Here is a 57,671-nt window from a genome sequence, read left to right on the forward strand (position 1 = left end):
GGACGTTAGGCTTAGCCCCGCCTTCGTTTGCGTTGGTTGACCGGGGATATGGCGGGATGATTGTTCGTTGGTAAGCAGCGCAGCTATGAAAGGGGACCCATGTCTTTCCAAATTGCCGCGATCAACAGCCTCTCATCTGTCCAAGCAAGTCGGGACGGGTAATGAGAGCGTATACGCTTAGAATAGCGAATGGGCCGACTGTCAGTTGGCGGGCAATAGAGTGCTGGGGCGCCGGCCTATGCCTTTTTCTTCAGACAGGCGCGCTTTTCCCGCTCATGCTGGCGGATGCCGACGGAGGCCTGAGCGATCATGCCAGGTCTATACTGCGTCTGCTTTGTTTACCGGTATACGGGTTTACATTGCTGATGCTGGCACGAAATTCTCCGCAATTCATCATAGCGCTGAAGCGAAATTGGTTTGTCCCCCTAATGGTCGCTATGCCCTTCGTGTCTGTCTTCTGGTCGGTTGGCCCGTCGACGACTTTCAGGCGTGCCATCGGCCTGCTCTTCACCGTACTTCTGGCTTATGTGTTGGCCATGCGCTTTACACCGAGGCAGTTGCTTCTCATCGCATTTGCCACCTTCGGAACATGTATCGTCCTTAGCCTGTTGCTTCTTCTAGTGTCACCGGGGCTCGCTCGCATGCCCACGGACAGCGCGGTGCGTGGCATATTCATCCACAAGAACAGCCTTGGTTGGTACGCCGGCATGATGATACTGGTGTCGACCGCCGTCGTAATGGACGGCAACCGAGGCTTGCGGCGAACCGCTTTGATCTTGCTGATGGCGGGCGGGGCTTGTCTCTTCCTTTCCGGATCGATGACCGCGACAATTGCGACGGTATCGGCATATTGCCTGATCGGGTTCTACTCCATGTTGCAGCGAATCCGTGGCGTCGGTCGCATTGTCTTCATCCTGTTTTTCGTTCAAATCTTCGTCGGGATCCTCCTTTTGCTTCACGAGTTCCTGGTCCCATTCCTTGAGGCGCTTGGCAAGGATGCCACTCTGACGGGCCGAGTGCCCTTGTGGGAGCTGGTCGATGGTCAGATCGCCGATCATCTGCTGCTCGGCTTCGGCTACCAAGCGTTTTGGACAGAGGCGAATCCCGAAGCCTGGATTATCTGGTCAAAGATCCAATGGATGGCTCCCCACGCCCATAATGGATTCCGCGATACGCTGCTGAGCTTCGGAACAAGCGGAATGGCTTTGTTCGCTCTGATGCTTTTGCAGGCACTCCGCCAAGGCGCGGCCCTCCAATGCGGGGACCCGCGTTATGGCTGGCTCTGGTTGAACGTCTTCACGGTTGTGATTTTGGTGATGAACCTGACCGAGACAATCTTCCTGATCCAGAATGACGCGATTTTCGTTCTGTTCACAACGGCCATCATCATGTTCTCTCTATACAAGCCTGTTGTTGTTTCGACTGCCCCCGGCCGGCAATTGCGAGCACCGGCCCACAGCAGAACGGCGGAGCTGCAAACCTCATGAGGCTGCGCTTCGCACCGATCTTGAGCATTTTGCTTGCGATGCTCTTTCCGCAGCCGAGCAAGCTGGCCCCGGTGCGTCCGGACGCAGATGCGCCCGACAGGCTGCAGACGGCGGTCAGGGAGGCAACCTGCGCGGAAGCTTCGCCGGCGACCTTTTCGGACAAGCTGAAGGGGACTTCACTGAGCAACATATTGACCGGAGCATCCGCGGCCCGGGCAGTATTCTATGTTTCTCCCGATGGCAAAGACACCTGGAGCGGGCACCTTCCTAAAGCAAATTCTCGGCGTACAGACGGTCCTTTTGCCAGTATTGAAAGAGCGCGGGATGCTGCGCGCCAGAAGGGCGGCCAGAATACGATCGCAATGGGCAATGGGGATTACTATCTCGCTGAACCGATAGTCTTCGATGCTCGCGATGCGGGCCTGGTCATCGCGGCGAGATGCAACGAGGCGCCGGTTCTGCACGGCGGCCCGATCGTGCGCGATTGGACGGCGCAGGCCGATGGTCGCTGGAAGGCGTCTTTGACGCTGCCTGCGGGCCGGGATGTGGGCGATCTTTTCGTCGGCGGCGCGCGCCAGACGCAGGCTCGCTTTCCCAACGCTCCACTCGATGGAGACCCGCGCAAAGGGTGGCTTTTCGCGGCTAAGTGCACGCAGGACGACGACTTATGGCATGGTAACACGCGCTTTTGCTTCCATGCCGGCGATCTTCCGATCTCAAAAAATGCAGCAGGCCTTGTCGCCCACATCGTCGGTGGTTTTCACCCCGGCAGCCAGTGGGGCAGTGACACTCTCCCAGTGGTTTCAATCGATACCGCGAACCGGGCGATAAATACCCAAGGCACAGGCTACTTTTTCACCGCGGAAGGCAGCCGCTATTTTCTGACCGGGGCGGCGGCGCTGCTCGATGCGCCCGGGGAGTGGTGGTACGACCGCACCAAGGGTCAACTCGATTATATCCCGACCGATGGGCTACTAACAAGTTCTACGGCTGTGGCCGGCATCCTGCCGACCTTCTTCAGGCTGGATGGAGCCGACGGGATGGTTGTGTCGGGGCTCCAGTTTCGGGATGGGGATCCGCGGGGCAGCGGCAAGTTCGGTACCGACACCAGAAGCTTTGGGGCCATACGGCTCGATCACTCGGACGGTGTTCGGCTGCTCGGCAACTCCATCGACAATGTCGGCGTCGGCATCCATGTTTCCGAGAGCAAAGATGTCTTGATTGCCGGCAACGTGATTGGAGATGTGGCTGGCAACGGGATTTACGTTGGCACGACCTATGGCAGCTTCGGCAAATCCGACGGTGCCAAAATCCTCTCGAACCATATTCATGACATTGGAAGGGTCTACTTTGAAACCGCGGGTATATGGTTCCAGGCGGCCGACAATATCAGGATCGCTCATAACCTGGTCGAGAATACTGCGCAGTTCGGTATCGCCGGCGGCTCACTGTGGGGAGCACAAGACGCAGTCCACGACGCAGTCATCGAACATAACGAGATCCGCAATGCCAATCAGCAGACGGCAGATGGCGGTGCCATCAAGCTGATGGGCGAGCAGGCAGACCTCCTGAACAGCAGCATCCGCTACAATCTGGTCACCGGGACAGGTCAACTTATGAACAGGGCCGATGGGACGTTTTGGCCTTTCGGATATGAAAATATCAATGAATGGCCGACGCCTATCAGTTGGGCGATCTACACGGATGGCAAGGCCAGTGGTGTGCGCATCGAAGGAAATACGCTCTCGGACAATATATCGGCGATCGGCATCAACGGCGGCTGGAGCAACTTGGTGACGGGAAACGTCATCACGCATGGATCGGGCGCGGCTTTTCGCGTTGATGACGGTACGGGCAGGGGTTGGCGTCCGCCATGGGCACGTCCCAATCGTATCGAGAGCAATATCGTGTCGATCGACAGTAGCAACGGGCTTGCAGCCTATGTCTACGCTCCTGACCATGGGCCTGGATACGTGCAGTTCGCGCATAACCGCTACACCGGCAATTTGAACGACAAGAGCTTCCGAATACATCCGGAGATCATGCCTTCGGGAGAATTTGGCAGTTTACAGGATCTTCAGAAGGTTGGGGCGGACACCGAAAGCGTAGTCGCGCCGCCCGAGTAACAAAAGGGCGACGCGACGAGCGATGTTCCGCACCGGCGAGATCTGCCCGAGCGGCTTGGCGACTATCGCTCGGTGAAGCGGCGCTATTACCGCTGGATCGAGATGAGGAAACTCGCCCAGCACGATTGTTGCGGCGATCGGACGACCGCCGCAACGGGTAATAATTACAGGAGAAAATCGCCTGCGCCCACGTGGACGAGGCCCTTCAGCTGAACCTCGAAATCATGAATGCCGTCGCCGTTCAGGTCGCCCTGGATAACGGTAGCGTCGTTCGCGGATCCAGCCTGGTCGTCATAGTGCCAGGCGAGCGCGCCAGCCTTATGGTCGAACAAGGCATTCTCCTGCGCCTGGAAATGGAAGGTTCCATTGCCCAGCCCAGAGCCATTCGCATCTATCGCCGCGATGTCGATCTTATCGACGCCATGCTGGAAGTCGGTGATGACGTCGCGGTTCGAGCCAGACCCGGCTTCCGTCGGCGCTTTGAAGACAAACGTATCCGCGCTGATGCCACCGGTCATGATGTCCCTTCCGGCACCACCGATGATGATGTCCCCGCCGGCGCCGCCATCCAGCTTGTCCGCCCCAGCCCCGCCATTGAGAACGTTGCTGCCGCCATTGCCGCCGGTCAGCACATCGCCGTAGCTGGAGCCAGTCAAGTTTTCGATGCTGGCAATCTTGTCACCGGCGGCTTGCCCGCCCGATGCGGCCTTGGTCGCCAGGTTGACGTTGACCGCGCCGGAGCCTGCATAGCTGGCGGTGTCGTTGCCATAACCGCCGTCGAGGATGTCCGCGCCGGCGCCGCCCTTCAACACGTCACTACCGCCGAGACCCTTGAAGGTTTCGTTGCCGCCGTTGGACCGACCGGTATGTGGCAGGATGTCATTGCCGTTGGTGCCGGTGAATACCTTCGTCGGCGTGGTCGGTGTCGTCGGGGCGGTTGGCGTTTCCGGTTGCGTTGGCGTGGTTGGCGTGGTTGGCGTGGTTGGCGTTTCTGGTTGCGTCGGGGCGGTTGGCGTCCCCGGTTGCGTCGGCGTGGTTGGCGTTCCCGGTGTCGAGCTGGAGCCGGATTCGTAGGCACCCATGTCGACAGTTCCAACGACGCGCGCGTGGCCGTCCAGATCGACCGACCCGACGCCGTATTTGGCGGTTCCGCTGTCGATTGCCGCCGAGCCGGAGCCGAGGTGGAAGTTGTCGCTCGCTGCCCCCGAGAATTTCGGGTCGATGCCGAGCTTGTTGCCATTCGCCGCGCTCGGCATCGCGTTGCCGCCGTCGGTCTTGACCGATGCCTGTCCGGCCGTGCCGTTGTAGGTGATGTTGTTGGCCCAGACGACGTTGTTGTTGGTGTAGCTGTCGGTCGACGTGTTATCGATCGCAGTGTTGTTCTTGTTCACCGATGGGTCCGCTACGGCGATGTTGTTGGCCCAGATGTTGTTGCTCGACGCCGAGTTGCTGAGCTCACCGCGCCAGGTGCCGCTGTTCGCCGGGTCCTGATTGTTGTGGTATGCGGTGTTGTTTTTCACCGTGACGGAGTCGCTCCAGGTAACCTGGATGCCTTTGCCGCCGTTCTCGTAGACGAGGTTATTGTCGACCAGGGTCTTGAACGTGTAGTTCGGATGACCGCTCGTCTGCGTGCTCTGGAAATCGTCGATGATGATGCCGTTGCCGTCGGTGTGCTCACCCGACTTGGTGACGTTATCGTGCGAGATGTTGTCCCGCACGATCGTCCGGTAGCCGTCGGTCGAGGTATCGCCGGTGATGTTCCGGTTCTGGTAGATCGAGATGCCCGAGAACCAGCCCGTCGACGCGTTGTTGTAGGTCTCGTTGCCTTCGATTCTGATGAAGTCCGACTGGTTGAACTGGATGCCGGACTCTCCGCTGCCGTGGACCTTGTTGTTGAGGATCTGGACGTGGTGGACATTGTTCGCTTCGATGCCGTCGCCTTTGGCGCCGCCGATGTCAAAGCCGTCGACTGTCACGTAGTTGGCGTTGACACTGATCGCGTTCCACGAGCCCGCGGGCGGCCGGATCAGCGCCCCGCCGGGCACTTCCGAGCGCAGCGTGATGTCGGCTGCCGCCGAGCCGTCCGTGTCGATGTTAATAGCCTCGTTGTAGGTCCCCGCCTTCACCACGACCTCGTCGCCGGGTCTAAGGTTCGCCGACATCGCCTCGCTGATCGTGCGGAAGGGAGAGGAGGTACTGCCGTTACCGCCGTTGCTGCCAGTCGTTGCTACGTAGTATGTTGTCATGATCTTGTTCCTCAACCCCCGCCCGTTAATATTTGTGGTTAATCCAGCGTTACGGCGGCAGGTTATAGGGTGACATTTTTGAGGGCGCAACAGCAACGCAACAGTAAGTGCTTGAGAAGCATAGCCTTATTGCTGCCACAATATCCGAATCGATCCAAAGTTACGTTTTGAAATATTTGGTGAATTTGGAGTCGCCCAAAATGTGGCAGTATTAATATCTCGCTTGCCGCGAGTTATTCTTTCTGCAACCATAGCGACATGCGTGCATTGAAAACTTTAGAAAAACCTGATGGGCGTGGCTGAATTGCTCCCGCCAAATGCGGAATCGCCATTTTTTTTTGAATTTGGCAATTTTGGGCGGCCTCGCCTTAACAATTGGTGCTGATTGAATGGTAATGGGAGGTCGACCGTATCGATTCGACCAACCCATTTCGCAGCATTTCAAGCGCCACCGCTTTCCGTCGAGATCATCTGGCATGTGGGTGTGACTACACTTTCCGTTTCCGCTGATCCTTCCTTATGTCGACAATCTGCTTGCCGAGCGTGATATCGATGTCTCGTTCCAGACCGTGTCTGAGTGGGCGACTAAGTCCGGCCGCTGGTGCGAGACCTCGGAACGGTGGCGCTTAGATCTGTAGCCGGGGAAGTCCCCTCTATGAGATCCAGCTTGCTCCGTCGGCTGACCCGGCTTGGATCGATCCGGTGTGCAAGATGCATGCACCATATTCATCTCATAAGCGGGCCGCCCCGCAGGGTCCCTGGCTTTTCTCGCCGCGTTGTAAAGAAGCATATCGACGGTTCTGCCGCAGACCTTCCGGCAGTTCCGGTAGAAGATCAACGGTAGCGGACGCTGCCTCCCTAGAGCGTGGCGACGATTTAACTATTTGAGCCACATTGCGATTGCTGCGAGCTTGGCCAATCCCATGACGTTCACGAGCAGTTTGTCTTATCGCGTCGAAACTGTTTGAGCTTGCTGTAGAAGCGCTCGATGCGATTGCGCTCCTTAGAGGTCTGCGTCATGGGCGCGCTGCACTTTCGGTTGCGCTTTGGCGCGATGACGAACCGCGTTCGGCTATGCCGAGGTCAAACCGCTCTTCGGGACAGCGCTCATCAAAAAGAGCAGCCTGGCAAGCAGTGAGGGTACATCGCCTTACTTCGAATATGTAACCTATCTCGGCGTAAGACGTAGAAACATGAAGTCTCTTCTACGTCCAATAGTTAGAGCCGCAAGTATGGAGGCAATCGTCTTGGCAGCATATTCTGATGACAGTTTAGATCGCGAAAGCGTAGGTCATGAGAAAGCAATCCGCAGACAGAAGCCAAGATTCAGTTCTCAACCAAACGGGTTCTTCAGAATCTATTAATGTCCTTGGTGTTCGCATTTCGGCAGTTAATCTAAAGAGTGCCACCGGATTTATTCAAAAAGCGATCGAAGACGGTAGGAAGGAATATGTGTGCGTTCGCGACGCGCACGGCGTGGTCCGGTGTCAAGATGATCCCGAGCTCCGGTCGATACATAACCGGGCCTTCCTCGTAACACCCGATGGCATGCCGTTGGTATGGGCATTGAAGCGTGCCGGTCATGCGGAAAGCGACAGGGTCTATGGACCTGACCTGATGTTATCCGTTTTCGATGCCGGCAGCTCCAAGGGCTTGCGCCATTTCCTTTATGGCGCAACGGCCGAAACGCTCGAACAGCTGCAGGCGCGCCTTCTCGCAAAATTTCCGCAAGCACGGATCGTCGGCTCCTATGCGCCACCTTTTCGCAAACTGTCGACGCGGGAGGAAACGGAGATTGCTGACCAGCTCAATCGATCGGGCGCCGATATCATCTGGGTCGGGCTGAGCAGTCCCAAGCAGGAACTCTGGATGGCGCGCATGCGCGATCGTCTGGAAGCATCGATGCTCATCGGTGTCGGAGCCGCATTCGATTTCCACGCCGGCCTCAAGCGGCAGGCTCCAAGGATCATTCAAAGAAGCGGCTTCGAATGGGCGTTTCGTCTTTTATGCGAGCCGCGACGGCTGTGGCGGCGCTATGCGGTCGTCGTGCCGACCTTCATCTCACTGACGGCATTCCAGAGACTAGGGCTTCGGAAGTTTCCGATCGAAGACGCGGTTTTTGGACCAAGCGCGCCAAAAGAAGCAGCTGCAAAGGTGTAAAGCCATCATGTCCTTATTTGCGTCGCCAGCAATGACACCGAGGCCGCCGAAGGCAGCCACATCAAATGACATGACGTCGCGGGCGATTGCGGCAGGTTCCGTGCCGCCCATAGCAGCTAAGACCGCCGATCCCTTCGACCGGGCAGGGCTGTATATGCCCGTCGCACTACGGAGTCGGCTTCCTCGGCTTGCAACCTCGTCCTTCCTGGTCGCCGGCGACATTGCAAGCTATTTGGTTGCCTATTTTGTTGTCCTGTCCTTTTTCCCCAGTGGTTTGGAGGGCACGCTGGCGGAGCGTACGTTCACGATCGCAGCATTCGCCGCGATTATTCTTTACACATCGGCCGGCCTCTATCCTGGGTATCGGTTGCATGACCATGAACATCTGCGGCGGCGCACGGTCGCTGGCGTCAAGGTGGCTGTCCTGGCGGCGTTTGGGGCAATTATCCTGCCGGAGGGGGAACGACTGCTGCTTGCCGTCATTGGGTTCCTCGCTCTCGGGCTGATTGTTCAGCCATTTGGGCATTGGCTTGCACGGAGCCTGTGCTGGAAACTTGGAATCTGGGGGGAGCGCGCGGTTGTCATAGGGGGAGGCGACCTTACTCCCGCTCTCGTGGCGCATTTCAAGAACCACTGGCAGTATGGCATCAGGCCGGAGGCCATCTCCCTCGATAGTTTGGAGGCATTGCCCGATGGCGGGCCATCCATTGCCGTGATTGCAGGCGCCACAGGCGCGCTTGCACCCGATTTGGCGGCGATGCGTCGGAAGTTCGCCGAAGTCATTTTGCTGTCCGATACGCCGAGCCTCAAGGTAAGCGGATTGCGACCCGCGGATGTCGGCGGAGAGATCGGTATTCGCCTTATCAACAGTGGGAGTTCACTCAACTCGGACTTGGTTCGCCGGATCCTCGATCTCGCAATCGCCATCCCTGCATCGATCGTCGTCGCCCCATTCATCGCGTTTGCAGCGGCTGCAATCTATGCCATTGATCCAGGCCCCGTCTTCTTCTGGCACACCAGGGAGGGGCGGTCCGGCAAGCCGGTGCACGTCCTGAAATTGAGGACGATGTATCAGGATGCAGAGCAGCGCCTTGAAGCAGTCTTCCGAGATGACCCTAACATGCGCGCCGAGTGGTTGAGCCACTTCAAGCTCAAGGACGATCCGCGCGTCCTTCCGGTTATAGGACATATGCTGCGCTCTTCGAGCATCGATGAGCTGCCGCAATTGGCAAACATCATTGCGGGGCAGATGGCCATCGTCGGACCGCGTCCGTTTCCAGAATATCACCTCTCAGCGATGGATAGCGAATTTCGTGACAAGCGGCGTTCGGTAACACCGGGGCTGACGGGCCTCTGGCAAATATCCGAACGAAGCAATGCGGACATCGAACTGCAGCAGCAACTCGACGAGTTCTACATCGACAACCGGTCCCTGTGGTTCGACTGCCAAATTCTTCTCAGCACAATCCCTGCGGTCTTCAAGCGCAGGGGAGCCTACTGACCATCCTCGCTTCCGCGGGGCAACCATCAACAACGGAGCATTTCCAATGCACGGACAAAAGCGAATTATGGTAACCGGCGGCACCGGGTTTCTGGGATCATTCCTGTGCGAAAGGCTTTTGCGAGAGGGCAATGACGTCCTCTGCGTGGACAATTACTACACCGGTTCGCGCGACAATGTGCTGCATCTTCTTGACGATCCTCGCTTCGAGGTGCTCCGCCATGACATTACCTTCCCGCTCTATGTAGAGGTCGACGAGATCTACAACCTCGCCTGCCCGGCATCTCCGGTCCACTATCAGCACGACCCCGTGCAGACTGTGAAGACCAATGTGCACGGGGCCATCAATATGCTCGGCTTGGCAAAACGCACCAAGGCGAAGATCTTCCAGGCATCCACGAGTGAAGTTTATGGCGATCCGGCAGTCCACCCTCAACCCGAGGAGTATCGAGGGAGCGTAAATCCCATAGGACCGCGGGCATGTTATGACGAAGGCAAGCGGTGCGCCGAGACGCTGTTCTTCGACTATCATCGTCAATATGGCGTGGAAATCCGGGTGGCGCGGATCTTCAATACCTACGGGCCGCGCATGCAGACCAATGACGGCCGTGTCGTCTCCAATTTCATCGTTCAGGCGCTTCGAAACGAGCCGATCACCATCTTTGGCAACGGCAGGCAAACACGATCCTTCTGCTATGTGGACGACCTGATCGACGGCTTTATCCGTCTGATGGCGGCGCCCGCTGGGGTTACAGGCCCCATCAATCTCGGCAACCCGGGAGAATTCCAGGTCCGTGAATTGGCAGAAATGGTGATCGAAATGACCGGATCGAAGTCCGGCATCGTCTTCAAGGATCTGCCAGTTGACGATCCGACACAGCGCAAGCCCGATATCAGCCGCGCCAGGCAACAACTGGGCTGGCAGCCGAAGGTGAATCTTCGTGAGGGGCTTGAGAGAACGATCGCCTATTTCGAGTGGAAGCTTTCCGGCGGCGTAAAGAACAGGCTTAGCGTCAAGTCCTCGCAAGAGGCTTATCCGCATCTGGCGTCTGCCAACGTCGAACTCACTGCTCCTGAAGCCATTCGATAGGGACATGAATAGCACCGTTGATGATCGAAAGCCGCGGCTCGTTTTTTTTCAATGGGACCATCAGCCCAATGCGAACGCGGCCGGTTACCTGCTGCTGCACATGCAGCAGCAGGTCAAATGCCTCGCAACACATTTCGATGTCGTCGTCATTAACCGCGACTGCGATTATGCAGAGATATGCGACAGGTACGAACCGGACCTGACGCTGTTTGAAAGCGGTTATCGGTCGCATGGTTCGCGTCGGATAAAAATCACCAACACCAATGCCCATATCGCCGTTCCCAAGCTTGGCCTTCATAACGCCGACGCATGGTGCGATCGACGCGCGGGCTTCCTTTCCGATATGGAGCAGTGGGGCATCGAGGCGTATTTCGCGATCGCAACGATGGCTCCGGAATATATGCCGGCGGTGAAGGAGAATCTGTTCGTCTGGCCAAATTTCATCGATCCCGAAGTCTACCACGACTATGGCCAGCAGAAGGTCATCCCGGCCATGCTCACAGGTCAGGCCTACGGCCTTTATCCCTGGCGACAGACGGTCTTTCCGATGATCCGCGACCGTTACCCCTGCCTGGTCTCGCCGCAACACGCCTATGAGAGCAAGCTAGCTTCCCAGCTCCTGTCTGGAGAGGCTTATGCGCGCGCGCTCAACGCGAGCCTCGTCGTCCCCACATGCGGCACTATGGGCGGCGAGGTCGTGCGCAAGCATTTTGAGATCCCCGGGGCAAAGGCCTGTCTCGTGACGGAACGCACGGCAGCCGTGGAGGCAGCCGGCTTTGTCGATATGGAGAACTGTGTCTTTGTTGACGGGCGCAACGTCGTCGAGCGACTGGACCACCTTTTTGCCCATCCCGACGAAATACGGCGTATCACGAGAGCCGGTTACAGCTTGATCCACTCGTGTCATACGTTGAGCCACAGGCCGCAAATATATCAGTGGTTCATGCTGAACAAGGGCCTGCAGTTCGGTGAAAAGATCATCCAGTCCGGCCCCTTCGGCGATCTTGCAAAGGTCCAGCGGATCTCCAAGCAAGAGAGCGTCCATATCGTAGGGGAAGCGAGCGATCGCGCTTTACTGAAGCAGGGCGACTTGCTTCTCGAGCAGGGCAGGGTTGAAGAGGCCAAGCAGTGCTACGCGCGCTGCCTGGACTATGTATCCTACCTGCCCGAAGCCAAATTCCGCCTTGCCGTCTGTGCATTGCAGGAGGGCGACGCCGGGCGCGCTTATGACCTTCTGGTGGACCTGGTCAAGGTGACCATGACCGAATATGGGGCACTCAACCCGGATCCGGTCGAGTGGGCGTACTTCCTTCTCGCTTTGATCTGCAGAGGCCAGTTTGAGCGGGCGCGGAGGCTGCAAGATTTCTATCCATCTCTATCCCACGACGAATTCAGGCGCGTGCGCCTCGTCATCGCGCAACTCGGTCGCTCAGGCGATGGGGTCGTCTCCGGACGGTATGGCAGCGATCGAAAAAGCATTCATCAGCTTCCCGATCGGAGCGATTCCGACTGGCTTGTATGGTTCTCCGATATTCTTGAGCGGTGTCAGCAGCCAGATCCTGCAAATGTTCTTCGTCACGCTCCCGTCGGCGGAAGCGGCGCCAGTGAGAAAGTAACATCTCTACACTTCAAACGTGATGCTAGTTGGCGTCCGCGACTATATTCAGGCATCGATGGCCTGATGGTCAGACTGCGCCTGAATGGCCTGAGGCCGAATGTACCGCCGCTGCCTGAGTTCCGATATTTCTGGCATCTTGCGCGGGGTCTGGTCCCCCGTTCGCAGAGAGGCCCGTTGCGCAGGATCCGAACGGCGCTTTCCAGGCTTCCGATGGGCACCGGCAATTAGCTGTGGGCGCACATGCAGACAGCCTCACCTGGAGAGGGCGTGCATGACAAACTTCCCAGGTGAGGCTGAAGATGCAATCGGGGACTCGGTGGCGTATTTGTCGCGCAGCCACCGAGGATGTTTAGAGCGAGAATGCGCTTGTGATGCGATGCAAGATCTGATCGGTCGATCCCGTCAGCACAGGCTGTTTGTCGCAGAGCCGCCCGAAAGAAAAAGATCGTTGAGCTTGAACACGACTTCCGTTCTGTTCGTCGCTTTGACCTTTTTCATAATATTGCGAACATGCACCTTTACAGTGCTTTCTCGCAGGTTGAGCTCATAAGCGATAATTTTGTTTGCCTTTCCGCGTCGGAGCGCCTCCACGACTTCGACTTGACGATCCGTGAATATGCCGGCTAGGGGGCGTGCGGTCGAATTGCTCGAGTCCAGCAAGTGACGCATGGCGAACAGAGCGCTTGCAGGCACAAAAATTCCTCCTGCCACCGACAGCGCGATCAGCTCCATACAGACGCTGACGCTGACTGAGGCGGGTATGAACCCTTTGGCTCCGTACTCAAGTGCCCTAACGATTTGACCGAAATCGTCGCTATCGGCCAATACGATGAGTGGCGTCGATGCGAATTCCGACGAAAGCTTCCGGATTTGCTCCGAAACCGTCGGTTCATCGATCTTTTTGCCGCCGACGTTCAAAAGGATTGCCGAAAGCGGAGGATATTCGTCGCGCTTCTGCTTCCACTCCTCAATTGATCCAAAAGCCAGAATCTGCAAATCCGCTTTTTGGGCAGCCATGCATTGCGCCAGGCATTGACGATCGAGCTCACGATTATCGAGAATGACAAGCGAATGCGTGTGTCTTCCCGGCGCGGCAGATGTGTTCGGATTATCTATCCTGAGGGGAAGAGCTACGCTCTCCTGCCTGAGGTCCAAATTCGGTATAAGTGCTGAATTCACAGCTTCACCCTCCCCTAACACGTTACGCTCAACTAAGGCCCGAGTACCAACCCCTCTCAATACGGGGGTTTAGGAAACTCTAAAGTAGGAATCGAATACCACAATTCGCCGAGCGTTACAGTAGCTAATATAGGCTAAGTACTACACAGATTCCGTAAATGGATAAGATATTGAAGATAAGCCTGAGTATAGACCTAGGTCTTACTAGAGAGCTTGCGGGATAGTCTCTGTTGTTGCGTCGCCGTTTGGCGATGAACCCCTAAATGCATGGAAACCATCGCTGTCTCCGACGTAAGCCAGCCGACGAGTGCGGGGGTAACCCCACCACCAATGATGGTCAGGGGTATAAACCAGGGCGTAAGTCGTCTTAAGTAGATACGCCTTTCGGCGGATAAGCTTAAACGTTTTGTTTCTTTACTCAGATGAAGAAAACAATTCTCTTTGGAATGGAGAGAAGTATTTCTCCTGTTGGTGTGAAGCCTTGGACGCAATCGAACGATTATTTGTTTGACTGAAAATCGGGCCTGTTAGGAGTAGGGAGTTTGCAGGGATGATTGCATCAAACGTCAAGCTGGGTGAAGGCAGCGTCATCCACCATCGAGATCTTGTGAATCTCTACGGCTGCACGATCGGAGCAGGAACCCGCATCGGCACCTTCGTCGAGATTCAGAAGAACGTCATCGTCGGAGAAGACTGTAAGATCTCCAGCCATTCCTTCCTCTGTGAGGGCGTGACCCTGGAAGATGGCGTGTTCATAGGCCACGGGGTCATGTTTACGAACGACACCTACCCGCGCGCCGTCAATCGGGATGGCAGCCTGCAGACGGAGGCCGACTGGATTCTCATCCCCACGCTTGTCAAGCGCCTCGCATCGATCGGCAGCAACGCCACAATTCTGCCCGGCGTGACGATCGGAGAGGCTGCCCAGGTCGGAGCGGGAGCGGTTGTAACAAAGGATGTGCCGGATGGCGCCATCGTCGCGGGCGTTCCAGCCAGGGTTATCGGCCGTGTCAATGACGGGCCAGTCGACATGCACGCGTTGGAGGGAATGTGATGATCGGCATCGCTGTTGTTGGGTATGGATATTGGGGGCCGAACCTGGTTCGCAACATCTCGGAGGCAGCCGGAGCGCACCTCGTTTCTGTCTGTGATCTCAATGTTGACCGGTTGGCGGCTGTCAAAAGCCGCTACCCCGCCGTGACGATCACCGATGATTTCGAGGAAGTGCTGCGTGATCCAAGAGTGGATGCCATCGCTATCGCGACGCCGGTCTTCACCCATTTCAAGCTTGCAATGCAGGCTATGATGGCCGGAAAGCATGTCTTCGTCGAAAAGCCGATGGCATCGACGACGGAGGAAGCTTCGCGGATGGTCGAAGAGGCCACACGCCGACGACTCGTGCTGGCGGTGGATCACACCTTCGTTCATACCGGCGCCGTCCGCAAGATGCGTGAACTGGTCGAGAACGGCTTGGGCGACATGTATTATTATGACTCGGTTCGGGTCAATCTGGGGCTCTTTCAGCATGATGTCAGCGTCATCTGGGACCTCGCGGTGCATGATCTCTCCATCCTGGACCATGTTGTGCAGGAAAGGCCGGTGGCTGTTTCAGCGACAGGCATGAGCCATGTCCTCGGCGAGCCGGAAAACATCGCCTATCTGACGCTCTTCTTCGAAAGCAAGCTCATCGCACACATCCACGTCAATTGGCTGGCGCCGGTCAAGGTGCGCCGCACGCTGATCGGTGGCAGCAACAAGATGATCGTTTACGACGATCTGGAGCCCAGCGAAAAAATCAAGATCTACGACAAGGGCATCACGTTGAACCCCAATTCTCAGGCTTACGGCGAGAAGGTGCACCAGATGATGGTCGGCTACCGCAGCGGCGACATGTGGGCGCCCAAGCTCGATATGACCGAAGCACTGAAACGCGAACTGGATCAGTTCGTCGACTGCATCGAGCAGAATTCGCGGCCCATTACAGACGGCCATGCTGGCCTGCGCGTCGTTCGGATTCTGGAAGCAGCAAGCCGGTCGTTGGCCCAGCGCGGTCGCATCATCGAGCTCGAAGAGGCAAGGCGCATCGCATGATCCCGTTCCTGGACATTAAGGCACAGTATCAATCAATCAAGGGTGAGATCGACGCCGCCGTGCTCGGCGTCCTCGCCTCGGGGCAATACGTATTGGGCGACGAGGTCGCGCGTTTCGAGCAGGAATTCGCCGACTATTGCAACGTCAAGCATGCGATAGCCGTCAACACCGGAACGAGTGCCTTGCATCTTGCCCTCCTTGCGGCGGGCGTTGGCCCGGGCGATGAGGTCATCACCGTGCCATTCACGTTCGTCGCAACCGTGTCGGCGATCTGCTACACCGGCGCACGACCCGTGTTCGTCGATGTTGAGCTCGTGACACTCACGATGGATCCGGCTGAAGTCGAGGCAAAGATTACTCCCCGGACCAAGGCCATTGTTCCCGTCCACCTCTACGGTCAAATGGCCGATATGGACGCGATCAAGGCAATTGCCGAGCGCCACGGGATACCCGTCATCGAAGACGCCTGCCAGGCCCATGGCGCGCAATATAAAGGCCACCGCGCCGGCAGCATCGGCCTATCCGGCTGCTTCAGCTTCTATCCGGGCAAAAACCTCGGCGCCTGCGGCGAGGGGGTATGGTCGTTACCAATGACGATGATCAGGCCAAGACGATGCGCATGCTGCGAGACTGGGGTCAGGAGCAGCGCTATCACCATCTGCTGAAAGGCTTTAACTATCGCATGGACGCGATTCAAGGCGCGATCCTGCGTGTCAAGCTCCGGCACCTTGAAGCCTGGACCGAGGCGCGTCGCACGCATGCGCGCCGCTACTCCTCGCTGCTTGCCGGATCGACGGTTTTGACGACCCCTGTCGAAGCAGCCGACCGGCGTCACGTCTATCATGTCTATGCCATAAGAAGCCGTGATCGCGATGGGCTTCAGCGCCTGCTCAGCGCGGAAGGCATTCCGTCCGGGCTCCATTATCCCATCCCTGTTCATCTGCAGAAAGCCCATGCCGACCTTGGTTACCAGGCCGGGGATTTCCCGGTCTCGGAAGCCGCGGCACGGGAGGTCCTGTCGCTGCCGATCTATCCAGAGATGCCTGTACGACACGTTGACCAGGTGGTCGCCGCGCTGGAGTACGCCTATGTCAGTTAACCGCGCCGGCGAGGCTCGACTGGTGCAGGCGGTCCATGGTCGCCATGAAAGGCCGGCAGATCCTGGCTACCAAACTGGGTTGGTCGAAGAACTCAGACAATCATACGGGCGCGCTGGCCTGATAGACCTCTATGGCCGTTTCGCCACAGGCGACGGGGTCGTCGACACTCTGATGCGGAAAGCCATTTGGCAAGCGATCACGCGGAGCTGCGGCACCGGACTGCAGGTTGCGGGCGGCGCCGGTTTCAAACATCCGGAAACGTTTGAAATCGGCAATGGCGTGTTCATCGGCGCTCAGGCCTATATCCAGGGCCGCTTCGACGGCACTTGCGTGATCGGCGACAATGTCTGGATCGGCCCGATGGCCTATTTCGATGCACGCGACCTGGTTATCGAGGATTGTGTCGGCTGGGGCCCTGGCGCCAAGGTGCTTGGCTCGACCCACACAGCACTGCCGGTGGATGTGCCAATCATTCGCACGGATCTCGAAATCAAACCGGTCCGCATCGGCGCATGGGCCGATATTGGAACGAATGCAACTGTTCTTCCCGGCGTGAGCATCGGAAAAGGGGCGATCGTCGGAGCGGGTGCAGTCGTTGTTTCCGATGTCGAACCGTTTTCAGTCGTGGCGGGTGTGCCGGCGAAGTTCATACGCTGGCGCACGGAAGCCGATCCTGTGCTGGATATATCGCATGGAGGAAGATCGTGAGAAATCAACGGGTACTCATTACCGGCGGAGCCGGCCTGATCGGGTCGCATATCGCCGATCTCGTCGCATTGGAGAAGCCGCGGGAGATTATCATCCTCGACAACTTCGTGCGCGGACGCCGGGACAATCTCAGCACGGCAATAGGTGGCGGGTCCGTCAACATCATTGAGGGAGATATCCGTGACAGAGCCTTGTTGGCGAGAACCTTCGAGGGCGTGGACATCGTCTTTCACCAGGCGGCCATCCGCATCACGCAATGCGCGGAAGACCCACGGCTTGCTTTCGATGTGCTGGCCGAAGGCACGTTCAACGTTCTCGAAGCTGCCGTAAAGGCAGGCGTGTCGAAAGTCGTCGCTGCCTCTTCTGCCTCTGTGCTGGGTTTGGCCGAAAGCTTTCCGACCACCGAAGCGCATCATCCCTATAATAACAGGACGATCTACGGCGCGGCCAAGACGTTTAACGAGGGGCTGCTTCGCAGCTTTGCGGAGATGTACGGCCTGCGCTATGTGGCACTGCGCTATTTCAACGTATACGGGCCGCGAATGGACGTTTACGGCGCCTATACCGAAGTGCTGATCCGCTGGATGGAGCGTTTGGCGACCGGAATGCCACCCCTCATCTATGGAGACGGCAGCCAGACGATGGACTTCGTCGATGCACGTGACATCGCCCGGGCAAACCTGCTGGCTGCGAAGAGCGATGTCACGGATGAAGTGTTCAACGTCGCGAGCGGCAGGGAAATAAGCCTCCTGGAACTCGCGCAGATGCTGAGCAGTATCATGGGGGTCTCACTCGAACCGCAGCACAAAGAAGCCCGCGCGGTAAACGGCGTAACCCGTCGCCTTGCCGATATCAGCAAGGCCGAGAAACTCCTGGGCTTCAAAGCGGAAATATCGATGGAACAAGGGCTTCGCGACCTTGTCGCCTGGTGGAAGATGAAGACCGATGCGGCAGGAGGGCAAGCTGCATGAGCACGTCTCTATCAATAATTCCGGTCGCCAAGCCGGTCCTCGGAGAAGAGGAGGCCGAGGCCGCGCGCCGCGTCATTCTGTCAGGATGGGTGACGCAGGGGCCGGAAGTCGCGGCCTTCGAGAGCGAATTCGCTGCCTTTGTCGGCGCTGCACATGCCTGCGCCGTTTCAAACTGCACGACTGCACTGCATCTCGCCTTGATGGCGGTAGGTATCGGTGCCGGTGATGAAGTCATTACGGTCAGTCATTCGTTCATCGCCACCGCGAACGCGATCAGATACTGCGATGGCGTGCCTGTCTTTATCGACATCGAGGCGGACGGTTACAATATCGACCCTAGCCTGATCGAAAGGGCAATCACGTCCCGGACCAAGGCAATCCTGTGCGTGCATCAGCTTGGCATGCCTTGCGATCTTCGCCCTGTCGTTGAGATCGGGAAGCGCCTCTCGATACCGGTCATCGAGGATGCGGCGTGCGCAACGGGAAGCGAAATCCTTTGGGATGGAAATTGGGAAAAAATTGGCAGGTCGCATGGCGACATTGCCTGCTTCTCCTTCCACCCCCGTAAGGTCGTCACGACCGGTGATGGCGGCATGTTGACTACGGCCAATCCCGAGTATGACCGAAAATTTCGCCTCTGGCGCCAGCATGGCATGAGCGTCACCGACGCCGTCCGTCACGGGTCGAGGCAGGTGATCTTTGAAGACTATGATGAACTAGGCTACAACTACCGCATGACTGACCTTCAGGCGGCGGTCGGACGGGTGCAACTGCGGCGGCTGCCGGAGCTGATTGCGCAACGCCGGCGGCTTGCCGAGCAGTATATAGAGCGCCTGTCCACGATCCCTGGGATCTCACCGGTCGAGCCGCATTGGGCCCGCAGCAACTGGCAGAGCTTTTGCGTGAGATTGCCTGATGCCGTCGACCAGCGGACGGTCATGCAGGCACTGCTCGATCAGGGGATCTCGACCCGGCGCGGTGTGATGAATATTCATCTGGAAGGTGCCTATTCCGACCAGAGTTCTCATCGTGCTGCCACAAGCCTGAAGCGAAGCGTGGCAGCGCAGCGGCAAACGATAATCCTGCCGCTTTATGCTCAGATGACGGATCTCGACATCGTCAGGGTTGTCGAAGCACTTCGAAGCTCATTGGCTGAGGCGGCCAGCATACCCGCCGCCGTACAGCACGATCGGGACATCGCTCTTGTATGATTTCCTGATTGCGTGATGCAATTCTCGTTGTGCCGCAGGGCCTAATGCGCATCGCCTCGATGCGCATTTTTTATTAGGCAAATTTCGCGATCCATCCTCTGATCACTGCGGGCATCATCTCGGGCGGAAGAAGCTGGATCAGCATGCGAAGCGAGTAGATCCCCGTCAGAGCTACGGCCAAGGCGCCGATGCCTATCGCCGGCCATAACGGCAAGACCCAAAATGCCGAAAATACCAACACCGATGCAGGTAGGAAAAGCAGCACGTGCCTGCGGTTGGCTGCGGACCCGCGGAAGCCGGTAAGCCGCCGCACGATCACGTAAATGAGGATGCTATGCCAGACGTAGAGGCCGAAAAACGCCATGCCGGCTCCTGGCGTACCGAACTTCGATACGAAGTGCCATGCCAGCCCTACATGCACGAGCGTGGCCGCCACCTCCGTCCAGAAGAAAATGGCTTGTGCACGCTTCGCCAAGATGATGAAACCCATTGGCCACGCGATGATCCTGAGCATCATGCCAAGGCAGATCCAGCGCAAGAGATCCACCGCGCCATGAAACTCCGAAGAATAGAACAGGCTCATCATGAGCGGCGCCAGCGTCAACGTGGCGAGCAGACCGGGGCCGGCAAGAAGGATGCTGATTTCCATCTGTTCATTGACCAGGCGGTTGCATTCGGCATGATTGTCCGCAGTCGTGGTCAGGCGCGGATAGAAGTCCGTTCCCATCGCCTGCAAAATGAAGCCGGCATACAGACCGCCCAACCCCCAGGCCGCCTGATACAATCCTGCGGCCATCACGCCCCCGTCCTTGAATACGATGATGCGGATCGCATAGGCCGCGCCGAAGGTCAGAAGTCCGCTCGCCATGAACACGGCGCCGAATCTCAGCAGAGGTGCCCACTCTTGACCAAATTGGCGAGCCGACATTCGCGGCGAGTGTGCGCCTATCCGTCTGCTGTACCACCAGGTGGAGAGTGTTGTGACGGCCGCAATCGCTACGACCGACGGTGCGATCGCCTGCGTGCCGAACAGGTAAACTAGTGGGACGGTGATCACCGTGCCGAAAAAACCTATGAGCACATTGATGCGGGCAAGATTTGCGATGCCACGTAAGCCCTGGATCAACGCCGTCTGCCCGGACGACACTATCCGGAAAAATACAGCGAGCGAGAGCAGCGCGATGCCACCGGCGTGCTGGTAGTCGCCGAAGGTGAAATCCGAGACTGGAAATGCCAGCGCCGCAAGAAGGAGCGCGCCAAGCAGGCCGAGTATTATCGATATGCGTCTCAGCGCTTTCGCCGACTGTGCGATCCTCGCTTCGTCTCCGGTACCGGCGGCCTCGGCGACCTGGCGCACCCCGCTGCCGCCTAGTCCCAGACCAGCCGCCGTTTGCGCGATATCGACGATTGACTGGTAGAGGCCCATGAGCCCCACGCCTTCTGGCCCAAGCAGAACGGCCAGCGCCTTGTTACGAATGACGCTTAGAGCGACGTTCACGAGCGAGGAACCGCCCATCAGCATCGTCGACTTGAGGATCTGGGTATAAGTCTGCCCACTGGCTGGGATCATGCGCAAAGTCATCAACTATCCTTAGCCGCTATGCTGTGGGGCGGGATCTCCGGCGCGTCGCCGACATATTGCCCAACGCCGCTTCGGAGATACGCGGCACAGGCATTCCTGTTGGGCAGGAAGCGAATTCAAGACCTGGTCGGGTTTATGGCAGCTTGTATCAAGAGCTATTTCTCTCGCGCTGGTGGTCTGAGCGCCTTGGCGCTGGTCAATCGCCCACTGCGAGTTCGTTTGCAATACATGCTTTTCGCGGGTCACTGGCTTGCCTGACTGGCGCGTGTTTCAGTTTCACGCGGCAGGTCGGCGGGCGCGGCCTGAGACACCCGATCCGCAATGCGGGTTCGAACGACCCTCACAACATCACCCGGGATCAGTGCCGTTGTTTCGGAGGCCTGGAACTGCCTGATTTGCCCTTCGCTTCGCCGGCTCACCGTAAACGTCAGCGGGAGCGCCTCGTCGGTGATATTCGAGCTTCCCCCTGCCGCGAGGTCATCGAGAAGCAGTTTTTGCGTCATCTCGCGCTTCAATTTGAGCTGGTCGAGACTTGCCTGTTCCGACTGCAATTCGGAAGCGACTTCGCTTCGCCGCGTATCATAAAGCCCCTCAAGATTTCGCGTTGTCTCACTGATCGCCTGACGGCCCCGCATGATGGCAGTGACAAGGTCGAGCCGATCGGAGCGGTAGGTGGTGAGCAACCGTTCCAGATCCAATTGACGCGACGAAACGGTGAGGCCTTTCGAAACCAGCGTTTTGACGCTGGTCAGCTGGTCCTCGATCGATTTGATATTGTCCTCCGAGCCCTGCACCTTCTCGCCCAGCATGCCGACTTCACTGTTCAAAAGATCACGCAATTCCGTGAGCGCCTTCGACTGCCTGTCCAGCGCATTTGCCCGAGCCTGAAAAATGACCCGTTCCTCGTTGTATATTCCCGCGGCGTATTGCTGATCGACGCCGAGCGTCCGATCGAACGTTATCTCCTTTGCCCCGGTCATCTCTGCTTGGAGCCGTGCTAATTTGGCAGTGCTGCGCAGCAGGGAGTGGTCGATTTCCCGCAGCTCGCCCGCGAGTTTGATCGTCTGCGATTGCTGCAGACTTGTGGCGCGGAACGGGCCGCCGCTCATTGCCAGGGATTGCAGGACGGTAAGTCCTGAGCGGAATTTGTACTGCCCAGGCGTGGTTACGTCTCCGACGACATAGATTGGCGGGTATTCGAGAATTTCGATGGTGACCGCGGGTGGCTGAACCAATCCGATTTTTTCTTGCAGACGCTTGGCAATCTCGTTGGTGAGGCTGGTGTTATCGCGATTGCCGACGGAAACGGATCCAAGAAAGGGCAAAAAGACAGCGCCTTCATCCGAGACGGTATATTCGCCGCCAAGCGCATCCCATCGTTCATATTGGCCTTTGGACTGCATCCATTGGACAATCGTCAGACGGATTTTCGTTTGCGGAGCAAAAGCAGTGTCATCGGCGAGAGCCGGCGGCACAGCTCCGGCAAGAAAGACGAGTGTACTGATGACAAGCGTCGCCGGAAAGAACACGTTAAGAACGCGATACGATAGCTTCATTTACATGTCCAGCCTGCAAAAGCGTCCTTACACGGACACCGGTTCAATGCCTTAGGCGCTACGCGAGCATCGGGCGCCAGGTCCGAAGCCGCAATGCCAGTGTGCAATCTGGCGAAGCCTTGAGGAAGGTGGCGGTTGTTTGCTTCGCCTTATCACTATTGATGAGGTGGAGGAGGGGGCTTAGCCTAAACCGAGTAGGAACATATACCTTCGGCGCGGTACAGAGGCATCGGCCCGGGAAACCAGGAGGTCATGCGCGCAGGAAGAGGCGCGCTGGAGCATGTCGCGCAAAAGTATGCAGCGGTTTTGCGCTAACGACATGCGTAAAAACAAAGTTCTAAAGCGCGACGCGCTTTAGCCGCGAAGGACAGCGATCCCTCGCGGCAGAGCCGTCGTGTTTGGATCGTTGATTTTGCAAGTCGATGATATTGGCCGGCGGCGTCGCCTTATCAGTCGGCGCAAAGAAAAAAGCCTCCAAACGAACACCTTGCGTGTCTCGCCCGTCACGTCGTCCATGCCAACACTGCGGTTTGTCCAAAGGATGCCGCCTGTAAAGCAAAAGGCGTAGGACCTACTCGCTTATTTTTGGGCTATCATTCAGGGCTTCGTAACAAACGATCCCCGTAGATTCGATCCCGATAATCTCGCGAGAGAAGGCCCCGCCATGTATCGCAACGCTCGCCGGTGGACATCACGCTCACTCCTGCTGGATTCGTTGGTTCCCCGATGGTTGACCGTCGGCGGAAAGGGAAGGCCTCGCAAGCCTGCCGATAAGCGCGAGGATAGTGCTCAACTTGCGACATCCGTGCAAACGGCGGATGGAAACAAGCATGATGGTACGCTTGTCGACAATCCCTACAACAACGCGGCGATCAATGAGCATGATGTTGGACAGAGAGCGGGCGTGATCGGCGACGCAGATGGTCGGGCCGATAGCAACCACCCAGCGCCGCCCTTGCCCGCCCTGCCTAACGCTTTCGCAGCAAATCGCCAGACAGGGGTTCGAAACGGGGACACTGCCGCGTCTCGGTTGTTCGCCCACACGCCTGGTTTTGCAGGTTTCGAGCGGGACGCGCACGGAGTCGCATTCGGGGCTCGATCGTCCCTCTATCGCAGCTACGCTGGAATGAGCCTCATAGGCGACGATCCTTTGGCTCCGTATTTGCCGCAAAGCCCTGCACCGAGAGTTTCGGGAGAAGGTTCTGCCGCGGTGACGGGCGAGCGTGCTCACTCGGGCAACGTCGTCATCCTCGAATCGAGCCCGTCAGCGCAGGCGACTGCGCATCAGACTGGCGCGGATTCACTGGCGTTTGGCATGCCCTTTGGTGTGTGCGGATGCGGCTACTTTACCTCCCCCACGCGGATTCTCGATTGGGCCCATGGCGGCGCCATGCTTCAACAGGACGGCCAATTGCCGGGCACCAGGCTGACCGAGGGGCCGGACTTTGTATCGACGATCAAGCGGGCCATCAGCGCCTCGGCCAGCGACCCGCTTCTCGATCGTAATCTGTCCCCTCTCTCGGGCTGGCGCGGAACCGCAACGTGGACGGATTCGACGATCTTGAACGGATCGTTGCCAGGCGGCGGAGAGACCGGAACGGGCACCGCCACATCCAAGGGCATCGGCATCCTTTCCGGCTCGGTGACGACGCCACCTTCTACGCAGCGGTCGTTGACGACGCAAAATCTGGCGGCCGCGGCTGCGGCCAGCAACCTGATCGTGCTGGAAAACCAGAAGCAGGGTAACCCGGAGAGCGAGTGGGGCATCGACGGTGCCGGTAGCTCCAACATCGAGGGATTTGCGACCGACATCAGCGTCGACAACGGCAAGACGATCAGCTTCAAGATCAATACCAATTCCACCAATTATCGGATCGACATATACCGGCTCGGCTATTATGGCGGCATGGGCGCCCGCAAGGTCGACACCATTCAGCATACCGGATTGCAGACTCAGCCAAATCCGTTGCGCAACGCCTCGACCGGCACGGTGGATGCCGGCAACTGGGCCGTGTCGGCCTCGTGGACTGTACCGGAGGACTCCGTCTCGGGCGTCTATATCGCCAAGCTCGTGCGTCAGGATGGCACCTCCGGCCAAAATCATATCCCGTTCATCGTGCGCGACGACGACAGCCGCAGCGACATCGTCTTCCAGACGGCAGACCAGACCTGGCAAGCTTACAACGGTTGGGGTGGGGCAAACTTCTATGGCGGCAACGGTCCGGCGACGGGGCAGGGTGCTGGTCGCGCCTATGCGGTCAGCTATAACCGGCCGATTGCGACCCGCGGGGCGTGGGAACCGTTGCCGGCCCGCAGGATTATCTGTTCGGCGCCGAATATGCGGGCATCTACTGGCTGGAACAGAACGGCTATGACGTCTCCTACCTGTCGGGTGTCGACGCCGACCGCTATGGCAGCCTGTTGCTCAATCACAAGACCTATGTTGATGCCGGGCATGACGAATACTGGTCTGGACAGCAGCGGACCAATGTAGAAGCAGCGCGCGATGCGGGCGTCAACCTGATGTTCTGGAGCGGTAACGAGGTCTATTGGCGCACCCGTTGGGGCAATGCCTATAGCGCCGACGGCACGCCCTATCGCACTCTGATCTCCTATAAGGAGACCTGGTCGCCGAGCGCCAGCATCGACCCTTCCAACGAATGGACAGGCACATTCCGTGATCCGCGCCTCAGCCCACCCGCCATCGGCGGCGGCAATCCGGAAAACTCGCTGACCGGGCAGCTGTTCCAGGTCGATGATGTCGGCAGCAATCTCCAGGCGATCACTATTCCTTATGACGACGCCAATCTGCGTTTCTGGCGCAATACGAACGTTGCCAATCTACAGCCTGGCCAGACGGCAACGCTTACCAAGAACTATCTTGGTTACGAATGGGACGAAGCGGTCGATAACGGCTTCGACCCGGCCGGCCTCGTCAAGCTGTCGTCGACGACGGTTCCGGTCAGCACCTATTTGCTCGACTACGGAAACACGACCGGCAATGGGACCTCGACCCACAATCTGACGCTCTATCGTGCGCCCAGCGGTGCATTGGTGTTCGGCGCCGGTACCGTCTACTGGACATGGGGCCTGAGCGACAATCACGACCTCACGGCGACTCCGACGGACCCGCGCGTGCAGCAGGCGATGGTCAATCTGCTTGCCGATATGGGCATTCAGCCCGGGACGCTGCAATCCGGGCTGATCGCCGCGACCGGCTCTACGGACCAGGTTGCTCCGACCTCCGTCATCACCGTACCCGCGACGGCGGCCGTTGGATCCACCGTTACAATTACAGGTACCGCTGCCGACACGGGCGGCGGGGTCGTCGCCGGTGTCGAAGTTTCCACCGACAACGGGGCGAGCTGGCATCCGGCGACAGGCGATGAGAACTGGACCTATAGCTGGTCGCCGCAGGTCGCCGGTAGCTACACCATCCGCTCCCGCGCCGTTGACGACAATATCAACCTCGAAACGCCCTCGTCCGGACGTACGGTCACCGTCAGTGGGCCGAGCTACACGTCTCTCTTCGGTTCGGCGACGCCAGCGGTCGTCAATACAAACGATTCGTCAGCCGTCGAACTCGGGGTCCGCTTCCAAACCTCTGTGGCAGGGACTGTCAGCGGTGTTCGTTTCTACAAGGGCAGCCAGGATACGGGCACGCACACCGGTTCACTCTGGTCGAGCACCGGCACGCGGCTTGCGACCCTCACCTTCACCAACGAGACCGCAAGCGGCTGGCAGGCCGCATATTTTTCCAGTCCAGTGGCGTTGACGCCCGGACAGACCTACACGGCGTCGTACCACACGAATGCCGGTCGTTACTCGACAACCACCAACTATTTCGTCTCGAACGTAACCAGCGGGCCGCTGACGGCGCCGGCGAGTGGTAATGGCGTGTACAGATACGGCAGCACCAGCCTGTACCCTACTGCCAGCTTCAGCTCGACGAATTATTGGGTCGATGTGATGTTCAATCCGTCGGCCTCCAACACGACGCCGACGGCAGTTGCCGATGCGGGGGATGCGACTGAGAAGGGTGGCGTGGCCAACGGTTCGGGCGGCGTGGTTGCCAGCGGCAACGTGCTGACCAACGACACCGATGCGGATGCCGGTGACACCAAGGCGGTCACGGCGATCCGCTTCGGCGCTACATCAGGTACGCTCGGCACGGCGCTGAATGGCACCTATGGCAGTCTCGTGCTCAGCGCATCGGGCGTCTATAGCTATGCCGTCAACGAGGCCAATGCTGCCGTGCAGGCGCTGCGGCAGTCGACCAACACGCTGAGCGATGTCTTCAGCTATACGATGCGGGATACCGCCGGCGCCACCGCCACGGCAAACCTGACCGTCACCATCCATGGCGCCAACGATGCGCCGGTGCTGGCTGTCCAGACGGCTAGCCAGAACGCCACCGTCGGCTCTGCCTTCTCGTTCACGCTGCCGACGACGACCTTCACCGATGTCGACAGCGGCGAGACGCTGGCCTATGCGGCAACGTCTGCCGACGGCACGGCGCTGCCTGCCTGGTTGAGCTTCAATGCCTCGACGAGGACCTTCTCCGGAACGGCGACGACATCAGGTACCTATGGCGTCAGGGTGACGGCAACCGACCTTGGCGGCCTCAGCGCCAACGAAACCTTCAACATCGCCGTGTCGACAACACCGAACACGACGCCGACGGCGGTTGCCGATGCGGGGGATGCGACCGAGAAGGGTGGCGTGGCCAATGGCTCGGGCGGCGTGGTTGCCAGCGGCAATGTGCTGACCAACGACACCGATGCGGATGCCGGTGACACCAAGGCGGTCACGGCGATCCGCTTCGGCACCACAACCGGTACGCTCGGCACGGCACTGAACGGCACCTATGGCAGTCTCGTGCTCAGCGCATCGGGCGTCTATAGCTATGCCGTCAACGAGAGCAATGCTGCCGTGCAGGCGCTGCGGCAGTCGACCAACACGCTGAGCGATGTCTTCAGCTATACGATGCGGGATACCGCCGGCGCCACCGCCACGGCAAACCTGACCGTCACCATCCATGGCGCCAACGATGCGCCGGTGCTGGCTGTCCAGACGGCCGCCCAGAACGCTACCGTCGGCTCTGCCTTCTCGTTCACGCTGCCGACGACGACCTTCACCGATGTCGACAGCGGCGAGACGCTGGCCTATGCGGCAACGTCTGCCGACGGCACGGCGCTGCCTGCCTGGCTCGCCTTCAACGCCACGACGCGGACGTTCAGCGGCACGCCGACGACATCAGGCACCTACGGCGTCAGGGTGACGGCAACCGATCTTGGCGGCCTTGCCGCCAACGAGACCTTCAATATCACTGCGACAGTGGCGCCTGCGACCTACAGCCTGTTTAACGCCTCCAGCACACCGGCCCAGACGAACCTCAACGACGGTCAGCAGCTCGAGGTCGGCGTCAAGTTCCAGTCGAACGTTATCGGTGATATTACCGCCATCAAGTTCTACCGCAGCGCCAACGACAACGGACAGAACGTCGTCGATCTGTGGACCACGACAGGCACCAAGCTTGCCACCGCCACCTTCTCCAACACCACGGCAAGCGGCTGGCAGACGGTGAACTTTACAACGCCTGTCACCATCGCCGCCAACACCACCTATATCGCGTCCTACCACACCACCGGCGCTTACGTGGCAACTAACAATTTCTATACGACCGCCGTCACCAGTGGTCCGCTGACGGCCCAGTCGAGCGCTGTCGCCGGCGGCAACGGCGTCTATGCCTACGGCGGATCTGCCACCGTAGGCATTTTCCCGAATGCCACCTTCAACGCTGCCAATTATTGGGCCGATGTGGTCTTCCGTCCGGCATCGACAACACCGAACACGACGCCGACGGCGGTTGCCGATGCGGGGGATGCGACCGAGAAGGGTGGCGTGGCCAATGGCTCGGGCGGCGTGGTTGCCAGCGGCAATGTGCTGACCAACGACACCGATGCGGATGCCGGTGACACCAAGGCGGTCACGGCGATCCGCTTCGGCACCACAACCGGTACGCTCGGCACGGCACTGAACGGCACCTATGGCAGTCTCGTGCTCAGCGCATCGGGCGTCTATAGCTATGCCGTCAACGAGAGCAATGCTGCCGTGCAGGCGCTGCGGCAGTCGACCAACACGCTGAGCGATGTCTTCAGCTATACGATGCGGGATACCGCCGGCGCCACCGCCACGGCAAACCTGACCGTCACCATCCATGGCGCCAACGATGCGCCGGTGCTGGCTGTCCAGACGGCTAGCCAGAACGCCACCGTCGGCTCTGCCTTCTCGTTCACGCTGCCGACGACGACCTTCACCGATGTCGACAGCGGCGAGACGCTGGCCTATGCGGCAACGTCTGCCGACGGCACGGCGCTGCCTGCCTGGTTGAGCTTCAATGCCTCGACGAGGACCTTCTCCGGAACGGCGACGACATCAGGTACCTATGGCGTCAGGGTGACGGCAACCGACCTTGGCGGCCTCAGCGCCAACGAAACCTTCAACATCGCCGTGTCGACAACACCGAACACGACGCCGACGGCGGTTGCCGATGCGGGGGATGCGACCGAGAAGGGTGGCGTGGCCAATGGCTCGGGCGGCGTGGTTGCCAGCGGCAATGTGCTGACCAACGACACCGATGCGGATGCCGGTGACACCAAGGCGGTCACGGCGATCCGCTTCGGCACCACAACCGGTACGCTCGGCACGGCACTGAACGGCACCTATGGCAGTCTCGTGCTCAGCGCATCGGGCGTCTATAGCTATGCCGTCAACGAGAGCAATGCTGCCGTGCAGGCGCTGCGGCAGTCGACCAACACGCTGAGCGATGTCTTCAGCTATACGATGCGGGATACCGCCGGCGCCACCGCCACGGCAAACCTGACCGTCACCATCCATGGCGCCAACGATGCGCCGGTGCTGGCTGTCCAGACGGCCGCCCAGAACGCTACCGTCGGCTCTGCCTTCTCGTTCACGCTGCCGACGACGACCTTCACCGATGTCGACAGCGGCGAGACGCTGGCCTATGCGGCAACGTCTGCCGACGGCACGGCGCTGCCTGCCTGGCTCGCCTTCAACGCCACGACGCGGACGTTCAGCGGCACGCCGACGACATCAGGCACCTACGGCGTCAGGGTGACGGCAACCGATCTTGGCGGCCTTGCCGCCAACGAGACCTTCAATATCACTGCGACAGTGGCGCCTGCGACCTACAGCCTGTTTAACGCCTCCAGCACACCGGCCCAGACGAACCTCAACGACGGTCAGCAGCTCGAGGTCGGCGTCAAGTTCCAGTCGAACGTTATCGGTGATATTACCGCCATCAAGTTCTACCGCAGCGCCAACGACAACGGACAGAACGTCGTCGATCTGTGGACCACGACAGGCACCAAGCTTGCCACCGCCACCTTCTCCAACACCACGGCAAGCGGCTGGCAGACGGTGAACTTTACAACGCCTGTCACCATCGCCGCCAACACCACCTATATCGCGTCCTACCACACCACCGGCGCTTACGTGGCAACTAACGGCTTCTTCACCAACGGCGTCAGCAACGGTCCGCTGTCGGCGCTGTCCAGCGCTGCGGCTGGCGGCAACGGCGTCTATGCCTACGGCGGATCTGCCACCACAGGTCTCTTCCCGACCAGCACCTTTGACTCGGCAAACTATTATGCCGATGTGGTCTTCCGGCCGCAGCTCGCAGCTTGACGCGTCGAACGAGGTTAGAGACGGTTTCGAATGAGGCTTATAAAACGCAAATGACAGTCGCTCCGAATGCCCTCATTCAAGGGATGCCGATAAACAGCATCGACCGGCTGCCGGTCACAGTGCTCTCGGGTTTTCTCGGCGCCGGAAAGACGACGCTTCTCAGCCACGTGTTGACCAATCGCGAGGGCCTGCGGGTCGCCGTCATCGTCAACGATATGAGCGAAGTGAACATAGACGCCAGTCTTATTCGAGACGGCGGCTGTAACCTGTCGCATACGACGGAGACGTTGATCGAGCTCAGCAATGGCTGCATATGCTGCACCCTGCGCAACGATCTCCTGACGGAAGTGCGGCGACTGGCCGAAGAGGGGCGATACGACTATCTGTTGATAGAGGGGACCGGCATTGCGGAGCCATGTCCTATCGCGGCAACCTTTTCATTCCGTGACGAGAACGGTGTTTCGCTCTCCGATTTTGCGAAACTCGACACGATGGTGACCGTCGTCGACGCCGCAAGCCTCTTGGCCGATTACAGCAGCGCTGATCTGCTTCGCGATCGCGGACTGCAGCGGGACGGTGACGACCGGCGCACACTCATCGACTTGTTGGTCGACCAGATCGAGTTTGCCGATATTGTCGTGATCAACAAGATCTCGGATGCGACCGAAGAGGTCCGCGCGGAAGTCCGCAAGACGGTGGCTGCACTCAACCCGGATGCCCGCCAGGTGGAGACGGACTTCGGCAAGGTTTCTCTTGCAACCGTCCTCGACACGGGCCTCTTCGATGAAGCAAAAGCCGCCGCTCACCCGTTGTGGCACAAGGAACTGTACAATCCGGGCGACCATGTTCCGGAGACGGAGGAATACGGGGTATCGAGCTTTGTCTATCGCGCGAGACGTCCCTTCGACCCCAAGCGGTTTCGAGCATTCCTGGACGAGCCCTGGCCGGGGGTAATCCGCGCCAAAGGCCATTTCTGGCTTGCCACGCGCCCGCGTCACGTGGGTTTGATGTCGGCTGCCGGGGTACAACGGCGCTGTGAACCTATGGGGCTCTGGTGGGCAGCCGTTCCCCGACAAGACTGGCCCAGCCATCAACAGTTTCGTCAGCATCTCGAGAGTCGATGGGACAGCGCTTGGGGCGACCGTCGGCAGGAGCTCGTGTTCATCGGTGTGGACATGGACGAGACAGGTGTCCGCACCGCGTTGGACGACTGCCTGGCCAGCTCGGACCCGCGGGACTGGTCGGCTCTCGAAGATCCGTTTCCGGCCTGGTAGCACGGGACGCGGGAGTACCGGTGCGTGTTTCACTAATTTCGGGACAGCGATTCCGCTAATTCCGGGACAGTCTCGGACGTGGATTTAAGGTCGATTTTCGCAAGCGCCGTTCTGGCAGATTGCCTCCTCATCATCGGTTGAGAGGGGCCATGCCAAGACGGAAGCAAGCGAGACGAACGACAGTGAAAGACATTCGATCGATACTGCGACTGACGCACGAGCAGGGCCTTTCGGTTCGCGCCGTTTCGGAACGCCTGAAGATCAGCAAAACCTCTGTGGCGACGTATCTGTTGCGAGCGAGGGAGACCGGACTTTCGGTCTGGCCGTTGCCTGCGGGCCTGGACGATGATGCCGCGCTGGAGCGACATCTTTTCCGGCGCGTTGGCCGGCCGCCACAGGACTTGGTCGAGCCGGATTGGCGGTCCGTTTCCGCCGAGCTGAAGCGCAAGGGTGTAACGCTGACGCTGCTCTGGCAGGAATACAGGGCGAGCCATCCCGACGGCTACGGCTACACATGGTTTTGCGACCGTTTTGCCGTCTTCGAACGCCGCGCTCACGCGACGTTCCGCAACCGTCATGAGGCGGGCGCGGTGATGCAGACGGATTATGCCGGCCACACCATCCCCATCATCGACCCTTCGACCGGCGTCATCCATTCGGCACAAATCTTTGTGGCGATGCTTCCCGCCTCGTCGTTGACATTCGCCTGTGCCAGCTTCAGCCAGAAACTGCCGGACTGGATCGAGGGCCAGGAACGCGCGCTGAGCTTCTTCGGCGGCGTCACGAAGGCGATCGTGTGCGACAACCTGAAGGCAGGCGTCGCCAAGGCGCTGTGGTTCGAGCCGACGCTCAACGCCACCTTCGCTGCTATGGCCGAACATTACGATACGACCATCCTGCCGACCAGAAGCCGCAAGCCGCGTGACAAAGCCAAGGTCGAAGGTGCAGTGCTGATCGTCGAGCGCTGGATATTGGCTCGCCTCAGAAACCGACGCTTCTTCAGTCTGGCTGATCTGAATGCCGCGATCTCGGTTCTGCTTGACGACTTGAACAACCGCCCGATGCGCCACATCGGAAAGTCGCGCCGAGACCTGTTCGAGGAGGTAGAGAGAAAGGCGCTTGCGCCGCTGCCAGCAACGCCGTTCGACTATGCGGAATGGAAATCGGCGAAGGTCCATCCCGATTACCATGTCGAGGTCGACAAGACCTTCTACTCTGTGCCGCACCGCTTGATCGGCCGACAGGTTGATGTGCGTCTGACCCACCGGGTGGTCGAGGTATTTCTCGATCACAAGCGGATTGCCAGCCATATCAGGCGTTCTCAGCGATCCGGGCATGTGACGGTCAACGAGCATATGCCCAAATCCCACCAGCGTTATGCCAACACGACGCCGGCATCGCTTTTGAACCAGGCGGCAAGGATCGGGGTGAACACCGCCATTCTGGTCGAGCGGATGATGCGCGATCGTCCTCATCCCGAACAAGGATATCGCTCGGCCTTCGGCATTCTGTCCCTTGCCCGCCGTTACGAGACGGATCGCCTGGAAGCGGCGTGCGAGCGGGCGCTGGTCATCAACTCCATCACCTATTCCTCTGTCGCCGCCATTCTCAAATCCGGTCTCGATCGAACCAAACCCCAGACAGACCCGGCAAAACCCACCCCGCCGCACACCAACATCCGCGGCGGCTCCTATTACCAGTGAAGGAAAGGAAAGACCCATGCTGACACATCCAACCCTCGATCAGATGCAGGCCCTTGGCCTTGCCGGAATGGCAACGGCCTATCGCGAACTTGCCGCTCAGAACAACAGCAGCGATCTCAGCCGCGACGAGTGGCTCGGCCTGATGCTCGATCGGGAAACGGCTCTGCGATCCGACAAGCGCCTGACCAACCGGCTTGCAGCTTCAAAGCTCCGCTTTCCCGACGCCTGCATCGAGAACATCGACTTTGCCGCTCATCGTGGTCTCGACCGCCGCAACACTCTGTCGCTTGCGCAAGGGGCGTGGTTGAAGGCACATGAGAATATGATCATCACCGGCCAGACCGGCACGGGAAAAACCTGGCTCGCCTGCGCCTTCGGCCGTCAGGCTGCCCGGCTCGATCATTCCATCCTCTACCTGCGTATGCCGCGTCTGTTCGAAGATCTGGGCCTTGCCAGGCTTGACGGCCGCTTTCCACGCCTGGTCGACAAACTCGCCCGCGTCCAGTTGCTGATCCTCGACGACTGGGGAACGCACACGCTCACAGATCAACAACGCCTCGACCTGCTGGAAATCTTCGAGGAACGCTATCGCCGGAAATCAACGCTCATCACCGCGCAGCTTCCTGTCGCCCAGTGGCATGACATGATCGGAGAACCGACCATCGCAGACGCAATCCTCGATCGGATCATCCACAATGCGCACCGCATTGCCCTTGAAGGCGACAGCATGCGACGGCAAAAAACACCATCCCACTTGACCGGCGCTGAAAACGGCGAAATCAATCGCTCATGACTTCAACCAGGCAGGCGAAAATCGACCACACCATGCTGTCCCGGAATTAGTGAAACCACTGTCCGCGATTTAGTGAAACGACTGTCCCGTTCTTCCGAAATACGCAAGTACCGGCTCGACCGGCCGGACCGGCGAGACAATACCGAACTAGTACCACGCCACAGAGATTATGACTCTTTGACGGGGTAAGCTTTACGGAGCTTTTTGCGGGCATTTTCGGTTGTGAACATCCATTGGATCTTTGCGCCGTGGGCGTTGCGTTGCTGCTCCCAGGCTGCGACTTCGGCGATTATGGTGTCTTTGTTGTCGATACGACGGTCGAGGCATTGGCTACGCAGGACACCGATCTCGATCTCGACCATGTTGAGCCAACTGGCGTGCTTGGGCGTGTGGTGGAACTCCAGTCGCTTCAGCACCCTTCGAGCTTGCGGGGCGGGAAATGCGTCGTAAAGCGCCCCGGCGGAATGAGTGGAGAGGTTGTCCATCACCACGCGGATGATCGGCGCGTCGGGATAATCGACGTCGACCAGTTCGCGCATGCACTCGGCGAAGTCTTGGTTGGTTCGCCGATCGGTGACCTTCACCCTGCGCCAGGGCCGGTGGGCGTCCATGAAGACAAACAGATTGACCGTGCCGTTTCGGCGATACTCGCAATCGTAGCGTTCAAGCTGGCCAGGCTTGGCCGCAATGGGCTCGCGCACTTCGCCGATGAGTTGGGTCGGGCTCTCGTCGAAGCAGACCACGGGCCTTTGTGGATCAGGCGTTTCTGCGTAGAGGTCGAGAACATCCTCCATGCGCGCGACGTATTCCCCATCGATCTTTGGGATGCACCACATGTCTTTGCGCCAAGGCTTGAGATGGTTCTCAGCCAGCCGGCGACGCACGGTCTCCGAGGACAACTGGTCATGATCGGTGAGCCGGACCATCTCATCTGCCAGAAGCTCCAGGGTCCAGCGGGCTCGCCCGGGCGGCGGCTTTGAGCAGGCGGTCGCTACCAACAGCGCCTCCTCCTTGCTCGATAGCTTGCGCTCAACACCCGGGCGCGGTTCTTCGCTGAGCGCCCCTTCCAGATTGGCTTCCACAAACCGGCGTTTGGTCCGGTAAATCGTCGATCCGCTGACGTTCAAGGTTGCCGCGATCACCTCGTCGCTGAAGCCTTCGTTCGCTGCGACCAGGATCTGGGCGCGCTTGATCTTGCGCGACCTGTGGCACCCCCCGCTCAACAAAGCGGCCAGTTGGTCACGTTCCGATTGGCTAAGCTCTATGTGAAACTTTATATTCATCGACACCTCCTTCAGCGTGGAGACGCAGATGAATCCCAAAATGAGTCCCTCACTTGACCCGCAAGCCGCAACGGCAAGACGGGGCCTTACGCAGATCCAAGGCCAGTACCTGGCCTTCATCTACGCCTACAGCCGCATCTTCAAACAGCCTCCGGCCGAAGCCGACATGCGTCGCCACTTCGGCGTTACGGCTCCGTCTGTTCACCAGATGGTGCTGACCCTCGAGAAGGCGGGTTTTATATCTCGCGTGCCAGGCGCCGCACGCAGCATCCAACTTCTCATCCCACCAGAAGCCCTGCCAATTCTACGATAAGACAAACCGTCATAATCTCTGTGGCGTGGTACTAGCCCGCATCTCTCAGTGCGCCCCGACGGCGCGTAACACCAGTGGAGGAAGGTTCCACCCAGATAATTGTCGATAGGTCTGGTAGCTGACGAGCGGCTTGGCAGGGTAACCGGCCGGGCCGAAGCCTCGTGACAAAGGCCGCCTTGGGCGGTTGAGCAATCCAGTGGGCCGTAACGAGTGTGAAGCCTGAGCAGGCCTCGAAAGTGAAGATGCGGATGCCGACCCTCCTGAGATTAGGGGAAGGCAGCACGAGCGGGGAAGAAATCGACGAGCGCACCCGCTCGATTCGCCGGGGTAGTGGGCACGGCACGCTGGAAAGGTGGTGCGGGTAATCGGGGGAGACCCGTCCCGGGCGAGGGTAGCGGCCTCAACGGCGTGCTTGGCACGCCGGTCTGGAGCGGGAGTCGGACAGGGTCATACTACTGCTGAGGCCGGGTAATGCCGGTGGAGGGAAGGCCCCTGACTTCTGGTGTGCTTTTGACGATGATGAGGTGGAGGTGATTGGCGATGAGCCTGCAAACGCCTGATAAGATCCGGACTCTTCAGAGGAAGCTGTATCGTAAAGCGAAGGCGGAGCCTGCCTTCCGCTTTTACGCTCTCTACGACAAGATCTGTCGCGACGACATTCTGTACCATGCCTATCGGCTAGCCCGCTCCAATGCTGGTTCGCCGGGCGTCGACGGCGTGACGTTCGCGCGGATCGAGGCGGCGGGAGCGCAGGAGTGGCTGGCGGGACTGCGCGAGGAACTCGTTTCGAAAACGTATCGGCCCCAACTGGTACGACGGGTCATGCTACCAAAGCCTGGAGGTGGAGAAAGGCCGCTCGGTATTCCGACTATTCGGGATCGTGTCGTCCAGACTGCCGCCAAGCTGGTGCTTGAACCGATCTTCGAGGCGGATTTCGAGGATAGCGCCTATGGCTATCGCCCCAATCGGGGTGGTGGTCAGGCGGTCAAGGAGGTGCACCGGCTAATATGCCGGGGTTACACCGATGTGGTCGACGCTGATTTGTCGGGATATTTCGACTCGATTCCGCACGCGGACCTTCTACGATCCGTGGCCCGCAGGGTCGTCGACAGGCATGTGCTGCATCTTATCAAGATGTGGCTGAAAGCGCCTGTTGAAGAACGGGATGGCGACGGCAAGCGGCGCATGAGTGGTGGTCGCAACGCAACGAGCGGAACGCCTCAGGGCGGTGTCGCGAGTCCGATGCTGGCCAACATCTACATGAACCGTTTCCTGAAGCATTGGCGGCAGACCGCACGGGGAGAAGCGTTCCAAGCCCACGTCGTTTCCTACGCCGACGACTTCGTCATCCTCAGCCGTGGTTATGCGGAAGAGGCTCTGTCGTGGACGCGGCTGGTTATGGCGAAGCTCGGGCTCACCCTCAATGAGGCGAAAACCTCGGTGAGGAATGCACGACAGGAGCATTTCGACTTCCTTGGCTATAGCTTTGGCCCCGAGCATTTTCGCAAGGATGGTCATTGGTATCTGGGCGCAAGCCCATCTCGGAAAAGTGTCCAGCGGCTCAAGAAAAAGGTGAGCGATTTGCTCGTGCCCGGTGAGATGGGGACATGGCCCGACGTGCGGAACCGGCTCAACCGCCTTTTGCGCGGCTGGTCGACCTACTTCGGTTATGGCTCCCGCCTTCCGGCATATCGGGCGGTCGACAACCATGTTTACGAGCGTGTGCGAAACTTCCTCACGCGGCGGCACAAGGTGGCAGGGCGCGGGTCGCACCGTTTCTCCGATGACTATGTCTTTGGAGAGGGCGGTGTGCTGCGCCTTCGACGCGTCCACATCGGGCCACCTCCGAGAGCTATGCGGTGAAGCCAGTCGGAAAGCCGGATGCCGGAAATCGGCACGTCCGGTTTGACGAGCGGGGACAGGAAACGGGACTCATGTCACCGCGCCTGTCCTCGACTCTACCAGCGCCTGTGGCGTTGGTTGACGTTGGGCTGTTGGCGGCGGTCGGGGCTGGGCTCCCCGCCGAAGACGCGGGCGGTCGTCGCCGCGATGTTGGGCGTTTTGTCTGGTCCGGCGATGTATCCTCTGTCGTTGGCGGGAAGGGCTCGGGTCCGGCGGCATCATCGGGCCGCGGCGCATATTCGGGCGTGAGCCAGGGCAAATTCCTCGGCATATGGGCAGGCCGAAGCCATCGCCACCTTGATGCGGCGGACGGAGATGCGGACCTGGGCGCCGATCTTCAAGAGCTTCAATCGGATCGTGCCGCAGGTGGCATCGGCAAGGCGGCTACCGGTGAGGCCGAGGCGGCGTAGCGCACAGATCAGCACATAGGCCAAGGATGCAAACCAGAGCCGCAACTGATTGGCGCGCATGGTGTGGGCGCTGGTGCGGTCGGCATAGAGATCGAGCTGGCATTCCTTGATGCGGTTCTCCATATCGCCACGGGCGCAGTAAAGCTCCTCGTAAAGCGGTTGTGCCGCCCAGTATTCCGGTTCCAGCGAGGTGACGATGAAGCGCGGATTGGCCCCCGCCATCGTCCATTCGGCCTTGGCCACCACCCGCCGCCGGCATGACCAGCTGCCCTTCGTCGACCACAGGAAGTCGCGGAAGACGCGGGCAGCCTGGCCGGCCGCTTGCCTTGGCCGCAAGGCTCGCTTCCTCCAGGGCCTCGGCGATCTTCTCTTCCAACCGCTTGTTGCGGGCAAGGCCAAAGACATAGTCGACGCCGTTTGCCTCGCACCAGTCCATCAGTTCGTCGCGGGCAAAGCCGGAATCGGCCCGCAGGATGATGCGGACGTTGGGCCAGCGCGCGCGGATCTGCTTGACGATCCGCCCGACCTCCTCGACCGCGCCGGCGCTGGCGTCGATATTGGAGCGTCGCAGCTTGGCCGAAAGCAGATGCCGGCCGCAAAAGATGTAGAGCGGCAAATAGCAATAGCCGTCATAATAGCCGTGGAAGAACCGCCCTTCCTGATGGCCGTGCAGCGGATCGTCGGTGGCGTCGAGATCGAGCACGATCTCCTCCGGCGGCCTGTCGTGTGCGTCCACGAACAGCTCCACGAATAGCGCTTCCAGCGCCCCTGCGTCATAGGCGATCTTATGATAGCGCGTCGGCGCGCCGGGGCGGCCGTGCTCCAGCCGGTTCAACGTGGATTTGCCGGCAAGCACCGCACAGTCTTGTCGCTTCGGCGTCAGCCGCTCCGACAGCAGCGCAAGTACCGGGTCGTGGCGCAGCGTGTCGTGATCGTCGACATCCTCATAGCCCAGCGCGATCGCTGCAATGCGCTGCCCGACCAGCGTGCGCATGCTGTGGACCGTGCACTTGCGATCGCGGCCATCAATGAAGCAGCCGGCCACCCGGTCGAATAGCCCGATGGCCCCATCGACGTGGCGAAGCAGCAGCGCACCGGCATCCGAGGTGATCGCGCCGCCGTCAAAACCAGCGATAACTTTGTGGCCGTCGAAGCCTTTAAATCCGAACTGCGCGGAGATACAGTGTGTTTGCATCGGGCCTCCGTAACGAATCTGGTAAGCCTTTGTCGTAAAAGCAGTTTCTCAGATTCGCAGGCCCGATGCACCCCTTACTTTGAGAGATTCGGGCGCCCGCTTTTCTCACCGCCTGGCAGTTTTGGCTCTATAGTTGAAGCTAGTCGGCTGCGGTTTTAGGGCGTGGCATTGAAGGCGAGCGCAGGGGCGCCGCGGCGTGCGGCGATTGGAGTTTGTGCGATGTATCCTGTGTTGTTGGCGGTCGGGGTTTCGATCCTGCGGCATCATCGGGCCGCGGCGCATATTCGGGCGTGTGCCCGGATGAATTCGTCGGCATAGGGGCAAGCCGACGTCATCGCCACTTTGATGCGGCGCACCGAGACGCGAACCTGCGCGCCGATTTTCAAAAGCTTCAGCCTGATGGTGCCGCAGGTGGCCTCGGCGAGCCGGGTATGGACAAGGCCGAGGCGGCGCAGGGCGCAGATCAGGACATAGGCAAACGAGGCGAACCAGAGCCGCAGTTGATTGGCGCGCATGGTATGGGCACTGGTGCGGTCGGCGTAGAGGTCGAGCTGGCATTCCTTAATCCGGTTTTCCATATCGCCGCGAGCGCAGTAGAGATCCTCGTAAAGCGCCTGTGGCGCCCAGCACGCCGGTTTGAGGGAGGTCACGATGAAGCGCGGATTGGCGCCCAGCAGGGTCCATTCGGCCTTTCCGACGACCCGCCTGCGGCGTGTCCAACTGTCTTTCGTCGACCACATGAAGTCGACAAAGACGCGGGCTGCCAGGCCGCTTGCCTTGGATGACAGGCGCGCTTCCTCCAAGGCCGAGGCGATCTGCCCTTCCAGCCGCGAGTTGCGCGCCAGGCCAAAGACATAATCGATCTGATTGCTCTCGCACCAGTCCATCAGTTCGTCGCGAGCAAAGCCGGAATCGGCACGCAGGACGATGCGCACGTTCGGCCAGCTTTGGCGGATCTGCCCGATGATGCGATCGAGTTCGGCTACCGATCCTGCGCTGGCGTCAATGTTCGAACGCCGCAGCTTGGCCGAAAGCAGGTGGCGGCCACAGAAGATGTAGAGTGGCAAATAGCAATGGCAGCCATAATAGCCATGGAAGAATGTCCCCTCCTGGTGGCCGTGCAGCGGATCGTCGGTGGCATCGAGATCGAGCACGATTTCCTCAGGCGGCCTGTCGTGGGCCTCCAGGAACAGGTCGACAAACAGGGCTTCCAGCGCTTGCCTGTCGTAACCGATCTTGTGATAGCGCGTCGGCGCCCCGAGGCGCCCATGCTCCAGTCGGTTCAGCGTCGACTTGCCGGCAAGGACCGCACAGTCTTGCCGCTTCGGCGTCAGGCTCTGCGACAAAAGCCCAAGAACGGGATCGTGGCGCAGCGTGTCATGGTCATCGACGTCCTCGTATCCCAAGGCGATCGCGGCGATGCGCTGGCCAACCAGCGTGCGCACGCTGTGGACCGTGCAAGCCGGATCGCGACCATCGACAAAGCACGCCGCCACCCGGTCGAACAGGCCGATGGCTCTGTCGACATGGCGAAGGAGCAAGGCGCCGGCATCTGAGGTGATCGCTCCGCCGTCGAAATCTGCCACAACTTTGTGGCCGTCGAAGCCTTCAAATTCAAGCTGCGCGCGGATACACTGTGTCTGCATCGGACCCCGTCTTTCAATCTGATAACTCTTTGTTGCAAAAGCAGTTTCTCAGATTCTTGGGGCCGATGCACCCCTTACTTTGAGATATTCAGGCTAGAATTCCTCTTCACCCAGAGTCGGCCGCTGAGCAGTAGCCGGAGGCAGCTTTGCGGCCTTGTCGGTCGGGTATGCGGTGAGGGTCATCATATCGGAGTACGGAGTATCACCCACATACCCCAGATTGCTGTCGTACATTCCCATACGAAAGCTGGCAGGATGAAGCCTTCCAATGTCGGTCGACGGGAAACGGGGACGCCACTCTTGCTCAGATTTCATGTGAGGAATCGCGAATATCTAAGTACTGCCGGCGGCACGCCGAGCGTCTGTCACCCACCCTCCGTCTGGACCGCACTGCTTGGAACTGCGACCGTGGTGTCTTCAAGCACTCAGGGTCCCTACGGTTTTGCCAATCAGGGCAGCGCAACCGTCCAATCCTCCTTCTCCGGCACGGTCACATCTTCCCTGATATCATCAGGCGACATGCAATCCCCCGCATCGTCAACGGCGATGCCGGCGCGTGCGAGAGATAGCGGCGCGCAAGACGGTTTTACCAAGACGGCGTCGGCTGCGACGGTGTTCCAGACGCCTTCCTCGACATCGCAACGCACCGTCCTTGCCCCGGATCCGTCCGAGGAGGCTGCGACACTGCCTGCCGCTCCCGCGCTTACCGGTGTTACCACCGATGCCGACACTGGAAGCACCAAGACGGCGCCGCCGGTCAGCTCTTCCAGCAGTCTCGGCACGACTTCGTTGCGCCTTCAGGCCTCGATAGCATCTATCTCTCTGGAGCCGAGCCAGGACGTTTCTGCTGAGACGACCGCGGCCCCGACGGCACTGGGGGCACTGGCGGCACCGGTGGCGCCGATGGCGGCGGTTTCGGCTGCGGCGACACCCAACAAGATCGCGCTCGAAAACCTGAAGCAGGGCAACCCGATCAGCGAGTGGGGTCTGGAGGGCGATGGCGGCGGCACCATCCAGGGCTTCGCCACCGAAATCAGCACGAATATTGGCCAGACGGTCGATTTCAAGATCGCCACCGATTCAACCCACTACCGCATCGATATTTACCGCATTGGCTATTACGGCGGGGCCGGCGCGCGCAAGGTCGACTCGATCGAGCAATCGCTGACATCGGCGCAGATCCAGCCGCACCCGATCGTCGACATGTCGCTCGGCCTCATCGATTGCGGCAACTGGTCGGTATCGGCGAGCTGGCAGATTCCCGACGATGCCGTCTCGGGCGTCTATTTCGCCAAGCTGGTGCGCGAGGATGGCACCGAGGATGCAAGCATCATCCCCTTCGTCGTGCGCGACGACGCCTCCACCAGCGATATCGTCTTCCAGACATCCGATACCACCTGGCAGGCCTATAATGCCTGGGGCGGCGCCAGCCTCTATTATGGCGAAGTCCCGGTCGATCCGGCCGACATGATCGGCTACCTGCCGCCGAACTGCAGCTGCGGGCTGACCGCGATCGGCCGTGCCTCGGCCGTCAGCTACAACCGCCCGATCATCACCAATACCAGCCCGATCGGCGGCCCGCATGATTTCGTCTTCGGCGTCGAGTCTTCGGCGATCCAGTGGCTGGAGCAGAACGGCTACGATGTTTCCTATATCTCCGGCGTCGATGCGACGCGTAGCGGCAGCCTGCTGCTGAACCATGATGCCTATCTCTCTGTCGGTCATGACGAATACTGGTCGGCCGAGCAGCGCGCCAATGTCGAGGCGGCCCGCGATGCGGGTGTGAACCTCGCCTTCTGGAGCGGCAACGAGTGCTACTGGAAGGTGCGCTGGGAAAGCAGCATCGACGGCAGCGGCCAGGCCTATCGCACCATGGTCTGTTACAAGGAGACCTGGGGCACGAGCACTGATCCGAGCGCTACCGGCACCGGCACCTGGCGCGATCCGCGCTATGCCGATCCGGGACAGGAGCCGGAGAATTCGCTAACCGGCACGATGTTCCAGGTGGACAGCTACCGTTCCGATACGATCACCATCCCCTACGACTATTCGAACCTGCGCTTCTGGCGCAACACCGATGTCGCCGAGCTTGAGGAGGGCGAGACCTATAATCTGGTGCAGAACCTGCTCGGTTACGAGTGGGATTCCGACGTCGAAAACGGCTTCCGGCCGGATGGCCTCATCAACCTGTCGCTCTCCTCGATCGCGGTCAGCACCTATCTGCGCGACTACGGCACGACGGTCGGCGATGCGGTGGCGACCCACAGCCTCACCATGTACCGGGCCGAAAGCGGCGCGCTCGTCTTCGGTGCCGGCACCGTCTTCTGGTCCTGGGGCCTGAATGCCAACCACCAGGGAGCGCAGACGCCGACCGATCCCAACGTGCAGCAGGCGATGGTCAACATGTTCGCGGACATGGGCATCCAGCCGACCACGCTCGATGCGAGCCTGATCCTCGCGACCCAATCGACCGACGCGTTGAAGCCGACCTCGTCGATCTCGTCGCCGATCATTGGCGCCAGCTTCGTTGAGGGGCAGCGCGTCACCATCACCGGCACGGCGCAGGATTTCGGCGGCGGCATCATTGCCGGTGTGGAGGTTTCCACCGACGGTGGCCAGCACTGGTTCAAGGCCACCGGCCGCGAAAGCTGGAGCTATAACTGGGTCGTCCAGGCAAGCGGCACCTATACGATCCTGTCGCGCGCCGTCGACGACAGCGTCAATCTGGAGGCACCATCGGCCGGCAAACAGGTCACTGTTACCCTGCCGGGCACACAGGGCCTGTGGACGCTGGCGGAAAAGCCCGCGGTCGAAACGGCGATCGATCGCGATCCGGTCGAGCTCGGCCTGCGCTTCCAGGCGACGACGGCAGGCTCCGTGCAGGGCATCCGCTTCTACAAGGGCTTCTACAATACCGGCGACCACGTCGTCAGCCTCTGGTCCGGCAACGGAACCCTGCTTGCAACCGGCGTGTCGGTGGGTGAATCGCTCTCCGGCTGGCAGACGGTGATGTTCTCCTCGCCGATCCAGATCGCCGCCGGTACGACCTATGTGGCCTCCTATCACAGCAATGGATTCTTCTCCGTCACCGAGAACTATTTCAGCGAGCCCTATGCCAGCGGCGCGCTGAAGGCCGTCGATGGCGGCGGCGTCTTTGCCTATAGCGGCACCAGCACGTTCCCCGGTCAGAGCCCCGGCGGCTCGAACTATTGGGTGGATGTGGTCTTCGACGCCGGCCCGAACAGCCAGCCGGTCGCCACCGACGACAGCGGGCTGATCATCGGCCACAACGGAACGCTTGTTATCTCGATTGCCGCACTCGTCGCAAATGATGTCGATGCCAATGGCGATGCGCTGACCATCACCGCCGTTGGCAATGCCCTCAACGGCACGGTTGCTCTCAACACGCAGACCGGAACCATCACCTTCACGCCGGCTAATAACTATTCAGGCCCGGCAAGCTTCGCCTACACGCTGTCGGACGGGCGCGGCGGTACGGATCAGGGCAATGTCAGCCTCACCGTTCAGGCCGCTCCGGCCGGCGAGACGCTGTTTACGGGAAGCGAGGGGCCGACCGGCGGCAGCTTCAACGACAATACGGCGATGGAACTCGGCATGAAGTTCGTCGCTTCCTCAAACGGCACGATCTCGGGCATCCGCTATTACAAGGCTGCCGGCGATACCAGCGTGCATACCGGCTCCATCTGGAGGGCCGACGGCACGCTCGTCGCCACGGTCACCTTCACCAACGAGTCGCTCTCCGGGTGGCAGACGGCAACCTTCTCCACGCCGCTGCAGATCACGGCGGGTGCGACCTATGTCGCCTCCTACCACACGACCGGCAGCTATGTGGCGACCGCAGGCTATTTCAACACGGCTCATACCAACGGCTCGCTGACGGCGCTGGCCGGCACGAACGGCGTCTATGCGGTCGGATCGGGCTCGACCTTCCCGACCCAGAGCTACCAGTCGTCGAATTACTGGGTCGATGTCGTCTTCAACCAGTCGACGGGCAATACGGTGCCGGTTGCCGCCAACGACAACGGCTACACGACCTATGCCAACACAGCCCTGTCGATTGCCGCTGCCAACCTGCTTGCCAATGACAGCGATGGCGATGGCGACCCGCTGAGCATTACCGGCGCAAATGGCGCGGTCAACGGAACGGTGACGTATAACAGCCAGACCAACACGGTGATCTTCACGCCGAACTCAGGCTATACCGGCGTCGCAAGCTTTTCCTATTCGATCTCGGACGGGCAAGGCGGCACGGCTTCGGCCACCGTCAGCCTCACGGTCAATTCGCAGCCCGGCGGCGGCACGACCTCGAGCCTGTTTACCAGCGCCGACACGTCGGGGGTTACCGCCGCCAATGATGCCAACTCGGTCGAACTTGGCGTCAAGTTCATCGCTTCCGCCAACGGCCAGATCACGGGGCTCACCTATTACAAGAGCGCTCAGGATACCGGCACGCATGTCGGCTCGCTCTGGACCACGAACGGCCAGCTCCTTGGCCAGGCAACCTTCATCAACGAGACGGCAAGCGGCTGGCAGACGGTTTCGTTCACGCAGCCGATCAATGTCACGGCCGGCGTTACCTATGTGGCGAGCTACCATTCCAACGGCTTCTATTCGGCAACCGCGAATTACTTCACGACAGACTATACGAGCGGCGCGCTGACGGCGCCGGCAAGTTCGGTCAGCGGCGGCAACGGCGTCTATGCCTATGGCACGGTCAGCCTGTTCCCGACCGCCTCCTACAATGCCAGCAATTACTGGGTGGACGTGCTCTATCAGCAGGGCGCTCAGAATGCGGTTCCGGTCGCAGCCAATGACAGCGGCTACTCGACCAATACGGGCACGCCGATCACCATCCAGGCCTCGGCGCTGCTTTCAAACGACAGCGATGCCGATGGCGATCCACTCACGATCACCGGTGTCAGCGGCGCCGTCAACGGCTCGGTCGCCTACAATGCCCAGGCCCAGACGGTGACCTTCACGCCGACCGCAGGCTATTCGGGACCGGCGAGCTTCAGCTACGCGATATCAGACGGCAAGGGCGGCACGGCCACGGCCCAGGTTGCGCTCACCATCAACAACCCGGCTGCAGGCCCGGAGCAGAACCTCTTTGCCGCCAATGCGATGCCTGCAATCGTCTCCACCAACGACAATCAGCAGGTCAATCTCGGCATGAAGTTCCAGGCCGATACTGCAGGCTGGATCACCGGCATCCGCTTCCACAAGGGCACCGACAATACAGGCCCGCACAACGGCTATCTCTGGACTGCCTCGGGCACGCTGCTCGGCAGCGTCGCCTTCAGCAACGAAACGGCAAGCGGCTGGCAGACCGCGACACTCACCCAGCAGGTGGAGGTCGCCGCGGACACGACCTACGTCGTTTCCTACAGCACCAACGGCAATTATTCGGCGACCGGCAACTACTTCAGCGCCGATGTGACGAATGGCGACCTCAGGGCGCTCAGCGGCAGCAACGGCGTCTATGCCTATGGCTCGAGCGGGCTGTTCCCCAGCGCCAGCTATAACAGCACAAACTACTATGTGGACGTAGCATTCAGACCGCAGCTCGCGGCGTAAAGCCCGCGAGCATGTAAGGCCAAGCATCTGTAAAGGGTAATGAGATCGATGATGGGTGCAGACAACAGATTGCCGGTAACGGTTCTCGCCGGGTTTCTCGGCGCCGGCAAGACGACTGTCCTCAATCATGTCCTGAGCAATCGTGAGGGTCGCCGGGTTGCTGTCATCGTCAACGATATGAGCGAGGTCAACATCGATGCGGATCTCGTGCGCGAGGGGGGTGCAGACCTCTTGCGCACGGACGAGACGCTGGTAGAGCTCACCAATGGATGCATCTGTTGCACTCTGCGCGACGATCTCCTGAGCGAGGTCCGCCGGCTCGCTAGCGCCGGCCGCTTCGACTATCTGCTGATCGAGGGCACCGGCATTGCCGAGCCGCTGCCGGTCGCAGCCACCTTCTCCTTCCGCGACGAGAGCGGGGCAGCACTCTGCGATGTCGCGCGGCTCGACACCATGGTTTCCGTCGTCGATGCGGTCAATCTTCTCGCCGATTACCAGAGTGCCGAGTTCCTTGCCGATCGCGGCGAAAGGCGTGACGGGGACGATGAGCGCAAGCTCGTCGAACTCCTCGTCGAGCAGATCGAATTTTCCGACGTCGTCATCATCAATAAGGCAGGCGATGTGCCGCCCGCAATGCTGTCGGAGGTTCGCCGGGTCGTCGCGGCGCTCAATCCGGATGCCCGCATCATCGAGGCGGCCTTCGGTCAGGTGCCGCTTGGCGCGATCATGGATACCGGGCTCTTCAGCGAGGCGAAGGCCGCCCGCCATCCGTTCTGGCACAAGGAGCTTTACGGCTGGGGCGACCACGTGCCGGAGACCGAGGAATACGGCATTGCGAGCTTCGTCTATCGCAGCCGCCGGCCTTTCGATCCCGCACGGCTGAGCCGCGTGATCGAGCAGCCATTACCCGGCATCATCAGGGCGAAAGGGCATTTCTGGCTGGCGACCCGGCCGGACGAGATCGGCCTGTTGTCGATTGCCGGCACGCAATGCCGCATCGAGAACAGGGGGTTCTGGTGGGCCTCGGTGCCGCGGGCGCACTGGCCGCGCCATCCGCAATTCCGCCAGTTGCTTGACCGGCATTGGGATGACGTCTGGGGCGACCGTCGTCAGGAGCTGGTCTTCATCGGCTCCGGCTTCGACGAGGCGGCGATCCGTGCTGCGCTCGACGATTGCCTGGCCGGGGAGGAGACGGGTTTCGATCCGCAGACCGCCATCGGCCTTCGCGATCCGTTTCCGGCATGGCGGCACGATACTCACGCATCGGACCGAAAAGTGTGAAGCGGTTTTCGGATAGTCCGATGTGTCGACTCAAAGGTGAACAGGTTTTGATTATCAACCAGAGGAGAGAACAATGAGCAACGAACTTTATGCAGATGGCATCGGCGAGATCACAATCACGGGAACGATCGTGCGCATCGACCTGATGTCGCTCTCGGCCACCGATCGTGACGCCAACAACAATCCGAAGCCGGTCTTCCGCCAGCGCATCATCATGCCGATCGATGCCTTCGCCAATGCGGTCGATCTCATGCAGAAGGCGCTTGGCGGGTTGGTCGAGGCGGGTGCGGTCCGTCGCATCGGCGATATGCCAGCTGCGGCGGCTGCCGATATCCAGACGGTGCAGGCCGGCGCTTCGAACGCCTCGCCGAACTTCAACTGATAAAACAGGTCTAGAGCGCCGTGCGTCCATTCGGACGCACAAAGACGCTCTAACTTTTCAAATCGAAGCCTCGGTCTCGTATTGTTTCGGGTGGGCCATGAGTGGTTTTCTGCATACCAACCTGCACTGTCTTGCGCTCGTCGCGCGTCATCACGGCGTCGATCTTGCTCCTGAACGACTGCAGCACGATTATGCCGTCGGCAACGATCCCGTTGCCATGCGGCAGCTGCTGCGTATGGCCAAGGATGCCGGCCTCAGGGCAAGGCATCTGACGCTCGACTGGCGATCCCTGTTCCAACTCGGCGAGGCCTTCCCGGTGCTCGCCGAGCTGACGAACGGCAACTGGGTGGTCATCGCCGGCGCTGTCGGGAGCGGGGAGGATGAGAGAATCCGCGTTCTCGACCCGCTGGCATCACGCGCCGAGGTGATGATGCTCAGCGAAGAGCAGTTCGCAAAGGCCTGGCTCGGATCGGTGATCCTGCTGAAGCGCAACTATCGCATGTCCGATGAGGACCGGCCCTTCGGCTTCCGCTGGTTTGTCCCCGAGATCATCAAGCAGCGCAGCTTCTTCCGCGACGTCGCGCTCGCCGCCTTCGTGCTCTACGGGCTGGGCCTGACGACGCCGATCTTCTTTCAGCTCGTCATCGACAAGGTGCTGGTGCATCAGAGCTATGCGACGCTGACGGTTTTGACGGCGGGCATTGCGATCGCGCTCGTCTTCGACGCGACGTTCACCTTCCTGCGCCGCTATCTGCTGCTTTATGCGACAAACAGGATCGATATTCGCGTCGCGACTCGCACCTTCGGCCATCTGCTCAACCTGCCGATCGCGCTCTTCGAACAGGCCTCGGCCGGCGTTCTCGTCAAGCACATGCAGCAGACCGGGCGCATCCGCGAATTCCTGACCGGCCGGCTGTTTCTCACGCTCTTAGACGGCGTTTCGCTGCTGGTCTTCGTGCCGATCCTGCTTCTCTACAGCGTCAAACTGACGCTTGTCGTGCTCGGTTTCGCCGCCCTTGTCGGGCTCGTGGTGATGATGCTCGTCGGGCCGTTCCAGCGCCGGTTGCAGGCGCTCTACCAAGCCGAAGGCGACCGGCAGGCATTGCTGGTGGAAACCGTGCACGGCATGCGCACCGTCAAATCGCTGGCGTTGGAGCCGCGCCAGCGCAAGGTGTGGGACGATTATTCGGCGCAGGCGATCTCCGTGCGTTTCCGCGTCGACAAGATCTCGACCATCGCCCAGGCGATGACCGGACTGCTGGAGAAGCTGATGAGCGTCGCGATCATCGGCCTCGGCGCGCTCGATGTCTTCAGCGGCGCGATGACGATCGGCGCGCTGGTCGCCTTCAACATGCTCGCCGGCCGGGTCTCGGGACCACTGGTGCAGATCGTCACCATGGTGCACGAATATCAGGAAGTCGCGCTCTCCGTGCGCATGCTCGGCGAGATCATGAACCAGCGGCCGGAGCAGGCGGGCCGCGGGCGAGGTGTTCGGCCGCATCTGCAGGGCCGCATCGAATTCGACAGGGTCAGCTTCCGTTACGGCCCGGATAGCGCGCCGGCGCTCGACAATGTCTCCTTCGCCATTCCGGCGGGCTGCCTCTTCGGCGTGGTCGGTAAGAGTGGCTCGGGCAAGACGACGATCACAAGGCTCATCCAGGGACTCTATCAGAGCCAGGAAGGCCTCGTGCGCATGGATGGCTATGACAGCCGCGAGATCGACCTCGTGCATCTGAGAACGAGCATCGGCGTCGTGCTGCAGGACAGTTTCCTGTTTCGCGGCTCGGTGCGCGAGAATATTGCCGCCGCCAAGCCCGATGCCAGCATCGAGGAAATCATGGAAGTCGCCCGCATTGCCGGCGCCGAGGAGTTCATCGAGCGCCTGCCGCGCGGCTTTGACACGATGCTGGAGGAAAACGCCTCCAACCTGTCAGGCGGCCAGAGGCAGCGGCTTGCCATTGCCCGCGCGCTGATCACCGATCCGAAGCTGTTGATCTTCGACGAGGCGACGAGTGCGCTCGACCCTGACAGCGAGGCGATCATCCGCGAGAATCTGAGCCGCATCGCTGCCGGCCGCACCGTCATCATCGTCTCGCACCGACTTTCGACGCTCGTCGATGCCGATGCCATTCTCGTCATCGAGCGTGGCAAGGTCGCCGATATCGGCCGGCACGATCAGCTTGTATCGCGCTGCATGACCTATCGTCACCTGTGGTCCCAGCAGATGAGGCAGGTCGCATGAACCCGCATACCAGAAAACCCAGCGAAAACCTGCCTGTTCCGTCAGGCAAAGGCCCTTCAGACAAGGGGCCCTCGGGGAAGGGCAGGGAGCTTGTCGCCCGCCCGCCGTTGCCGCCGGCAATTGCCGAATTCCAGTCCGACGCCGTCGAGCTCGAGGAGCGCGCGCCGCCGCGCATTGCACGGATGACGCTCTACTGCGTGACGGCGCTGATTGTTTCGGCGATCATCTGGGCCTCGGTCTCGTCGATCGATGAGGTGGTGATTGCGCCCGGCAAGCTCGTCACCACCCAACCGACCATCGTCGTCCAGCCGCTCGAAACCTCGATCATCCGCACGATCGAGGTGAAGGCCGGGGAAGTGGTGCATGCCGGGCAGACGCTCGCGACCCTCGACGCCACGTTCAGCCAGGCCGATGTCGACCAGCAGCAGGCGAAGTTCTCCGCCCTCGACGCCCAGGTGAGGCGCATCGAGGCCGAGCTTGCCGGCGACGACTACACGAAGATGGCGGGAGATACGCCCGACCAGGTGCTGCAGGCGCAGCTCTTCGGCCAGCGACAGGCCTTCTACATGGCGCAGCTGCAGAATTTCGAGCAGCAGATCGCCGGCCAGTCGGCCGCTCTTGCGGCAAGCAGGAACCAGGAGGCCGTGCTCAACGACAGGCGCGATGGGCTCTCGCAGATCGAGGCAGCGCGGGAGCGGCTCTATGACAAGCAGAGCGGCTCGCTGATCACGCTGCTGGGCTCGCGTGACGCCCGCCTCGACGTCGAGTCCGACCTGACCGCTGTCCGCGGGCGGGCCGACGAGGCCGCCCACGCCTATGCCAAGCTCCGAGCCGACCGCCAGGCCTTCATCGAGGATTTCCGCCGCGCCGCAATGGAGCAGCTGGTGGAATTGCGCGGCCAGCGCGACATGGCTGACGAGGAGCTGAAAAAGATGGAACTGCGCCGCAACATGGTGGCGCTGACCGCACCCGCCGATGCCGTCGTCCTCGATCTCGCCCAGCGCTCGGTCGGTTCAGTGGTGCGCGAGGCGGAACCGGTCGTGACGCTGGTGCCGATCAACGTGCCGCTCGAAGCCGAAGTCTCGATCAACACCCGCGACATCGGCCGCGTGGCCGTCGGCAAGGAAGCCCGCATCAAGCTCGACGCCTATCCCTTCCAGAAATACGGCACCGCCTCGGGCGAGGTGAGAACCATCAGCCAGGACACCTTCCTCACCGGCCAACAGGAGCAGACAGAGACCCCGAGCCAGCCGGCCGCCCCCTTCTTCAAGGCGCGGATCCTGCTTGCCGATACCCGGCTGAATGCCGCAGGTATGCCGGTGCGGCTGCTTCCCGGCATGACCGTGTCCACGGAAATCAAGGTCGGCAAACGTACGGTGATCTCCTATTTCCTGTATCCGCTGCTGCGTGGCCTCGATAACGCAATACGCGAACCGTAAGACGTGACGGATCAGTTCGCCCCGACGAGATCCCGTGTGAGCTTCGAGGCAGATATTTCGCATCCCATAGCTACGCCTGACCTGCCCGTATGTCGGTGAAGTCGGATTTGCCCTCGGAAGCGCGAGAGCATCGACGCCGCATCGCTCGTCCGGATCCGATCCAGCAGCCGGCGCACCTGTCGTGTGCTCAAGCCCAGAACATGCGCCGCCGAGACCAGCGTCGTCCAACCGTGAACGACCTTCGATAAAACCTCGATCCGCTGCAGATCACGCTCGCTCATCGCAATCAGTCCCATCCGCAACCTCCACCGTCATCAAACCCGGGGAGTGTGACATTCCAACTTTGCAGAAACAGGACACTTCAACTTTGCGGCTACAACAAATTGTCAAAGCTGATTAGATGCGCGACGCTGTCAGCCGGTTAGAAACGCGACACTTGCGCTTCGGATTAGCCGCCGATCCGACCGGCTGGACCGGGTTGCAAGGGAGGAGCGGGGGCGGGTGAGGAACACCCTTCGGCTTTAGCTTTGAGACTATGAGTGCAGGCGATCATTCCGCGGCCTCCATGCGCGCCAGCGCCTTCTGCCTTTTTGCGATGACCTCCGGATCATTCATGAAGTCCGTCCGCCGGCCAGGCTTGCGGCCACGCTTCTGATAACCATTGCCCTGGCTGCCATCGGGAATACCGAACATATGATCCGTCTGGCCGGTGCGGCGAGGGCCGCTCTTACTGCGCTGCTGTTCCCGCCCAGCCTGCAGCTCGGCGACGACGGAAAGCATGTCGTCGAGACGCTTGTTCTCGACAACCTCTGCCCGGTGGACCGACCGCAATGTATCGAAGGTTCTGTAGGGCAGGGTGAAGCTCTCGTGCATGATCTCGAGGCGGCCGTCCGGGTAGTCGCAGACAACGACCTTCTTTCCCGCCAGCCCTCTGGCCCGCTCCGTCGGATCGAGAATGAACAAGACCTTGTCGTAACGGAGCGTCAGGGACTGCGACAGTGTGCGGACTTCCTTGCGGCACATGGCGCCATCGAGATTCTCATGCGCGGCAAGCGGCCGGTGCATGTCCTTCGGATTGCGTGGCGGTTTGCCAAAACGGGAATTGAAATCCGCAATGAATTCTGATGCATAGCCGTTGGCCGCCTCGATCGTATCGATGCCGCGAAGCCGCATCTCCTTGACCAGCCGGTCCTGCAGCGTCTGGTTGGCGCGTTCCACACGGCCCTTTGCCTGCGGAGTATTGGCGCAGATGATGTCGATGTTCAGCTCATAAAGCGCACGACCAAACTGCGTCAGGCCGCTCGTGCGGTCTTTCTCCGACGCATGGGTCGAACGAAAGACACCATGCTTGTCGCTGTAGAAGGCCAGAGGTTTACCCCATTGCTGCAGATAAGCCTTTGTCGCATGCAGGTAGTCGAACGTGTTCTCTGACCCAGCGAACCGCAGATGCAGCAACTTGCCGGTGGCGTCATCGATATAGACAAGCAGGGCGCATTTGGGACCACGGTTCTCAAACCACCAGTGATGCGATCCATCGATCTGCACGAGTTCGCCGAAACAGTCGCGCCGGCCGCGCGGCTGGAAAACCCGCTGCTTACGCTCACGCCGCGAGATCCAGATGCCGGCCTCGGTCATCCATTGCCGCAGCGTCTCCTTGGCGACCGAGATCTGATGCAGTTCCATCAGCTTCTCGCGCGCCAGCGTCGGACCGAAATCCAGATAGCGCTCCCGGATCAGATCCAGCGCCGCATTGCGAAACTCCTCGCTGTGGCGCCGGTTGCTCGGCTGTGATCGCTTCTTGGAAACAAGGCCGGCTGGACCATTCCGGTCATAAGCCTGCAGCAGCCGATGGACCTGACTTCGACTGAGGTCGAGCAGTTCGGCGGCCTGGACGACGCTCAGGCGCTCGTCACGAATCTTCTGGATAACTTCGAGGCGATGCAATTCTTTCTGCGACATGGTGATCATAAAGGACATGACGACTCCGACCGCTCATGGTCTCGACCAGGCTGAAGATCGTCATCCTTGCTCCCGACGTTGGCATTGACCAGTGCGTAGAGAGGCGAGACTGTCGCATCTCTAACTGGCCCAACTGTCGCATTACTAAATAGCCGCTACACAAATTTGCGGCGTAACGGATATTATGGAACATAAGAGTGCTCCTGTCTCGAAGCGAGACTTCGTTGATTGAACCAGCTGGCGACGCTGGTCGAACGGCCTAGCAAGCCTGAAATGAAGGATTGGCCTGGCATGGGTGAATTCGCAGTCTACATAGCCGTATGGCCAGCGTTGTCACATTTTGTTGCATTGCAAGATGCCCTCGGCAGGACTAACTAAAGGCCTCAAAATGGTTGCGAAGAATGCGCCGCTTTGACTAGCAAGCCTCTGAAATGACTTAGTATACGATTGCTCTGAAGCCTTCCTGCATTACTGGAACTTAATCTGCCCTGTGCAGCTCGATGGCCTTCTCTGTGTTATTTGTTAGCAGCTGCAGCATTTGAGGAAAAGCTTCCCGTGAGTACTATTCCGACAGAGAAAACCGTGCTGGTGTTTCAGGGCGGTGGTGCTCTGGGTGCCTACCAGGCCGGCGCTTACGAAGCTTTGCATGAGGCTGGCATCCGCCCCGACTGGCTGGCCGGGATATCTATCGGTTCGATCAACTCAGCCATCATTGCCGGAAGCCCCGTCGATCAGCGTGTCGATAACCTCAGGACCTTCTGGCATCGGGTCTCGTCCGGACTGCCCGGCCATTTTCTCGGCAATGGCAATGCGATGCGCAAATGGTTCAACGAATCCTCCGCTTTTCTGGGGTCTTTGACCGGCGTTCCCGGCTTTTTCACGCCGCGCGTCTTTGCGCCATGGAACATCCCGGGCGATCCGATGGCCGCGATCAGCCTTTACGACACCGCGCCGTTGCAGGAGACCCTCGCCGGTCTCGTCGATTTCGACCTGATCAATTCCGGTGCCATCCGTCTCAGCCTCGGCGCTGTCGATGTTGTTAGCGGCAACTTCAATTATTTCGACAACCGCGATTGTGCTTTTTCGCCCAAACACGTGGCCGCCTCCGGGGCGTTGCCGCCGGGTTTTGCGCCCGTCGAGATCGACGGCCGCTATTATTGGGATGGAGGTATCGTTTCCAACACGCCGCTGCAGCGCATTCTCGGTGGTAGCGAGTTGGAGGCTGATCTCTGCATCTTCCAGGTCGATTTGTTCAGCGCCAAGGGCGTGCTGCCGAAGGATGTCTTTGACGTAGGTGCCCGCGAGAAGGAAATCCGTTTTTCCAGCCGCACGCGGCTCAACACCGACCAGTTCCGCAAGCTTCAGTCGGTGCGCATGGCGGCCAAGAGGCTGACTGAAAAGCTGCCGCCTGAGCTGAAGGACGATCCCGATGCGAGGCTCCTTGAAAAGATCGGCAATGATTGCGCCGTGACCATGGTGCACCTGATCTATCGGCATGCCGCCTATGAAACCGGATCCAAGGACTATGAGTTTTCGCGGCTCTCCGTGGAGGAACACTGGAGGGCCGGCCATGACGATGTGGTCGAGACGCTAAACCATCCAGATTGGCTCGACCGAACGCGTCCGACCAATGGGATACGGATTTTCGACCTTGCCGAGCAACGCCTGCGTGGGAAAAACCATGAAAATTGAAGATGTCGTTCGCAATGCCTTTGCCATGCCGCTGACCAGTCCATCCTACCCGCCAGGGCCGTATCGGTTCGTCAATCGCGAATATATGATCATCACCTATCGCACCGATCCGGAGGCCCTGCGCCGGGTCGTGCCGGAGCCGCTGCAGTTCGATGAGCCGCTGGTGAAATACGAATTCATCCGCATGCCGGACTCGACCGGGTTTGGCGACTATACCGAATCCGGCCAGGTCATCCCGGTGACCTATCAAGGCGTACACGGCGGTTACGTGCATTCTATGTACCTCAACGACGACGCGCCGATCGCCGGTGGCCGCGAGATTTGGGGCTTTCCGAAGAAACTGGCCGAGCCGTCGCTGACATCCGTCAAGGATGCGCTGGTCGGCACGCTCGACTATGGCGGTCAGCGCGTCGCCACCGCAACGATGGGCTTCAAGCATCGGACACTCGACAAGGCGAAAATCCTCGAAAGCCTGAAGCAGCCGAATTTCATGCTGAAGATCATTCCACATGTCGATTGCACACCGCGCATCTGCGAGCTGGTGCGCTACTATCTTGAGGACCTGACGGTGAAGGGCGCGTGGGAAGGTCCGGGCGCCCTGGCGCTGTTTCCGCATGCGCTGGCGCCGGTCGCCGACCTGCCGGTGCTTGAGGTCAAATCCGCCATCCATATTCTCTCGGACCTGACGCTGGGCCTCGGCGAAGTGGTCCATGATTATTTTGCAAAATAAGGAGTCCAACCATGAAGCTCAGGGACAAGGTCTGCATCGTCACCGGGTCGGCCAGCGGTATCGGACTGGCGATCGCTAAAAAATACGTTTCGGAAGGTGCCAAGGTCGTCATTGCTGACCTGAAGCTCGATGCGGCGCAAGCGGCGGCCAAGGATCTGACGGCTGCCGGCCCAGGCGAGGCGATCGGTCTTGCGATGGACGTGACCAGCGAGGAAGCCGTGAACGCCGGCGTCGCCGCCGTCGTAGCCAAGTGGGGCCGTGTGGACGTGCTCGTCTCCAATGCCGGCATCCAGATCGTCAACAAGATCGAGGACTACGCCTTTTCCGACTGGAAGAAGATGCTCGCCATCCATCTCGATGGCGCGTTCCTCACCACCAAGGCTTGCGTTCCACATATGAAGGCGCAGAAGGGCGGCGCGATCATCTATATGGGTTCGGTGCATTCGCATGAGGCTTCGCCGCTGAAATCGGCCTACGTCACCGCCAAGCACGGCTTGCTCGGCCTTGCTCGCGTGGTCGCCAAAGAAGGCGGACCGGATGGCGTGCGCGCCAACGTCATCTGCCCCGGCTTCGTCCGGACGCCGCTCGTCGACAAGCAAATTCCGGAACAGGCAAAGGAACTCGGAATTTCCGAAGACGAGGTCATCAAGAAGATAATGCTCGGTGGCACTGTGGATGCACAGTTTACCACGGTCGACGATGTCGCCGAAGTGGCGCTGCTGTTTGCCGGTTTCGAGACCAATGCTCTCACCGGCCAGTCACTCGTCGTCAGCCATGGCTGGTACATGCAGTAACGGTCTCGCTGAGGCATCGCATCTGGGTCCGTCAAGGCTCAACGCTGTTGAATGTGCCGTCGATGCCGCGTTGCCTGCATATGGGAAGACCTCCGGCTTCGACCGCAGCTTACTCCGCCGCCGGCCCGTAGAGGCCAAGCTGCTCGAGAAGCGCCCGCTGCCGGCCGGCATTTTCGGCCAGCAGACCGGTATAGCGATCGATGATCCGGTCGCGGTGGCTCGGGTCGGAGACAACGGAGAGCGCGCCGACGATCGCCGCGACCTTTTCCGAGGTCCGCCGTAATTCGTCCAGCAGTTCGGAATTGCCGCAGATCTCGCTGACCACCCGCTTCGTCACCCTGCCGATTCCGGCCGGTGTGCGGCCGCCTGCCGAGACATACCCTTCCGGCAGATCACCCTTCAGATTGGTGACCGACTTGAAGCGGATGACATCGAAGATCTGATCGACCGCCTGCTTGGCGCCGGTCACCCGAGAAGGATGGTCGGTATCGGCGGCGGCGTGCGGCAGCAGTTCCAGCTTGCCCTTATGGCGCTCTTCGAGTGGCAGATAGGGAACCATCGGTCCGCTGAGCTTGCCGGTTACTGCATCCTTGAAGAGATCGGCGTCGATTGCCGCATGGGCAATCTTTCCTGATGACAGCGCCCGGTCGAGCGCTGCCACATCGACGACCTCGCCCCGGTCGTAGTTGACCAGCACCGCAC

34 protein-coding genes and 4 pseudogenes (1 of these 38 only partly in view) are annotated in these 57,671 nt (G+C 60.1%); 27 read left to right on the forward strand and 11 right to left on the reverse strand.

The window, feature by feature from the left end:
* Window positions 1–161: 161 nt before the first annotated feature.
* On the forward strand, window positions 162–1,487 hold the full coding sequence (locus tag BA011_RS39940) for an O-antigen ligase family protein (RefSeq protein WP_065284859.1): 1,326 nt from the start codon (window positions 162–164) through the stop codon (window positions 1,485–1,487).
* On the forward strand, window positions 1,484–3,613 hold the full coding sequence (locus tag BA011_RS39945) for a right-handed parallel beta-helix repeat-containing protein (protein ID WP_065284860.1): 2,130 nt from the start codon (window positions 1,484–1,486) through the stop codon (window positions 3,611–3,613). The genes BA011_RS39940 and BA011_RS39945 overlap by 4 nt, the downstream gene beginning before the upstream one ends.
* 164 nt (window positions 3,614–3,777) lie before the next feature.
* Here the strand turns inward: BA011_RS39945 and BA011_RS39950 are convergent, their stop codons facing one another.
* On the reverse strand, window positions 3,778–5,859 hold the full coding sequence (locus BA011_RS39950) for a choice-of-anchor Q domain-containing protein (RefSeq protein WP_065284861.1): 2,082 nt from the start codon (window positions 5,857–5,859) through the stop codon (window positions 3,778–3,780).
* 880 nt (window positions 5,860–6,739) lie between these two features.
* A pseudogene (locus BA011_RS44050) lies at window positions 6,740–6,927 on the reverse strand (IS5/IS1182 family transposase); the annotation flags it as partial.
* Between the two features lie 225 nt (window positions 6,928–7,152).
* Here BA011_RS44050 and BA011_RS39955 point away from each other — a divergent pair.
* The 4 genes from BA011_RS39955 to BA011_RS39970 are packed head-to-tail and all read left to right on the forward strand — an operon-like array spanning window position 7,153 to window position 12,456.
* Window positions 7,153–8,019 carry a WecB/TagA/CpsF family glycosyltransferase gene (locus BA011_RS39955; protein WP_065284862.1) on the forward strand — a complete coding sequence of 289 codons (867 nt, stop codon included), beginning with the start codon at window positions 7,153–7,155 and terminating at the stop codon, window positions 8,017–8,019.
* A 7-nt stretch (window positions 8,020–8,026) separates the two neighbouring features.
* Window positions 8,027–9,520 carry a sugar transferase gene (locus BA011_RS39960; protein WP_065285004.1) on the forward strand — a complete coding sequence of 498 codons (1,494 nt, stop codon included), beginning with the start codon at window positions 8,027–8,029 and terminating at the stop codon, window positions 9,518–9,520.
* A gap of 46 nt (window positions 9,521–9,566) precedes the next feature.
* Entirely contained in the window at window positions 9,567–10,610 is a 1,044-nt protein-coding gene (locus BA011_RS39965) for a UDP-glucuronic acid decarboxylase family protein (protein ID WP_065284863.1), read from the forward strand.
* 4 nt (window positions 10,611–10,614) lie between these two features.
* Window positions 10,615–12,456 carry a glycosyltransferase family protein gene (locus BA011_RS39970; RefSeq protein WP_065284864.1) on the forward strand — a complete coding sequence of 614 codons (1,842 nt, stop codon included), beginning with the start codon at window positions 10,615–10,617 and terminating at the stop codon, window positions 12,454–12,456.
* Between the two features lie 174 nt (window positions 12,457–12,630).
* On the opposite strand, the gene BA011_RS39975 is transcribed toward BA011_RS39970, so the two are convergent.
* Window positions 12,631–13,407 (reverse strand): response regulator transcription factor, encoded by a 777-nt coding sequence (locus BA011_RS39975; protein WP_065284865.1) that lies wholly within the window; start codon window positions 13,405–13,407, stop codon window positions 12,631–12,633.
* 550 nt (window positions 13,408–13,957) lie between these two features.
* Here BA011_RS39975 and BA011_RS39980 point away from each other — a divergent pair.
* The 6 genes and pseudogenes from BA011_RS39980 (at window position 13,958) to BA011_RS40005 (ending at window position 19,488) form a co-directional block, all read left to right on the forward strand.
* Window positions 13,958–14,461: an acyltransferase gene (locus BA011_RS39980; protein WP_025398417.1), complete on the forward strand. Its 504-nt coding sequence runs from the start codon at window positions 13,958–13,960 to the stop codon at window positions 14,459–14,461.
* Window positions 14,461–15,498: a Gfo/Idh/MocA family protein gene (locus BA011_RS39985; RefSeq protein ID WP_065284866.1), complete on the forward strand. Its 1,038-nt coding sequence runs from the start codon at window positions 14,461–14,463 to the stop codon at window positions 15,496–15,498. Before BA011_RS39980 ends, BA011_RS39985 begins: the two co-directional genes overlap by 1 nt.
* Window positions 15,495–16,597: pseudogene (locus BA011_RS39990) on the forward strand (DegT/DnrJ/EryC1/StrS family aminotransferase). The gene BA011_RS39985 and the pseudogene BA011_RS39990 overlap by 4 nt, the downstream one beginning before the upstream one ends.
* Complete coding sequence (locus BA011_RS39995; protein ID WP_065284867.1) at window positions 16,587–17,306, forward strand: acyltransferase; 720 nt, start codon at window positions 16,587–16,589, stop codon at window positions 17,304–17,306. Before BA011_RS39990 ends, BA011_RS39995 begins: the two are co-directional and overlap by 11 nt.
* Window positions 17,303–18,277, forward strand: coding sequence for an NAD-dependent epimerase/dehydratase family protein (locus tag BA011_RS40000; protein ID WP_065284868.1), 975 nt, complete (start codon window positions 17,303–17,305; stop codon window positions 18,275–18,277). The genes BA011_RS39995 and BA011_RS40000 overlap by 4 nt, the downstream gene beginning before the upstream one ends.
* Entirely contained in the window at window positions 18,274–19,488 is a 1,215-nt protein-coding gene (locus BA011_RS40005; protein ID WP_065284869.1) for a DegT/DnrJ/EryC1/StrS family aminotransferase, read from the forward strand. Before BA011_RS40000 ends, BA011_RS40005 begins: the two co-directional genes overlap by 4 nt.
* Window positions 19,489–19,561: 73 nt before the next feature.
* Here BA011_RS40005 and BA011_RS40010 read toward each other — a convergent pair whose 3' ends face one another.
* Both BA011_RS40010 and BA011_RS40015 read right to left on the reverse strand, forming a co-directional pair.
* Window positions 19,562–21,070 (reverse strand): O-antigen translocase, encoded by a 1,509-nt coding sequence (locus BA011_RS40010; protein WP_065284870.1) that lies wholly within the window; start codon window positions 21,068–21,070, stop codon window positions 19,562–19,564.
* A 242-nt stretch (window positions 21,071–21,312) separates the two neighbouring features.
* Window positions 21,313–22,626, reverse strand: a complete 1,314-nt coding sequence (locus BA011_RS40015; protein ID WP_065284871.1) for a polysaccharide biosynthesis/export family protein — start codon at window positions 22,624–22,626, stop codon at window positions 21,313–21,315.
* An 805-nt stretch (window positions 22,627–23,431) separates the two neighbouring features.
* Between BA011_RS40015 and BA011_RS46850 the strand changes: the two genes are divergently transcribed.
* From BA011_RS46850 to istB, 5 genes are all read left to right on the forward strand, one after another.
* Window positions 23,432–25,120 (forward strand): N,N-dimethylformamidase beta subunit family domain-containing protein, encoded by a 1,689-nt coding sequence (locus tag BA011_RS46850; protein WP_420493467.1) that lies wholly within the window; start codon window positions 23,432–23,434, stop codon window positions 25,118–25,120.
* Window positions 25,012–30,336, forward strand: a complete 5,325-nt coding sequence (locus BA011_RS46855; RefSeq protein ID WP_420493468.1) for a DUF4082 domain-containing protein — start codon at window positions 25,012–25,014, stop codon at window positions 30,334–30,336. Before BA011_RS46850 ends, BA011_RS46855 begins: the two co-directional genes overlap by 109 nt.
* Window positions 30,337–30,386: 50 nt before the next feature.
* Window positions 30,387–31,610, forward strand: coding sequence for a GTP-binding protein (locus BA011_RS40025; protein WP_186806659.1), 1,224 nt, complete (start codon window positions 30,387–30,389; stop codon window positions 31,608–31,610).
* A gap of 149 nt (window positions 31,611–31,759) precedes the next feature.
* The gene (istA, locus tag BA011_RS40030; protein ID WP_065279982.1) at window positions 31,760–33,313 is read left to right on the forward strand and encodes an IS21 family transposase; all 1,554 of its coding nucleotides are present in this window, start codon (window positions 31,760–31,762) and stop codon (window positions 33,311–33,313) included.
* 16 nt (window positions 33,314–33,329) lie between these two features.
* Window positions 33,330–34,106, forward strand: a complete 777-nt coding sequence (gene istB / locus BA011_RS40035; RefSeq protein WP_065279981.1) for an IS21-like element helper ATPase IstB — start codon at window positions 33,330–33,332, stop codon at window positions 34,104–34,106.
* A 167-nt stretch (window positions 34,107–34,273) separates the two neighbouring features.
* Here istB and BA011_RS40040 read toward each other — a convergent pair whose 3' ends face one another.
* Window positions 34,274–35,389 (reverse strand): IS630 family transposase, encoded by a 1,116-nt coding sequence (locus tag BA011_RS40040; protein WP_065282351.1) that lies wholly within the window; start codon window positions 35,387–35,389, stop codon window positions 34,274–34,276.
* A 28-nt stretch (window positions 35,390–35,417) separates the two neighbouring features.
* On the opposite strand from BA011_RS40040, the gene BA011_RS40045 reads away from it, so the two are divergent.
* Both BA011_RS40045 and ltrA read left to right on the forward strand, forming a co-directional pair.
* Window positions 35,418–35,702 (forward strand): LexA family protein, encoded by a 285-nt coding sequence (locus BA011_RS40045; protein ID WP_420493416.1) that lies wholly within the window; start codon window positions 35,418–35,420, stop codon window positions 35,700–35,702.
* Window positions 35,703–36,242: 540 nt separating this feature from the next.
* Entirely contained in the window at window positions 36,243–37,565 is a 1,323-nt protein-coding gene (gene ltrA, locus BA011_RS40050; protein ID WP_186806473.1) for a group II intron reverse transcriptase/maturase, read from the forward strand.
* Between the two features lie 257 nt (window positions 37,566–37,822).
* On the opposite strand, the pseudogene BA011_RS40055 reads toward ltrA, so the two are convergent.
* Window positions 37,823–39,209, reverse strand: a pseudogene (locus BA011_RS40055) (IS1380 family transposase).
* A gap of 263 nt (window positions 39,210–39,472) precedes the next feature.
* Entirely contained in the window at window positions 39,473–40,855 is a 1,383-nt protein-coding gene (locus BA011_RS40060; protein WP_065281854.1) for an IS1380 family transposase, read from the reverse strand.
* Between the two features lie 255 nt (window positions 40,856–41,110).
* Here BA011_RS40060 and BA011_RS40065 point away from each other — a divergent pair, with 255 nt between their 5' ends.
* From BA011_RS40065 to BA011_RS40085, 5 genes are all read left to right on the forward strand, one after another.
* Window positions 41,111–46,450, forward strand: a complete 5,340-nt coding sequence (locus BA011_RS40065) for a DUF4082 domain-containing protein (RefSeq protein ID WP_065284872.1) — start codon at window positions 41,111–41,113, stop codon at window positions 46,448–46,450.
* Between the two features lie 48 nt (window positions 46,451–46,498).
* Entirely contained in the window at window positions 46,499–47,731 is a 1,233-nt protein-coding gene (locus BA011_RS40070) for a GTP-binding protein (RefSeq protein WP_065284873.1), read from the forward strand.
* 73 nt (window positions 47,732–47,804) lie between these two features.
* On the forward strand, window positions 47,805–48,113 hold the full coding sequence (locus BA011_RS40075; protein ID WP_065284874.1) for a hypothetical protein: 309 nt from the start codon (window positions 47,805–47,807) through the stop codon (window positions 48,111–48,113).
* 97 nt (window positions 48,114–48,210) lie between these two features.
* Window positions 48,211–50,355, forward strand: coding sequence for a peptidase domain-containing ABC transporter (locus tag BA011_RS40080; RefSeq protein WP_065284875.1), 2,145 nt, complete (start codon window positions 48,211–48,213; stop codon window positions 50,353–50,355).
* Window positions 50,352–51,794 carry an HlyD family type I secretion periplasmic adaptor subunit gene (locus BA011_RS40085; RefSeq protein WP_065284876.1) on the forward strand — a complete coding sequence of 481 codons (1,443 nt, stop codon included), beginning with the start codon at window positions 50,352–50,354 and terminating at the stop codon, window positions 51,792–51,794. The genes BA011_RS40080 and BA011_RS40085 overlap by 4 nt, the downstream gene beginning before the upstream one ends.
* Before the next feature lie 107 nt (window positions 51,795–51,901).
* On the opposite strand, the pseudogene BA011_RS44065 reads toward BA011_RS40085, so the two are convergent.
* Window positions 51,902–52,090, reverse strand: a pseudogene (locus BA011_RS44065) (helix-turn-helix domain-containing protein); the annotation flags it as partial.
* A gap of 253 nt (window positions 52,091–52,343) precedes the next feature.
* Window positions 52,344–53,771 carry an ISNCY family transposase gene (locus BA011_RS40095; RefSeq protein ID WP_065279332.1) on the reverse strand — a complete coding sequence of 476 codons (1,428 nt, stop codon included), beginning with the start codon at window positions 53,769–53,771 and terminating at the stop codon, window positions 52,344–52,346.
* 537 nt (window positions 53,772–54,308) lie between these two features.
* On the opposite strand from BA011_RS40095, the gene BA011_RS40100 reads away from it, so the two are divergent.
* The 3 genes from BA011_RS40100 to BA011_RS40110 are packed head-to-tail and all read left to right on the forward strand — an operon-like array spanning window position 54,309 to window position 56,969.
* The gene (locus tag BA011_RS40100) at window positions 54,309–55,445 is read left to right on the forward strand and encodes a DUF3734 domain-containing protein (RefSeq protein ID WP_065284878.1); all 1,137 of its coding nucleotides are present in this window, start codon (window positions 54,309–54,311) and stop codon (window positions 55,443–55,445) included.
* Window positions 55,435–56,175: an acetoacetate decarboxylase gene (locus BA011_RS40105; protein ID WP_065284879.1), complete on the forward strand. Its 741-nt coding sequence runs from the start codon at window positions 55,435–55,437 to the stop codon at window positions 56,173–56,175. Before BA011_RS40100 ends, BA011_RS40105 begins: the two co-directional genes overlap by 11 nt.
* 11 nt (window positions 56,176–56,186) lie before the next feature.
* Window positions 56,187–56,969 (forward strand): 3-hydroxybutyrate dehydrogenase, encoded by a 783-nt coding sequence (locus BA011_RS40110; protein ID WP_065284880.1) that lies wholly within the window; start codon window positions 56,187–56,189, stop codon window positions 56,967–56,969.
* Between the two features lie 109 nt (window positions 56,970–57,078).
* Here the strand turns inward: BA011_RS40110 and BA011_RS40115 are convergent, their stop codons facing one another.
* Window positions 57,079–57,671, reverse strand: partial view of an NAD(P)-dependent oxidoreductase gene (locus BA011_RS40115; RefSeq protein ID WP_065284881.1) — the 3' end only. Its footprint extends 2,383 nt past the window's final position; the window shows 593 of its 2,976 coding nt (coding positions 2,384–2,976); its start codon lies off the right edge, out of view; its stop codon occupies window positions 57,079–57,081.

The organism is Rhizobium leguminosarum (assembly GCF_001679785.1).
GTDB lineage: Bacteria > Pseudomonadota > Alphaproteobacteria > Rhizobiales > Rhizobiaceae > Rhizobium > Rhizobium leguminosarum_R.

Bases quoted from the DNA above. Each gene is read 5' to 3' on its own strand.
- BA011_RS39940 (WP_065284859.1), top strand. From the start codon at position 162: ATGAGAGCGTATACGCTTAGAATAGCGAATGGGCCGACTGTCAGTTGG.
- BA011_RS39945 (WP_065284860.1), top strand. From the start codon at position 1,484: ATGAGGCTGCGCTTCGCACCGATCTTGAGCATTTTGCTTGCGATGCTC.
- BA011_RS39950 (WP_065284861.1), bottom strand. From the start codon at position 5,859: ATGACAACATACTACGTAGCAACGACTGGCAGCAACGGCGGTAACGGC.
- BA011_RS39955 (WP_065284862.1), top strand. From the start codon at position 7,153: ATGAGAAAGCAATCCGCAGACAGAAGCCAAGATTCAGTTCTCAACCAA.
- BA011_RS39960 (WP_065285004.1), top strand. From the start codon at position 8,027: ATGTCCTTATTTGCGTCGCCAGCAATGACACCGAGGCCGCCGAAGGCA.
- BA011_RS39965 (WP_065284863.1), top strand. From the start codon at position 9,567: ATGCACGGACAAAAGCGAATTATGGTAACCGGCGGCACCGGGTTTCTG.
- BA011_RS39970 (WP_065284864.1), top strand. From the start codon at position 10,615: ATGAATAGCACCGTTGATGATCGAAAGCCGCGGCTCGTTTTTTTTCAA.
- BA011_RS39980 (WP_025398417.1), top strand. From the start codon at position 13,958: ATGATTGCATCAAACGTCAAGCTGGGTGAAGGCAGCGTCATCCACCAT.
- BA011_RS39985 (WP_065284866.1), top strand. From the start codon at position 14,461: ATGATCGGCATCGCTGTTGTTGGGTATGGATATTGGGGGCCGAACCTG.
- BA011_RS39995 (WP_065284867.1), top strand. From the start codon at position 16,587: ATGTCAGTTAACCGCGCCGGCGAGGCTCGACTGGTGCAGGCGGTCCAT.
- BA011_RS40005 (WP_065284869.1), top strand. From the start codon at position 18,274: ATGAGCACGTCTCTATCAATAATTCCGGTCGCCAAGCCGGTCCTCGGA.
- BA011_RS40010 (WP_065284870.1), bottom strand. From the start codon at position 21,070: ATGACTTTGCGCATGATCCCAGCCAGTGGGCAGACTTATACCCAGATC.
- BA011_RS40015 (WP_065284871.1), bottom strand. From the start codon at position 22,626: ATGAAGCTATCGTATCGCGTTCTTAACGTGTTCTTTCCGGCGACGCTT.
- BA011_RS40025 (WP_186806659.1), top strand. From the start codon at position 30,387: ATGACAGTCGCTCCGAATGCCCTCATTCAAGGGATGCCGATAAACAGC.
- istA (WP_065279982.1), top strand. From the start codon at position 31,760: ATGCCAAGACGGAAGCAAGCGAGACGAACGACAGTGAAAGACATTCGA.
- istB (WP_065279981.1), top strand. From the start codon at position 33,330: ATGCTGACACATCCAACCCTCGATCAGATGCAGGCCCTTGGCCTTGCC.
- BA011_RS40040 (WP_065282351.1), bottom strand. From the start codon at position 35,389: ATGAATATAAAGTTTCACATAGAGCTTAGCCAATCGGAACGTGACCAA.
- BA011_RS40045 (WP_420493416.1), top strand. From the start codon at position 35,418: ATGAATCCCAAAATGAGTCCCTCACTTGACCCGCAAGCCGCAACGGCA.
- ltrA (WP_186806473.1), top strand. From the start codon at position 36,243: ATGAGCCTGCAAACGCCTGATAAGATCCGGACTCTTCAGAGGAAGCTG.
- BA011_RS40060 (WP_065281854.1), bottom strand. From the start codon at position 40,855: ATGCAGACACAGTGTATCCGCGCGCAGCTTGAATTTGAAGGCTTCGAC.
- BA011_RS40065 (WP_065284872.1), top strand. From the start codon at position 41,111: ATGAAGCCTTCCAATGTCGGTCGACGGGAAACGGGGACGCCACTCTTG.
- BA011_RS40070 (WP_065284873.1), top strand. From the start codon at position 46,499: ATGATGGGTGCAGACAACAGATTGCCGGTAACGGTTCTCGCCGGGTTT.
- BA011_RS40075 (WP_065284874.1), top strand. From the start codon at position 47,805: ATGAGCAACGAACTTTATGCAGATGGCATCGGCGAGATCACAATCACG.
- BA011_RS40080 (WP_065284875.1), top strand. From the start codon at position 48,211: ATGAGTGGTTTTCTGCATACCAACCTGCACTGTCTTGCGCTCGTCGCG.
- BA011_RS40085 (WP_065284876.1), top strand. From the start codon at position 50,352: ATGAACCCGCATACCAGAAAACCCAGCGAAAACCTGCCTGTTCCGTCA.
- BA011_RS40095 (WP_065279332.1), bottom strand. From the start codon at position 53,771: ATGTCCTTTATGATCACCATGTCGCAGAAAGAATTGCATCGCCTCGAA.
- BA011_RS40105 (WP_065284879.1), top strand. From the start codon at position 55,435: ATGAAAATTGAAGATGTCGTTCGCAATGCCTTTGCCATGCCGCTGACC.
- BA011_RS40110 (WP_065284880.1), top strand. From the start codon at position 56,187: ATGAAGCTCAGGGACAAGGTCTGCATCGTCACCGGGTCGGCCAGCGGT.